Source organism: Pseudoalteromonas sp. P1-11 (assembly GCF_001399995.1).
Taxonomy (GTDB): domain Bacteria; phylum Pseudomonadota; class Gammaproteobacteria; order Enterobacterales; family Alteromonadaceae; genus Pseudoalteromonas; species Pseudoalteromonas atlantica.
This window is the reverse complement of sequence record NZ_LJSP01000008.1, coordinates 1-57671: the sequence shown is the minus strand read 5'-3', so window position 1 is coordinate 57671 and position 57671 is coordinate 1. Positions and strand designations below refer to the sequence as shown.

General features: G+C 41.9%; 55 protein-coding genes, 2 tRNA genes and 1 pseudogene (1 of these 58 running past the window's edge). 23 read left to right on the top strand and 35 right to left on the bottom strand.

Annotated elements, in window-relative coordinates:
• On the top strand, positions 1 to 444 hold the 3' portion of the coding sequence (locus tag AN390_RS14125) for a CBM9 family sugar-binding protein (protein WP_055255160.1). It extends 291 nt beyond the left edge of the window; the window shows 444 of its 735 coding nt (coding positions 292-735); its start codon lies off the left edge, out of view; its stop codon occupies positions 442 to 444.
• A gap of 539 nt (positions 445 to 983) precedes the next feature.
• On the opposite strand, the gene typA is transcribed toward AN390_RS14125, so the two are convergent.
• Positions 984 to 2807, bottom strand: a complete 1824-nt coding sequence (gene typA, locus AN390_RS14120; protein ID WP_004589455.1) for a translational GTPase TypA — start codon at positions 2805 to 2807, stop codon at positions 984 to 986.
• Positions 2808 to 3314: 507 nt separating this feature from the next.
• Here typA and glnA point away from each other — a divergent pair.
• The 5 genes from glnA (at position 3315) to AN390_RS14095 (ending at position 8414) form a co-directional block, all read left to right on the top strand.
• A complete protein-coding gene (glnA, locus tag AN390_RS14115; protein ID WP_024031998.1) occupies positions 3315 to 4721 on the top strand; it encodes a glutamate--ammonia ligase in 1407 nt (468 codons plus the stop codon).
• A gap of 132 nt (positions 4722 to 4853) precedes the next feature.
• Complete coding sequence (locus AN390_RS14110; protein ID WP_024031997.1) at positions 4854 to 5366, top strand: DUF4124 domain-containing protein; 513 nt, start codon at positions 4854 to 4856, stop codon at positions 5364 to 5366.
• An 89-nt stretch (positions 5367 to 5455) separates the two neighbouring features.
• Positions 5456 to 6526: a nitrogen regulation protein NR(II) gene (gene glnL, locus AN390_RS14105; RefSeq protein ID WP_004589452.1), complete on the top strand. Its 1071-nt coding sequence runs from the start codon at positions 5456 to 5458 to the stop codon at positions 6524 to 6526.
• A 15-nt stretch (positions 6527 to 6541) separates the two neighbouring features.
• Complete coding sequence (glnG, locus tag AN390_RS14100) at positions 6542 to 7927, top strand: nitrogen regulation protein NR(I) (RefSeq protein ID WP_004589451.1); 1386 nt, start codon at positions 6542 to 6544, stop codon at positions 7925 to 7927.
• A 28-nt stretch (positions 7928 to 7955) separates the two neighbouring features.
• Positions 7956 to 8414, top strand: coding sequence for a cyclic nucleotide-binding domain-containing protein (locus AN390_RS14095; RefSeq protein ID WP_004589450.1), 459 nt, complete (start codon positions 7956 to 7958; stop codon positions 8412 to 8414).
• 9 nt (positions 8415 to 8423) lie between these two features.
• Here AN390_RS14095 and AN390_RS14090 read toward each other — a convergent pair.
• Together AN390_RS14090 and AN390_RS14085 are read right to left on the bottom strand one after the other, a co-directional pair.
• A pseudogene (locus AN390_RS14090) lies at positions 8424 to 9090 on the bottom strand (hypothetical protein).
• A gap of 81 nt (positions 9091 to 9171) precedes the next feature.
• The gene (locus tag AN390_RS14085; protein ID WP_004589447.1) at positions 9172 to 9474 is read right to left on the bottom strand and encodes a hypothetical protein; all 303 of its coding nucleotides are present in this window, start codon (positions 9472 to 9474) and stop codon (positions 9172 to 9174) included.
• A gap of 269 nt (positions 9475 to 9743) precedes the next feature.
• On the opposite strand from AN390_RS14085, the gene AN390_RS14080 reads away from it, so the two are divergent.
• From AN390_RS14080 to acnA, 3 genes are all read left to right on the top strand, one after another.
• The gene (locus AN390_RS14080; protein WP_055255192.1) at positions 9744 to 10127 is read left to right on the top strand and encodes an RNA-binding S4 domain-containing protein; all 384 of its coding nucleotides are present in this window, start codon (positions 9744 to 9746) and stop codon (positions 10125 to 10127) included.
• Between the two features lie 107 nt (positions 10128 to 10234).
• Positions 10235 to 10663, top strand: coding sequence for a hypothetical protein (locus AN390_RS14075; protein WP_055255159.1), 429 nt, complete (start codon positions 10235 to 10237; stop codon positions 10661 to 10663).
• Positions 10664 to 10881: 218 nt separating this feature from the next.
• Entirely contained in the window at positions 10882 to 13623 is a 2742-nt protein-coding gene (acnA, locus tag AN390_RS14070; protein ID WP_055255158.1) for an aconitate hydratase AcnA, read from the top strand.
• A 209-nt stretch (positions 13624 to 13832) separates the two neighbouring features.
• On the opposite strand, the gene AN390_RS14065 is transcribed toward acnA, so the two are convergent.
• From AN390_RS14065 to AN390_RS14050, 4 genes are all read right to left on the bottom strand, one after another.
• Entirely contained in the window at positions 13833 to 14375 is a 543-nt protein-coding gene (locus tag AN390_RS14065) for a DUF4124 domain-containing protein (RefSeq protein ID WP_004589443.1), read from the bottom strand.
• A 127-nt stretch (positions 14376 to 14502) separates the two neighbouring features.
• A complete protein-coding gene (locus AN390_RS14060) occupies positions 14503 to 15243 on the bottom strand; it encodes a phosphoadenylyl-sulfate reductase (RefSeq protein WP_055255157.1) in 741 nt (246 codons plus the stop codon).
• A gap of 42 nt (positions 15244 to 15285) precedes the next feature.
• Complete coding sequence (gene cysI / locus AN390_RS14055; protein WP_024031990.1) at positions 15286 to 16983, bottom strand: assimilatory sulfite reductase (NADPH) hemoprotein subunit; 1698 nt, start codon at positions 16981 to 16983, stop codon at positions 15286 to 15288.
• A gap of 60 nt (positions 16984 to 17043) precedes the next feature.
• The gene (locus AN390_RS14050; protein ID WP_054983363.1) at positions 17044 to 18855 is read right to left on the bottom strand and encodes an assimilatory sulfite reductase (NADPH) flavoprotein subunit; all 1812 of its coding nucleotides are present in this window, start codon (positions 18853 to 18855) and stop codon (positions 17044 to 17046) included.
• A 306-nt stretch (positions 18856 to 19161) separates the two neighbouring features.
• Here AN390_RS14050 and AN390_RS14045 point away from each other — a divergent pair, with 306 nt between their 5' ends.
• Complete coding sequence (locus AN390_RS14045) at positions 19162 to 20793, top strand: endonuclease (protein WP_055255156.1); 1632 nt, start codon at positions 19162 to 19164, stop codon at positions 20791 to 20793.
• 30 nt (positions 20794 to 20823) lie between these two features.
• Here AN390_RS14045 and AN390_RS14040 read toward each other — a convergent pair whose 3' ends face one another.
• On the bottom strand, positions 20824 to 21420 hold the full coding sequence (locus AN390_RS14040; protein ID WP_055255155.1) for a hypothetical protein: 597 nt from the start codon (positions 21418 to 21420) through the stop codon (positions 20824 to 20826).
• 113 nt (positions 21421 to 21533) lie between these two features.
• On the bottom strand, positions 21534 to 22007 hold the full coding sequence (locus AN390_RS14035; protein ID WP_055255154.1) for a hypothetical protein: 474 nt from the start codon (positions 22005 to 22007) through the stop codon (positions 21534 to 21536).
• A gap of 181 nt (positions 22008 to 22188) precedes the next feature.
• Between AN390_RS14035 and AN390_RS14030 the strand changes: the two genes are divergently transcribed.
• The gene (locus AN390_RS14030) at positions 22189 to 22725 is read left to right on the top strand and encodes a helix-turn-helix domain-containing protein (protein WP_024031984.1); all 537 of its coding nucleotides are present in this window, start codon (positions 22189 to 22191) and stop codon (positions 22723 to 22725) included.
• Between the two features lie 327 nt (positions 22726 to 23052).
• Here AN390_RS14030 and rpsQ read toward each other — a convergent pair whose 3' ends face one another.
• The 11 genes from rpsQ to rpsJ are packed head-to-tail and all read right to left on the bottom strand — an operon-like array spanning position 23053 to position 28019.
• Positions 23053 to 23310 carry a 30S ribosomal protein S17 gene (gene rpsQ / locus AN390_RS14025; RefSeq protein WP_004588693.1) on the bottom strand — a complete coding sequence of 86 codons (258 nt, stop codon included), beginning with the start codon at positions 23308 to 23310 and terminating at the stop codon, positions 23053 to 23055.
• Complete coding sequence (rpmC, locus tag AN390_RS14020; RefSeq protein ID WP_004588692.1) at positions 23310 to 23501, bottom strand: 50S ribosomal protein L29; 192 nt, start codon at positions 23499 to 23501, stop codon at positions 23310 to 23312. The genes rpsQ and rpmC overlap by 1 nt, the downstream gene beginning before the upstream one ends.
• Complete coding sequence (gene rplP, locus AN390_RS14015; RefSeq protein WP_002957890.1) at positions 23501 to 23914, bottom strand: 50S ribosomal protein L16; 414 nt, start codon at positions 23912 to 23914, stop codon at positions 23501 to 23503. The genes rpmC and rplP overlap by 1 nt, the downstream gene beginning before the upstream one ends.
• A gap of 12 nt (positions 23915 to 23926) precedes the next feature.
• Positions 23927 to 24628 (bottom strand): 30S ribosomal protein S3, encoded by a 702-nt coding sequence (gene rpsC, locus AN390_RS14010; RefSeq protein WP_004588691.1) that lies wholly within the window; start codon positions 24626 to 24628, stop codon positions 23927 to 23929.
• 11 nt (positions 24629 to 24639) lie between these two features.
• Entirely contained in the window at positions 24640 to 24972 is a 333-nt protein-coding gene (gene rplV / locus AN390_RS14005; RefSeq protein ID WP_004588690.1) for a 50S ribosomal protein L22, read from the bottom strand.
• Positions 24973 to 24986: 14 nt separating this feature from the next.
• Positions 24987 to 25265, bottom strand: coding sequence for a 30S ribosomal protein S19 (rpsS, locus tag AN390_RS14000; RefSeq protein WP_004588689.1), 279 nt, complete (start codon positions 25263 to 25265; stop codon positions 24987 to 24989).
• A 15-nt stretch (positions 25266 to 25280) separates the two neighbouring features.
• Positions 25281 to 26105: a 50S ribosomal protein L2 gene (gene rplB / locus AN390_RS13995; protein ID WP_004588688.1), complete on the bottom strand. Its 825-nt coding sequence runs from the start codon at positions 26103 to 26105 to the stop codon at positions 25281 to 25283.
• A gap of 17 nt (positions 26106 to 26122) precedes the next feature.
• Positions 26123 to 26425, bottom strand: coding sequence for a 50S ribosomal protein L23 (gene rplW, locus AN390_RS13990; protein ID WP_004588687.1), 303 nt, complete (start codon positions 26423 to 26425; stop codon positions 26123 to 26125).
• The gene (rplD, locus tag AN390_RS13985) at positions 26422 to 27027 is read right to left on the bottom strand and encodes a 50S ribosomal protein L4 (protein WP_004588686.1); all 606 of its coding nucleotides are present in this window, start codon (positions 27025 to 27027) and stop codon (positions 26422 to 26424) included. Before rplD ends, rplW begins: the two co-directional genes overlap by 4 nt.
• A gap of 17 nt (positions 27028 to 27044) precedes the next feature.
• Complete coding sequence (gene rplC / locus AN390_RS13980; protein ID WP_004588685.1) at positions 27045 to 27680, bottom strand: 50S ribosomal protein L3; 636 nt, start codon at positions 27678 to 27680, stop codon at positions 27045 to 27047.
• Between the two features lie 27 nt (positions 27681 to 27707).
• The gene (gene rpsJ / locus AN390_RS13975; protein ID WP_002957900.1) at positions 27708 to 28019 is read right to left on the bottom strand and encodes a 30S ribosomal protein S10; all 312 of its coding nucleotides are present in this window, start codon (positions 28017 to 28019) and stop codon (positions 27708 to 27710) included.
• A gap of 413 nt (positions 28020 to 28432) precedes the next feature.
• Between rpsJ and plsB the strand changes: the two genes are divergently transcribed.
• Positions 28433 to 30871, top strand: a complete 2439-nt coding sequence (gene plsB, locus AN390_RS13970) for a glycerol-3-phosphate 1-O-acyltransferase PlsB (RefSeq protein ID WP_029773518.1) — start codon at positions 28433 to 28435, stop codon at positions 30869 to 30871.
• A gap of 195 nt (positions 30872 to 31066) precedes the next feature.
• Here the strand turns inward: plsB and tesB are convergent, their stop codons facing one another.
• Positions 31067 to 31924: an acyl-CoA thioesterase II gene (tesB, locus tag AN390_RS13965; protein WP_004588683.1), complete on the bottom strand. Its 858-nt coding sequence runs from the start codon at positions 31922 to 31924 to the stop codon at positions 31067 to 31069.
• A gap of 79 nt (positions 31925 to 32003) precedes the next feature.
• On the opposite strand from tesB, the gene AN390_RS13960 reads away from it, so the two are divergent.
• A complete protein-coding gene (locus tag AN390_RS13960) occupies positions 32004 to 32462 on the top strand; it encodes an EVE domain-containing protein (RefSeq protein ID WP_054983961.1) in 459 nt (152 codons plus the stop codon).
• A gap of 122 nt (positions 32463 to 32584) precedes the next feature.
• Positions 32585 to 33616 carry a hypothetical protein gene (locus AN390_RS13955; RefSeq protein WP_055255153.1) on the top strand — a complete coding sequence of 344 codons (1032 nt, stop codon included), beginning with the start codon at positions 32585 to 32587 and terminating at the stop codon, positions 33614 to 33616.
• Positions 33617 to 33618: 2 nt separating this feature from the next.
• On the opposite strand, the gene AN390_RS13950 is transcribed toward AN390_RS13955, so the two are convergent.
• The gene (locus tag AN390_RS13950; protein WP_004588680.1) at positions 33619 to 33825 is read right to left on the bottom strand and encodes a PLDc N-terminal domain-containing protein; all 207 of its coding nucleotides are present in this window, start codon (positions 33823 to 33825) and stop codon (positions 33619 to 33621) included.
• Positions 33826 to 33844: 19 nt separating this feature from the next.
• Positions 33845 to 34912, bottom strand: a complete 1068-nt coding sequence (locus tag AN390_RS13945; RefSeq protein WP_055255152.1) for a potassium channel family protein — start codon at positions 34910 to 34912, stop codon at positions 33845 to 33847.
• Between the two features lie 225 nt (positions 34913 to 35137).
• On the opposite strand from AN390_RS13945, the gene AN390_RS13940 reads away from it, so the two are divergent.
• Entirely contained in the window at positions 35138 to 36448 is a 1311-nt protein-coding gene (locus AN390_RS13940; protein WP_055255151.1) for a short-chain fatty acid transporter, read from the top strand.
• A 44-nt stretch (positions 36449 to 36492) separates the two neighbouring features.
• Here AN390_RS13940 and AN390_RS13935 read toward each other — a convergent pair whose 3' ends face one another.
• The gene (locus AN390_RS13935) at positions 36493 to 37509 is read right to left on the bottom strand and encodes a metalloprotease (RefSeq protein WP_055255150.1); all 1017 of its coding nucleotides are present in this window, start codon (positions 37507 to 37509) and stop codon (positions 36493 to 36495) included.
• A 183-nt stretch (positions 37510 to 37692) separates the two neighbouring features.
• Here AN390_RS13935 and AN390_RS13930 point away from each other — a divergent pair, with 183 nt between their 5' ends.
• Positions 37693 to 38910 carry an EAL domain-containing protein gene (locus AN390_RS13930; RefSeq protein ID WP_055255149.1) on the top strand — a complete coding sequence of 406 codons (1218 nt, stop codon included), beginning with the start codon at positions 37693 to 37695 and terminating at the stop codon, positions 38908 to 38910.
• 18 nt (positions 38911 to 38928) lie between these two features.
• On the opposite strand, the gene AN390_RS13925 is transcribed toward AN390_RS13930, so the two are convergent.
• Entirely contained in the window at positions 38929 to 40005 is a 1077-nt protein-coding gene (locus AN390_RS13925) for a CNNM domain-containing protein (protein ID WP_055255148.1), read from the bottom strand.
• 84 nt (positions 40006 to 40089) lie between these two features.
• Between AN390_RS13925 and AN390_RS13920 the strand changes: the two genes are divergently transcribed.
• Positions 40090 to 42585, top strand: coding sequence for a S9 family peptidase (locus AN390_RS13920; protein WP_055255147.1), 2496 nt, complete (start codon positions 40090 to 40092; stop codon positions 42583 to 42585).
• Positions 42586 to 42764: 179 nt separating this feature from the next.
• Entirely contained in the window at positions 42765 to 43469 is a 705-nt protein-coding gene (locus AN390_RS13915; protein ID WP_004588673.1) for a response regulator transcription factor, read from the top strand.
• Between the two features lie 105 nt (positions 43470 to 43574).
• Here AN390_RS13915 and AN390_RS13910 read toward each other — a convergent pair whose 3' ends face one another.
• The 6 genes from AN390_RS13910 to nudE form a co-directional block, all read right to left on the bottom strand.
• Positions 43575 to 45083 (bottom strand): YifB family Mg chelatase-like AAA ATPase, encoded by a 1509-nt coding sequence (locus AN390_RS13910; protein WP_055255145.1) that lies wholly within the window; start codon positions 45081 to 45083, stop codon positions 43575 to 43577.
• A 33-nt stretch (positions 45084 to 45116) separates the two neighbouring features.
• Positions 45117 to 45731, bottom strand: a complete 615-nt coding sequence (locus tag AN390_RS13905; RefSeq protein ID WP_055255143.1) for a trimeric intracellular cation channel family protein — start codon at positions 45729 to 45731, stop codon at positions 45117 to 45119.
• 350 nt (positions 45732 to 46081) lie between these two features.
• A tRNA-Met gene (locus AN390_RS13900) sits at positions 46082 to 46159 on the bottom strand.
• Between the two features lie 182 nt (positions 46160 to 46341).
• Positions 46342 to 46418 (bottom strand) — tRNA-Met (locus AN390_RS13895).
• 148 nt (positions 46419 to 46566) lie between these two features.
• On the bottom strand, positions 46567 to 47358 hold the full coding sequence (gene cysQ / locus AN390_RS13890) for a 3'(2'),5'-bisphosphate nucleotidase CysQ (protein WP_004588670.1): 792 nt from the start codon (positions 47356 to 47358) through the stop codon (positions 46567 to 46569).
• The gene (gene nudE / locus AN390_RS13885) at positions 47351 to 47923 is read right to left on the bottom strand and encodes an ADP compounds hydrolase NudE (RefSeq protein ID WP_055255191.1); all 573 of its coding nucleotides are present in this window, start codon (positions 47921 to 47923) and stop codon (positions 47351 to 47353) included. The genes cysQ and nudE overlap by 8 nt, the downstream gene beginning before the upstream one ends.
• A gap of 62 nt (positions 47924 to 47985) precedes the next feature.
• Here nudE and yrfG point away from each other — a divergent pair, with 62 nt between their 5' ends.
• Complete coding sequence (yrfG, locus tag AN390_RS13880) at positions 47986 to 48633, top strand: GMP/IMP nucleotidase (RefSeq protein ID WP_055255141.1); 648 nt, start codon at positions 47986 to 47988, stop codon at positions 48631 to 48633.
• Between the two features lie 8 nt (positions 48634 to 48641).
• Here yrfG and AN390_RS13875 read toward each other — a convergent pair whose 3' ends face one another.
• On the bottom strand, positions 48642 to 49265 hold the full coding sequence (locus AN390_RS13875; protein WP_004588667.1) for a dUTP diphosphatase: 624 nt from the start codon (positions 49263 to 49265) through the stop codon (positions 48642 to 48644).
• 105 nt (positions 49266 to 49370) lie between these two features.
• Here AN390_RS13875 and AN390_RS13870 point away from each other — a divergent pair, with 105 nt between their 5' ends.
• Positions 49371 to 50015, top strand: a complete 645-nt coding sequence (locus tag AN390_RS13870) for a peroxiredoxin-like family protein (RefSeq protein WP_232510946.1) — start codon at positions 49371 to 49373, stop codon at positions 50013 to 50015.
• Positions 50016 to 50143: 128 nt separating this feature from the next.
• Here AN390_RS13870 and AN390_RS13865 read toward each other — a convergent pair whose 3' ends face one another.
• Together AN390_RS13865 and AN390_RS13860 are read right to left on the bottom strand one after the other, a co-directional pair.
• On the bottom strand, positions 50144 to 50512 hold the full coding sequence (locus tag AN390_RS13865) for a YacL family protein (RefSeq protein ID WP_054983969.1): 369 nt from the start codon (positions 50510 to 50512) through the stop codon (positions 50144 to 50146).
• Positions 50513 to 50625: 113 nt separating this feature from the next.
• Positions 50626 to 50850, bottom strand: coding sequence for a hypothetical protein (locus AN390_RS13860; RefSeq protein ID WP_004588664.1), 225 nt, complete (start codon positions 50848 to 50850; stop codon positions 50626 to 50628).
• 311 nt (positions 50851 to 51161) lie between these two features.
• Between AN390_RS13860 and uvrD the strand changes: the two genes are divergently transcribed.
• From uvrD to AN390_RS13845, 3 genes are read left to right on the top strand one after another with little or no spacing between them, the layout of a single operon-like run.
• Positions 51162 to 53327, top strand: coding sequence for a DNA helicase II (uvrD, locus tag AN390_RS13855; RefSeq protein WP_024031969.1), 2166 nt, complete (start codon positions 51162 to 51164; stop codon positions 53325 to 53327).
• Positions 53305 to 55365: a GNAT family N-acetyltransferase gene (locus tag AN390_RS13850; RefSeq protein ID WP_055255140.1), complete on the top strand. Its 2061-nt coding sequence runs from the start codon at positions 53305 to 53307 to the stop codon at positions 55363 to 55365. The genes uvrD and AN390_RS13850 overlap by 23 nt, the downstream gene beginning before the upstream one ends.
• A gap of 58 nt (positions 55366 to 55423) precedes the next feature.
• Positions 55424 to 56272, top strand: a complete 849-nt coding sequence (locus tag AN390_RS13845; protein WP_055255138.1) for a hypothetical protein — start codon at positions 55424 to 55426, stop codon at positions 56270 to 56272.
• Positions 56273 to 56321: 49 nt separating this feature from the next.
• Here the strand turns inward: AN390_RS13845 and AN390_RS13840 are convergent, their stop codons facing one another.
• Entirely contained in the window at positions 56322 to 56978 is a 657-nt protein-coding gene (locus AN390_RS13840) for an NAD(P)H-dependent oxidoreductase (RefSeq protein WP_055255136.1), read from the bottom strand.
• Positions 56979 to 57671: the final 693 nt, after the last annotated feature.

Below are 57671 nucleotides of genomic sequence, written 5' to 3'. Positions count from 1 at the left end.
GATGACGATGCGCTAGAAATTTTTATCGATAGCGACGCCTCAGGTGGTATTCACCAGTTTAACCATACCGCGTTGGCATATCATATTGGCCTTGATAACCAAGCTGCCGATTACGGCCCCGATAAAAAAGCCCATTTATACACCGACCACTTAACAAGTAACTGGAAGCGTAATACCCAAGCCCCTTATAACATCACCTGGGAAGTTGCTATAAAGCTCTACCCTAACGATTACCAAGAAGGCGCTGTAAATACGCCCATTACGCTTAATGAAAAACAAGTCATTGGCTTTATGCTCGCGTATTGCGATAACGATGGCAGCAAAGTACGCGAACACTTTATGGGCTCTCACGAAGTACAACCAGTCAATGGCGACAGAAACCGTGGTTTTATAGACGCAGATGTGTTTGGCAAAATTACCCTGCTGCCAAAAAGTAACTACTAATAAATAGTTGAGACGTAGGTTGGGTTGAGCGCAGCGAAACCCAACGAAAAAACACCCTACCAACAATGACAGATGCTTTGCATTACCGATTTTTCAGCTCTGACTCTTTTACTTCTCACCTCCTTCTCTTTGTGCAAATATTTTTTAAGTGAATTATTCACAAAGAGAATAAGAGGCGCTGCGCTTTTAGAGATAAATACATTGTGGCAGTTTCACTATAGAACGAACTATAAACATTGACGTATTTGGAAAAAATCACGCTACCGCCAAAAAGTAACTACTAATAAATAGTTGAGAAGTAGGTTGGGTTGAGCGTAGCGAAACCCAACGAAAAAGCACCCTACCAACACGCACTACCACTATGCATTGTTGCAGATTTATATAGCCTACTGACTTTCAGCTTAAACCAGCCTATTTAGCTGCGCCGTTCTATATTGACCGCTGATAACTTATAGCTGACAACTCTTGTTTTAACCCACAAAAAAGCCGCTGTATTTTGCAATACAGCGGCTTTTAAACCATTACTCTAAATTAATAGATTATGATTTTGGAGCACGACCCGCACGCTTACGCTCACTTTCAGTTAAGTGACGTTTACGGATACGAATGTTCTCAGGTGTTACTTCTACTAACTCGTCATCATCGATGAACTCAAGCGCTTGCTCTAGTGTGTAGTTCAATGGTGGCGTCAATGTTTGTGCTTCATCTGTACCAGATGCACGAACGTTAGTAAGTTGCTTACCTTTAAGGGCGTTAACTGTAAGGTCGTTATCGCGGCTATGAATACCGATAACCATACCTTCGTAAACTTCAACACCGTGACCGATGAATAATTTACCACGCTCTTGTAAGTTAAATAATGCGTTAGTAAGTGCTTTACCTGTAGCATTTGCAATCATTACGCCGTTCTTACGAACACCTAGCTCGCCACCTTTGTGCGGACCGTAGTGATCGAATGTATGGTAAAGTAAACCAGAACCTGAAGTTAACGTCATGAACTCAGTTTGGAAACCGATTAAGCCACGGCTTGGGATCATAAAGTCTAAACGCATACGGCCCTTACCATCTGGTGCCATATCAGTAAGTTCACCTTTACGAAGACCAATTTGCTCCATGATAGAACCTTGATGCTCTTCTTCACAGTCAATTGTTAGTGTTTCATACGGTTCTTCTAATACGCCATCGACAGTGCGTAAGATTACTTCTGGACGAGATACAGCTAGCTCATAACCTTCACGACGCATGTTTTCGATTAAGATACCAAGGTGTAATTCACCACGGCCCGATACGCGGAAGCTATCTGGGTTGTCAGTATCAGCAACACGAAGTGCAACGTTATGTACTAATTCTTTGTCTAAACGCTCACGAATATTACGTGATGTTACAAACTTACCTTCTTTACCACAGAAAGGAGAGTTATTTACAGAGAACGTCATTGTTACTGTTGGCTCATCAACACTTAGTGGTGGTAATGCTTCAACGTTGTTAGGACAACAAACAGTATCTGAAATCTTAAGCTCGCCAAGACCTGTTACCGTTACAATGTTACCAGCGTAAGCTTTATCTGTTTCGATACGCTCAAGACCTAAGTAGCTTTGTACTGAACCAATTTTGCCGTTACGCGTAGAGCCATCAGCACTAACAATCGTTACTTGCTGGTTAGGCACAACAGAACCACGTTTGATACGGCCGATACCGATTACACCTTTATAAGAGTTGTAATCAAGCTGAGAAATCTGCATTTGGAAGTCACCTTCAGGATCTGCATCCGGTGGTGATACTTCGTCAACGATCATTTGGAACATAGGTTCCATGTTGTCAGACGGCTCGTCTAAATCTAGTGTAGCCCAACCGTTGATTGCTGAAGCGTAGATTACTTTAAAGTCTAGCTGTTCGTCAGTTGCACCTAGGTTGTCGAATAAATCAAAGATTTGATCCATAACCCAATCAGGACGTGCACCTGGCTTGTCGATTTTGTTGATAACAACAATTGGCTTTAAGCCTTGCGCGAATGCTTTTTGCGTTACGAAACGCGTTTGCGGCATTGGACCTTCTTGAGCATCAACAAGTAATAATACTGAGTCAGCCATCGAAAGTACGCGTTCAACTTCACCACCAAAATCGGCGTGTCCCGGGGTATCTACGATATTGATATGGTAGTCTTTCCAAGAAATGGCTGTGTTTTTAGCCAAAATGGTAATACCACGTTCTTTCTCAATGTCGTTTGAGTCCATCACACGCTCTTCGTTACCGCCGCGTGTTTCTAATGTACCTGATTGCTCAAGTAGTTTGTCAACCAATGTCGTTTTACCGTGGTCAACGTGCGCGATAATCGCTATATTTCTTAACTGTTCGATGCTCATATTTTTACTCAGAGAAGTTTATTCTCATTGATCCTGCAAGATCTACGCACTCATCTGCGTTTTCACCAGATGTCCCAGCATAGGATTTAAAAGGGCGCATATTATCCCTCATTAATGACATGGATGAAAGTTTATCCAATACAATTTTAAAAACTTTCTTAATACTTTTACTAAGTATCTGTTTTTTATATGACAATTATATGAAATAAATTTCGACAAATTACATAAATTGTCGTTTTTTAGCTAATTTGTTGATTGCTTTGGCACTATTTACTATTTAAGTTAAGCTGATTTAGGTGATTAAAATACGTGCAGAATCGAGCGTGAAATTTTTGCACCAATGTGGATATTTTACGCACCACAAAAGTGCAAAGCGCGTGGCCACTTTTGTGCAACCATAATTTTTAACTTAATAAACAGCAAGTTAAAATAATGGCATAAAATCGGCTTACTAAAAAACCAAAGCATTTAATGCAGCAATAATAAAACCCAACAGTTGGAGGACACATGTCACAATCGGTTTTAGATTTTATTAAAGAAAATGACGTTAAGTTCATTGATTTACGCTTTACTGATACTAGAGGTAAAGAACAACATGTTTCTATTCCTCATCACCAAGTAGATGAAGATTTTTTTGAAGACGGCAAAATGTTCGACGGCTCTTCAATTGCAGGTTGGAAAGGCATTAACGAATCAGACATGGTACTTATGCCAGTAGCTGATTCAGTAAAATTAGACCCATTCACAGAAGAAGCTACGCTAATCGTACGTTGTGATGTTGTAGAGCCATCTACACTACAAGGTTACGAGCGTGACCCTCGTTCAGTTGCTAAACGCGCTGAAGAGTACATGAAATCTACCGGTATCGCAGATACAGTTTTATTTGGCCCTGAGCCAGAATTCTTCCTATTTGATGATGTTAAATACAAGTCAGATATGTCAGGTTCTATGTACAAAATTGATGCTGTTGAAGCAGCATGGAACTCTGATAAAGACTACGAAGGTGGTAACACAGGTCATCGCCCAGGTGTTAAAGGTGGTTACTTCCCATGTTCACCAGTTGACTCTTCACAAGATTGGCGTTCAGCTACTTGTTTAGTACTTGAAGAACTAGGCCAAGTAGTAGAAGCACATCACCACGAAGTTGCAACAGCGGGTCAAAACGAAATCGCAACTCGCTTTAATACAATGGTATTAAAGGCGGATGAAATCCAAGAGATGAAATATGTTATTCATAACATGGCTCACCTTTACGGAAAAACGGCCACATTTATGCCTAAGCCTGTTGTAGGCGATAACGGCTCTGGTATGCACTGTCACCAATCTTTAGCAAAAGACGGTGTTAACCTTTTTGCTGGTGATAAGTACGGTGGTCTTTCTGAAGATGCACTTTACTACATTGGCGGTATTATTAAGCACGCTAAAGCAATCAATGCGTTTGCAAATGCCTCAACTAACTCGTACAAACGTTTAGTACCAGGTTTTGAAGCACCGGTAATGCTTGCATACTCTGCACGTAACCGTTCTGCATCAATCCGTATTCCAGTTGTACCATCTGAAAAAGGTCGTCGTATTGAAGTACGCTTCCCAGATCCAACTGCTAACCCATACCTTGCTTTCTCTGCAATGCTTATGGCTGGCCTTGACGGTATCAAAAACAAGATCCACCCTGGCGATGCTATGGACAAGGATTTATACGACCTACCAGCAGAAGAAGCAGCAGAAATTCCACAAGTTGCATCTTCACTAGATGAAGCGCTAGAAGCACTTAGTGCTGACCGTGAATTCTTAACGCAAGGTGGCGTATTTACTGATGATTTAATCGATGCTTACATTGCACTTAAATCTCAAGAAGTTGAAAAACTTAACATGACAACTCACCCAGTTGAGTTTGAAATGTACTACAGCGTTTAATACGCCGTAGACAAAATTATCGATAAGATAATAAATGTGTGTTCTCAAGCCCGCTTAGCGGGCTTTTTTTTATGGTAAATTAGGGTTATCTCCACTAAAGTTATGTAATTACAAAATATGCAGGGTAGCAATGTGAATTACAGGATATTATTACTATTTTTTGCTTTAGGATTAAGCATTTATAGTTATGCAGGCAATAAGAAAATTTATGCTTGGAAAGATAAAAATGGTGTTTTAGTGTTCTCAGATACACCACGTAGTGGCGCGCACGAAATAAAACTAAGCAGCCAAGATCTTACCCTGTCTGAGACCGATAAACACACCCCTGGTTCACCACAGCCAACACACCCTAACCGTTTTCAAATTATGATATCGTCACCTACACATAACCAAACCGTACGCGAAAACACCGGCTCGGTGTACGTAACAAGCCGCATAACACCGCGTTTTGAAGCTGGCTTTACCATACAGCTATTTTTAAACGGTAACGCTTATGGGCCCGCAAGCGATTTATCAACGTTTGCTATACGGGATGTAGAAAACGGAGCTCATACTTTGTATCTCAAACTTTATAATAAACAAAATCAAGCCATTGCTATCAGTCAGCCCAGTACCTTTGTGATGCAAAGAAAGGCTGTAAACTAAGTACAATGTCTCATGAAGCAAAATTAGCGCAGCAGTATTTACTGATTAAAACTTGCTTGCAAATATTAACGCACTAAAGTGGTGCAAAGATGTCAAACGAACAAAATTTTAGCCCTGAACTTCTCAATGCCATTTGGCAAAATCAAACTACATCGGTCATGTTACTTGATAAAAGTTTTACCCTTGTTTATGCCAACACCAGCACCAGCGAACTACTCGGCTTGGGTAAAAAGCGCATTATTGGGCAAACCTTTAACAGCTTATTTAATTACCATTCTGTGGATTTAGAGCGCATAGCCCAGTACTCACTTGTGGATGGTGTAGATTGCAGCCAGCACAGAGCTGACGTGGTCTTTATAGATTCTCGCCATGCAAAAATAGCCATTACATCGCGCCAAGTTAAGTTTAAAAACGAACGCTATATTTTACTTGAGTGTCGTAAAACCGATGAAGAAATAAAACACGACAAAGCCTCTAACCAAATGCATCAATATCAAGCGGCACGAAATTTAATTAGAGGGCTTGCTCACGAAATTAAAAATCCTTTAGGGGGAATACGCGGAGCGGCGCAGTTATTGCAGTATGAGGTAGATCAACAAGAAAGGGACGAATGCGCTGAGCTTATAATTGAGCAAGCCGACCGATTACGCGAATTAGTTGATAGGCTACTTGGGCCAAATCAGCTTCCGCAAAAGTCGTATGGCAATATTCATCAAACACTTGAGTCGGTTGTTAAATTAAGCACATTAGATAATTGTAAAAATATTAGTCTAGTTAAAGACTACGACCCAAGTATCCCTGATGTGTTTATTGACCAAGGCAAGGTTCAGCAAGTTGTACTTAATATTGTACGCAATGCTCAACAGGCGTTAGTTGATGGCGGTGAAATAAAAATAAAAACCCGCATTAATCATCAGTATCGCCGCCCCGGAAAAGCCCCTAAAAAAGCCTTGTTGATCCAGGTTTCTGATAATGGACCAGGCATAGACCCTAGCGTTCGCGAAACATTGTTTTACCCGATGATCACCAACAAAGAAGGTGGCTCAGGGCTAGGGCTTTCAATCGCACAAACGCTCATAGATCAGCACGACGGTTATATAGACTGCGATAGCTGGCCTGGCCATACTGAATTTAATATCTATCTGCCTTTTGCAGATTAATGTTTTGGAGTTGGCATGAAAACAGTTTGGCTTGTAGATGATGACGCATCAATTCGCTTTGTATTAGAAAAAGCGCTGACACGCGCAGGGTTTGAAGCAGAAAGCTTTGCAAATGCGCAAGACGTGTTAAGCGCGCTAAAATTTAGCCAACCAACCGTGTTGGTATCTGACGTACGGATGCCTGGCATGGACGGCATGGCATTGCTTGAACTCATAGCAGAGCAAAACCCTGGGCTGCCGGTTATTATAATGACCGCCCACTCAGATTTAGACTCAGCGGTTAACGCATTTCAAAAAGGCGCGTTTGAGTACTTAGCCAAGCCATTTGATTTAAACGAAGCCGTGGCATTAATCGAAAGTGCCTGTAGAGCAAACTCAACTAAAAAAACTAAGCGTAAACAAGTTCCACCTAAAAGCGCCCATATTATTGGCGAAGCCCCTGCGATGCAGGAAGTGTTTAGAGCGATAGGTAAACTGTCGGCTTCAAGTATGAGCGTACTAATTAATGGTGAGTCAGGCACAGGTAAAGAGCTTGTAGCCAGTGCCTTACATAACCACAGCCCACGTAAAGAAAACCAGTTTATTGCATTAAACATGGCCGCTATTCCAAAAGAGCTTGTGGAGTCTGAGCTATTTGGCCACGAAAAAGGCGCATTTACTGGTGCCGATAGCGTTCGTAAAGGCCGCTTTGAACAAGCCAATGGCGGCACACTGTTTTTAGATGAAATTGGCGATATGCCACTGGATGTGCAAACACGTTTATTACGTGTACTCGCCGATGGTGAATTTTACCGTGTGGGCGGGCACCAAAGTATTAAAGTTGATGTACGCATTATTGCTGCAACGCATCAAAATTTAGAAGATTTAGTAAAACAGGGTAAATTTAGGGACGATTTATTTCATCGTTTAAACGTTGTGCGCCTTCGTTTACCGGCTCTTAGAGAAAGAACTGAAGACATTGAGCGCCTAGCGCAGCACTTTTTACACAAAAGCGCAAAAGACCTGCAAGTAGAAAGTAAAGTGCTAAGCCCAAAAGCCACAGAGCAGCTTAGGCTATTTAGCTGGCCTGGTAATGTTCGCCAGCTTGAAAACACCTGTCGCTGGTTGACCGTTATGGCTCCTGGTGAATTAGTAAGTGAGCAAGACCTACCACCAGAGATCATTGATGCAGCGCCTGTTCAACAAGAAGGTGATTGGCTCGATGCGTTTCAGCAATGGCTCAATCAAGAGCTTAAGCAAGGTAAAGAAAACATTTGGCCCGATATTCAAGCTCAGCTTGAAACTCGCCTTATAAAAACAGCACTGGCTAATTGCTCTGGCCATAAACAAGATGCGGCCATAAAAATTGGCTGGGGGCGCAACACGTTGACCCGCAAATTAAAAGAGCGCAATATTAGCTAGTTTCTAACCGTTACTCGTTGGCCCTAGGATGAAATTAATAGAACACATTCCATTGTTTAAACAAATGGAAATAGTGAATAGATTGCACTTTTTTAAAGACTTCACCCTTGCTGAACGCCAAGTGCTACTAGAGTCGTTTGGGTTATTGTATTTAGTTAACCAGCATCAGTTTTTATTTAAACAATACGATAACGACAAACGCTTATACATTGTATTAAGTGGTGCGTTACTTGTTTTTAAACATAACCACTTGCTGGAGCTTGGCACTATAGAGCCCGGTGAGTTTATTGGTGAAGGCGCATTTATTAATAACCGCGAGCGCAGTACGAGCGCTCGCGCTAAAACCGACACCATAGTACTTGCCATTACCCCAGAGGCACTTACTCGCTTGCCTAATGTAATACGCGAAAAAATTAAAGATAGAATCATAGAAGGTATGAGCCTGCGTATTGCAAAGCTGAGTGAGCACATAGAAACCCACGGTTAGCTCTATCACTCAGTCCATATAAACAATTTGTAGTGAGCAATCAAGCCAGCTGGGGTGATTAACATGCGCCGTAAATGTATACGTATCGGATGGCTTTGCGCCAAAGGGCGTCGCTACAAGCGGCTGTGAGTGGCTATATGTTTGCGAGTAGGCTTTATAATAAATAACAACATAACCATATAAAAACTCCCAACCTAACCTTACAACAGCGCCACTGGGTAAGGTAAAGTCAGCGTGTTCATTTGAAAATCTAACCGCTAAATCATTGTATTTATCGTCGCTGCAATGAGTTGTTCTTAGCCGAGACGGCATAGTAAAAGCATCTTCTCCATCAGTACTCTTTAAATAAAAAACCAATATTGCCATCGCCATAAAAATGATTTGATCGTGTGGTGTAGTTAATTTCGGGCTGATAACCTAGCTCTTGCATAATAATAGCTAACTGCTCAGTTTCTTTTGGGTAAATTTTATCGCTTGATAAGAGTAACGTAGCCTCACCAAAGGTAGATGGGATTTCTAGCGCTACGTATTCATAAGGAAGATTTTGTGCTTTTAGCGCAGCATCGAGCTGCTTGCGCTGCTCATCTTGCAAGTTTTCACTAAAAACATAAACGGTAGGTTGTTGGCACGCAGTTAATAATAGTGCCCACATACAGATTAAAATGCCATTTTTCATAGTTACCCCCAATGATTACAATTGTAGTCTATTGGAGGAAACTATCTATAGCAACTTAATACTCATGTGCTTAATTAAGTATTATTGTACGTTGGTATAATTTGTTTGGCTGTCTAACCAGGCATCTACACTTTGGCGCGTATATAAAACTTCGTTAAATAAGCGATGACGTTCAAATTCCAGTTTTGATTTTTTAAGTGGATCGCCACTAATTAGCCGACTGTGCGTATCGTTAAACTTAGAAATAACCGAAAAGCCGCGTTCATCTTGCTCTTTTTGTGTTTTTACCGAGTTAGCTAAGTGAGCTCTTACATCATCTGCTGTCAGCATATCTGAATTATCTAAGCCCATTAGCTCTTTTTTCATTGCTAATCTTATGCCCATTTACTGCTCCAATTATATGCAGACCTAAACAATTAAAACGGTGAAATAATTACCATGTTTTAGGTACGATTTTTTATTTGCCAAAGCAATAGCAAATAGCACACCAAATTTTTGCTAGAGCATACGCATCAAATGCTGCAGTTTTTTTAAAGTTGAAAAAAGTTTTATATTTATCACTCTTTTTTATCCCACTCGGGCGAGCTTGCTAGGTGCAAAAAACAGTGCAAGCCTTTATACTTGCTGCTTATGCGCCACCAACAGAGATAACCATGTCAGAAGAATACATTGAAATTGAACTTGAAGAAGAACCTATAGAGCTTTGTAAATTACTAAAAGTACTCGATTTAGTAGAAGGTGGCGGCCAAGCTAAAAACCTAATAGCGCAAGGCTATGTTGGGGTTAACCATGAAATATGTACAATAAAACGGAAAAAATTATACAGTGGCGATGTACTTGAATTTGATGGCGAGCTTTTTCAACTCACTTTAAGTGAAGATGCGACTCCTGTAGAGCGCCCAGTGGTAACAACCCAGCCACAGCCAGAAAAAACACCTAATGAAACAGCTCAAAAGCCGGCAAAAAATAAAAGAAAGCGCACTAAAAAGCCAAAGGTTGATGAAAATACAGGGCGCCGCCCTATCTCATTTGGCTAGCCATTAGCGCTTTGTGCCATTTTTATTATATGTATAGGCTGGCTTGAACAGTTAGCCTTTTTGCTCTTTAATTACCTCGTAAAATACAATAAAAACAAGGTAATAATATGACAACCTCAGCTACACCCAATTGGTTTAAACCCGCCCTGTGGGCAGCACTTATCTGGAATTTATTAGGTGTGTTTGCATTTATAATGCACCTTATGATGACCCCCGAGATGATAAGTAAACTTCCGTTAGATCAACAAGCTGCATATTCAAACGTGCCTTTATGGTCTACCATTGCGTTTGCTGTAGCGGTATTTGGTGGCACCCTTGGCTGCATACTACTATTGGCCAAAAATGCACTTGCAACGCCTACCTTTGCGCTATCGTTGGTAGCGATATTTATTCAGCAATTTTATAATTTCATTGTGATAAATAGCATTAAAATGCTGGGGGTAAGCGCGGTGTTTATGCCTATTTTAGTGATTGTTATTGCGTTTTTGCTTTTATATTTAAGTATAAAAAGCAAACAACAAGGTTGGTTGAACTAACTTCCCCCCCTTTTGTAAACTCATTATTTTGCTACTTGAAAAAACAATTTTAGGTAGCACTTCTATACTTAGTACTGTCTAAAAAACATGCATTGCACTACCTGCTTTTTAGCCTGTTTTGTCATATTTATTATCTCTGGTATGCACTTTGCAAACTATTGGCAAATAAACACGTTATTTTATCAAGGACATAATCCTAACTATCAAAGGGGCAAAAAATGAATAGTTTCGACACCCAACAACAATTAACGATTAATGGCGAGCAATACCATATTCACTCACTTAAAGGATTAGGCGACAAAGCAAAGCGATTGCCCTTTTCTCTCAAAGTATTACTAGAAAACCTATTACGCAATGAAGATGGCGTAAACATCAAAGAACAAGACATTCAAGCCCTTCTTGACTGGGACCCTAAAGCAAAGCCCTCAGCTGAGGTGGCCTTTACGCCGGCACGTGTTGTAATGCAAGACTTTACAGGTGTTCCCGCCATTGTTGATTTAGCTGCCATGCGTGATGCAATGGAAAAGCTAGGTGGCGATCCTGCAAAAATAAACCCGCTTTCTCCTGCTGAACTTGTAATTGACCACTCAGTACAAGTAGATGGCTACGGTGATGGCGGTGCGTTTGATTTAAATGCCAAGCTAGAATACGAACGAAATAAAGAACGCTACGAATTTTTACGCTGGGGGCAAACTGCTTTTGATAATTTAAAAGTAGTGCCACCAGCTACAGGTATTGTGCACCAAGTAAACTTAGAGTTTTTAGCGCGTGTTGTTTTTAACGACAGTGAAAACGGAAAATCAATAGCCTACCCAGACACCCTTGTAGGGACTGATTCGCACACCACCATGATTAATGGTTTAGGTGTGCTAGGCTGGGGCGTAGGTGGTATTGAAGCCGAAGCAGCCATGCTTGGGCAGCCAATTAGCTTGCTTATTCCTCAGGTAGTGGGCTTTAAATTAAATGGCCGCCTACCCGAGGGCACCACAGCTACCGATTTAGTGCTCACCGTTACCGAAATGCTACGTAATCACGGCGTAGTGGGTAAATTTGTTGAGTTTTATGGTGACGGCCTAGCTGATTTACCGCTCGCCGATAGAGCAACCATTGCCAACATGGCACCAGAGTACGGTGCAACATGTGGTATTTTCCCCATTGATGATGAAACAATTAACTACCTGCGTTTAACGAACCGCGATGAAGATCACCTCAAACTGATTGAAGACTACGCTAAACACCAAGGCTTATGGCGCCATGAAGGCGACGAAGCGCATTACACAGACACCCTTGAGCTTAAATTAGACGATGTAGTACCTAGCCTTGCAGGCCCTAAACGCCCACAAGACAGAATTACACTTGATAAAGCCGGTGATGTGATAGGCCAGCACCTAAAAGGTTTCCAAGATGAGCGTATGGCTCGTCGTGATAAAAGCGATATTGAAGAAGCGCGCATTGAAAGTGAAGGTCCAACAACCAACCCGGATGAACCGGTAGACGAAGCGCAGTTTATGGGTGCAGCCAAAGTGAAGTTTAAAGGCCAAGAATTTGAACTAAACGATGGCGCCTGTGTTATTGCCGCTATTACAAGCTGTACAAATACCTCTAACCCCAGTGTTATTTTAGCCGCAGGCTTAGTGGCTCAAAAAGCTAAACAGCTGGGTATTAATGTAAAACCGTGGGTTAAAACATCGCTTGCACCCGGTTCGCAAGTGGTAACCGACTACCTTGAAAAAGCAGGTCTAATGGATGACCTAGAAAGCTTAGGCTTTAACTTGGTCGGTTATGGTTGTACCACGTGTATAGGTAACTCAGGCCCGCTTGCAGATGAAATTAGCGAAGCTATTCAAAAGCATAAGCTAGTTGTAAGCTCTATTTTATCGGGTAACCGTAATTTTGAAGGGCGTATACACCAAGACGTTAAAATGAACTTTTTAGCCTCGCCTCCACTTGTGGTAGCGTATGCCATTGCAGGGCGTACAGACATAGATGTATACAACGAACCTTTAGCGCAAGATGAAAACGGTAACGATATTTACCTAAAAAATATTTGGCCAAGCGTGAGCGAAGTCAGCGAACTAGTACAAAAAACGGTAACCAGAGAAATGTTCGAAAAAAGCTATGCCAACGTATACGAAGGCGACAGCCGTTGGCAAAAAATTCAAATTCCTGATGGTAAGCTCTACGATTGGGATGATGGCTCAACTTACATTAAAAAAGCACCATTCTTTGAGGGCATGAGCGTTGAACCACCAGGCGTGCCAACAATTGAAGGGGCGCGTTGTTTAGCTAAACTTGGCGACTCAGTAACCACTGACCATATTTCTCCTGCGGGAGCCATTAAAGCTGAAGCGCCAGCCGGTATTTACTTACAGGAAAAAGGCGTAGAAAAAGCGCAGTTTAACTCGTACGGTTCACGCCGTGGTAACCACGAAGTGATGATGCGAGGCACATTTGCGAACGTTAGGCTTAAAAACTTACTCGCACCAGGTACAGAAGGTGGCGTTACTCGCACCCAACCTGATGACAAGCTTGCCAGCATTTACGATGCCGCAATGGAATATGAAAAGAGTAACACACCATTAATTGTGTTAGCTGGTAAAGAATACGGTACCGGTTCATCACGCGACTGGGCAGCAAAAGGCTCGCTTTTATTGGGTGTAAAAGCGGTGGTTGCACAAAGTTATGAGCGTATTCACCGCTCTAACCTCATTGGTATGGGTGTACTGCCTTTACAATTTAAAGAGGGTGAGAGCCACGAATCATTAAATTTAACTGGCCAAGAGCAGTTTGATATTGAAGGTTTGTACGACAAAACGAATGAAGTGAGCATTATTGCCACGAATGCTGAGGGCAAAAAAGTCAGCTTTAGCGCCGATGTACGTATAGATACCCCTAAAGAGTGGGACTACTACAAGCACGGCGGTATTCTACAATACGTTTTACGTAACATGCTTGACTAATCATATATTTAAAATAAAAAAGCCTAGCAGTCGCTAGGCTTTTTTATGCGCTAAATAATTAACGAGTATTGCAACTTGGTATTGCTTTTAACTGGTTATAAGCCCTTAGCATAACGAAGGCGCAGTAACTCAGCTCACTAATTACAAACCCCGCACGATTAAAACCCCTCATATTGAGTAAGCTTTAATGCTAAGCGCACAATAAAAATTTAGTACCCACCTATACTTTGCATCTCTTTACTGCGCTGCTCTAATTTTTGCTTTGCCTTTTCAGCATCTTCAAACAGTTTTTGAATAGATTCAGCGTTGTAAACGGTAGGTGTAGGTGGTTGAATACTCTTTTTTGAGGTACTTGCACTGCTACTCAAAATTGAGGTGTCTTCTGCGGCTACAACAGTGACATCGCGGGCATCAAGTTTTACCTCAATACTTTTGCCATCTGCATTAGGCGTATCTGAAAAATGCCATTGGCCGTTTTTATCTTGCCACTTATAAATTTTGCTACCGGGTTTAATTGTCGCCGCATCATTGTTTACACTCTGCGCAATTTTATCGCCCGCTTGTTTTGCGCCTTGCACTGCCTGATTAAGCGTATTGGTAGATAACGCGACCATTTTTTCTTTAATTTTGTGAGATTCAGCACTAATAGATGAACTAGAAAGCCATGTTTGGCCATCTGGCTTTTTTAGGTAAAACAAAGAGATAACAGCAATGATCATGACTGATATTGCCAAGTAGGTGAAGTATTTCATAGCGTTCCTGCTTAAAAATGAATCCTTGAAAGGCAAGTCTAATAAAAAATACTTAATCAGGCAATTTTTTTGCAATAAAAAACGCAACCTAAGTTGCGTTTAAATAGTTGTTTAGCATTCGCTTTTTTTAAATACCATCGCCGTCAATATGCAGTCCGCATTCGCGGTTTAAACCAAAAAAGCGCGTTTCTTCTTCGCTCATACCTGGCTCAAGTTTACGCGTAGTATGCACATCACCCATCGACACATAACCTTGCTCCCATAATGGGTGGTAAGGTAAATCATGCTTGGTAAGGTATTGATATACATCGCGGTTTGACCATTCAATAATCGGGTACACTTTTACCGCACCTCGGCTTATCTCAACAAACTGTTTATCTGCACGGGTCGATGATTGGTCACGGCGCAGGCCACTAAACCAGGTACCGGCACCAATTTCTTTTAATGCGCGGGTCATGGGCTCTACTTTATTAAGCTGATTATATTGCTTAATACCGTCCTCGCCTTGTTCCCATAACTTACCGTATTTAGCTTCTTGCCATGCAGGGCTTAGCTCAGCTTTATACACCTGTAAATTAAGTGATAGGCGCGCTGTCATTTGCTCAATAAACTGATACGTTTCTGGGAATAAATAACCCGTATCGGTTAATACCACAGGAATATCAGGACGCTGAGATGTTACTAAATGCAGCATGACCGCCGCTTGAATACCAAAGCTTGATGATAAAAAGGCTGTATCGGGTAAGTTCTCTAGTGCCCATGCAACACGCTGCTCCGCACTCATAGGTGCAAGTATGCCGTTTGCATCTGCAAGCAATGCCGCTTGGCTTTGCTTATCAAGCTGTAATATGTTTTTAAATTCACTCATGGTCAATTTTAAACCTCACCCACGCTCCGCGTGGGTATTTAATTAAGCGTGAAAATCGGTTACTGATACTTTTACTTCAGCAACAATGCCTTTGCGAATTACAAAGTCACCAAAACATTCACCGTCGTTTCGCTCACTTGCCCACTGGCCAATCAGCTTATCAAACGCGTCTAGGTAAACATCTTCACCTACATTTTCTAGGTACAGTTTAGGAATGCGTGTACCTTCTAAATTACCGCCTAAGTAAACGTTGTATTTACCAGGGCCTTTACCTACTAAACCAGCTTCTGCAAGCATTGCGCGGCCACAACCGTTAGGACAACCTACAACACGCATAATAATGCTGTCATCAGGTATGCCATGCTTAGCAAGTAGTGCTTCGGTTTTTTCAATTAAGCTTGGTAAGTAACGCTCAGCTTCGGCCATAGCAAGCGGACACGTTGGCAATGCTACACACGCCATTGAGTTTTTACGTTGCTCAGTGTCTTTGTCATCAATTAGGCCGTGGTTACGGGCAATTTCTTCAATGACTGCTTTTTGATCGGCAGGCACACCGGCAATAATTAAGTTTTGGTTAGCCGTCATGCGCATATCACCTTGGTGCACTTCTGCAATTTTACGACAACCTGTTTTTAATGGCTTACCTGGGTAGTCTAAAATACGGCCGCTTTGTATAAATAGCGTAAGGTGGTGCTTGCCATCAATGCCTTCTACCCAACCGATACGATCGCCACGGTGAGTAAACTCATAAGGGCGGCTTGGTGCAAAGCTTACACCGGCACGTTTTTCTACTTCGGCTTTAAATACGTCAGACCCAACACGGTCTAGTGTGTATTTAGTTTTTGCATTTTTACGGTTAGAACGGTTACCCCAATCACGCTGCACTGATACAACATGCTCAGCAATTTTTAAGGTGTCTTCTAGGGCAATAAAACCAAAGTCGTCAGCTTTACGCGGATACGTAGCCGTATCACCGTGGGTCATAGCTAGGCCACCACCTACAAGTACGTTAAAGCCAACAAGCTTGCCATCTTCAGCAATAGCAACAAAGTTTAAGTCATTCGCATGCACATCAACTTCGTTGTTAGGCGGAATAGTAACCGTGGTTTTAAACTTACGCGGTAAGTAGTTAGAACCTAAAATTGGCTCTTCTGTGGTTTCTGCTTTTTCGCCATTTAACCAAATTTCAGCGTATGCTTTCGTTTTTGGAAGTAAATGCTCAGAAATTTTTGCAGCCCACTCATATGCTTCTTGATGTAACTCTGACTCAACAGGGTTAGTCGTACATAGTACGTTACGGTTTACATCGCCTGCGGTGGCAATAGAGTCAATGCCAACGCTATTAAGCATTTGGTGCATGCCTTTAATATTTGGCTTTAATACACCATGAAATTGAAACGTTTGACGTGTTGTTAAACGAATACTGCCGTAGCTTGTTTTTTCATCGGCAAATTTATCAATTGCTAGCCATTGCTCAGGCTTGATAATACCGCCAGGCATACGTGCACGTAGCATTACGTTGTGCAGCGGCTCTAGCTTTTGCTTTGCGCGCTCAGGGCGTATATCGCGGTCATCTTGCTGGTACATACCGTGAAAACGTATAAGTTGGAAGTTATCGGCTGTAAAACCACCGGTAATTTCATCTTTTAAGTCTTGCTCTATGGTGCCACGTAAAAAGTTACTTTCTCTTTTCAAACGTTCGTTATCAGAAAGTTTTACGTTTTTATCTTGTTCGCTCATTTTAAATCCTAAATTTGTTACAGTGACGGCTGCTAGCTGTTAATAAAATAAGAAACGTGATTAATACACGTCTTTCTGATAGCGGTTAGCGCTACGTAAGTCTTTTAAATATTGCTCTGCGTCTTCGTAGCTTTTACCGGTGTTTTCGCTGATGATATCAACTAAGGCGTTGTGTACATCTTTTGCCATGCGGTTTGCATCACCACACACATAAAAATGCGCACCTGCTTCTAGCCACTCAAAAATTTCTTTTGAGTTTTTGCGTAGCTTGTCTTGTACGTATACTTTTTCGGCTTGGTCACGGCTAAATGCAACGTCAACTTTGCTTAATAGGCCTGATTTTAAATAACCCTGAATTTCTACTTGATACAAGAAGTCTTGTGTAAAGTGTGGGTTACCGAAAAACAGCCAATTTTTGCCTTGTGCTTCTCGCGAGTCACGCTCTTGTAAAAATGCACGGAATGGCGCAATACCGGTACCTGGGCCAACCATAATAATGGGGGTATTATCATCGCTAGGTAAACGGAAGTTGTCGTTGTGCTCACTAAATACTTTAACTTTACACCCTTCTTCAGCACGGCGTGCTAAATAACCAGAGCAGCCACCTAAATGTTCGCTGCCAAAGGCGTCAAACTCAACTAAACCTACCGTTAAGTGCACTTCCTCTTCAACCTCGCTTTGGCTTGAAGCGATTGAGTATAAGCGCGCTTGTAGTTTACGTAGGCAATCAACTAAGGTTTGTGCGTCTATTTTTGCAGGATTTTGTGCCACTACATCAAAAATTTGACGAGGCTCAATGTACTCACGCATAGCGGCTTTATCTTCTACAAGCTTTAGTAGCTCTGGCGTGCCCGTTGCAACTGCGTATTTTTCTACAAAGCCTGGGTATGACTGAGTAAGCTCTAACTTTTCGATTAATGCATCGCGAATAGGCAATGACTCTTCGCCCACTTTTACAAGTGTGCCTGAATCGATTTGCGTGTGTGTTAGTAACTCATCTACGCGGGCTTCATCATTTAAAAAGTACACGCCTAATGAATCACCAGGTAAGTAGGTGATGTCTGAGCCTTCAAGCGAAATCTCAACATGGCGTACATCTTTAGTAGAATCGCGCCCTGTAATTTTTTGTACGGTAACAAGCTCTGCCGCAAATGGGTTTTGCTTAGTGTATTGGCTTGCTGCCGCTGTTGGCGCGCCAAATGGCATTGATACAACTTGGCCGCCAGCAGCATCTTGCTGCGCTTTTAAATCAGGTTCGAATGCATCAAGTGCACCGGTGATCCAAGTGGCTGCTTCATCATCGTAATCAACATCTAGGTCGGCACGTTGGAAAATAGTTTCTGCGCCAAGTTTGTTTAAACGCTCTTCAAAGTCTTTTGCTGTTTGGCAGAAAAACTCATAGCTAGAGTCGCCTAAACCCAGTACCGCCACTTTAACGCCATCTAACTTAGGTGCTTTTTTGGTAGTTAAAAATTCATACAGTGTTTCAGCATCTTCAGGTGGCTCACCTTCACCGTAGGTAGATACAACAACGGTTAAAAACTTTTCTTTTTTCAGGGCTGTAGGTTTGTAGTCAGACATGCTCACAAGTTTTACAGCTAGACCGCGCGACTCTGCTTGCTCTTTAAGCTTAGTCGCCACACCTTTTGCATTACCTGTTTGCGAACCATACAAAATAGTAAGTGGCGCAGCATCGCTTGCAGCCGCTGTAGGCGCTTGCCCACCAAGAGCCGCAGAATTAGCATTTGCAGCTAAGTAACCACTTACCCACGCTTGCTGAATCGGATTAAGTTCTGCTACTAAGCCTTGCAGCTTTTGTACTTGCTCTTGCGATAGCGGGCTTGCCGCTGCGTTAAGTTGACCTAACAACATGAATTTGTTCCCCATAACCCTGAAAATTACATACAGCCCACATGATGCGCTGTTCAAAATGAGTTTTACCTCACCCAGAGTAACTCTGCTGAGGTTTTATTAGTGTGCAGGATAGCGGGCTATGCGGTGAGAAAAAAAGAATAGAATCTGCTTTGTTATTCCATTTAGTTATTAATTTATATAAAGACCTTCAAAAACAGCTTAAAGGCTTATTATTGCCATTTTATTAATTTTGTATTTAACAAATTTGTAACCTTGTGCAGATAGTGTATGTTATTTACTCAACTATAAAAAATAGGAACAATCATGTCACACGGGACATACAAAAATAAGTTACTTAGCACGGCATTACTGATTGCCGCCACCCCAGCAATGGCCAATGTCGCTAATGGCGGCTTTGAGCAGTGGACAGGCAATACGCCTGACGCGTGGACCACAATTGATAGCGGTATTAATGTATCGCGCTCAACCAGTATCGTAAATAACGCAAGCAGCGCGGCGGCTATTAATGTGACCACCGGCTCGCAAAGCAATACCGACTTATTACAACAAGTCAGTGTGGAGGCTGGCAAAACATATGATTTCTCAGTGGATGTATATCACACTGAAGGAGGCATAAGGGCCCGCCTGTATGTAGATGGCTACCAAGGGTACTCTAACCAAGCGCAAACTAACCAGTGGCAAACAATTAGCCACAGTTATACGCCTAGCAGTAATAAAACCATTAATGTTGGTTTACGTTTTTACGATATGAGCGGCTTTGATGGCAATGAAACCGTTTATGTAGATAATTTTTTGCCTAATACAGACGGCGGCGCTTCAGGCAGCTGTAACGGCCATAGCCTTACTTTAACACTTAATACCGATAACTACGGCAGCGAAACCAGCTGGGTGGTTAACAACAGCCAAGGTAGCAGCGTAGCCAGTGGTAGTGGTTATGCCTCTAACACACAATATAATGAGCAACTCTGTTTAACTGATGGCGCATACACCCTAGTTATAAGTGACAGCTATGGCGACGGTATGTGCTGTAACGTAGGTAATGGTAATTATGCGCTCACTCAGGGCAGCACCACACTTGCCAGTGGCGCAAGTTTTAATAACACAGATAGTACAACTTTTGAATTAGGCGATAGCTCTGGTGGTGATACTGGCGGTGGCACTAACCCAACACCAACAGGTTATTACGTAACAACTCAGGGTTTATCTGGCTATGCATTAAAAACTGAGCTTTATAACATTATCAAAAATCACAGCTCGCAAGGTTACTCGGCTATTTGGAACTTTTACGATTCTTCAGCACGCGATAAATACTTTGAAAACGATAACAGTATTTTAGATATGTATAGCGAAAAGCCAAATGGTAGCGACAGTTATACTTACACCGCGGTGAGCGATCAGTGCGGTACTTATAACAGTGAAGCAGATTGCTATAACCGCGAGCATTCGTTCCCTAAAAGCTGGTTTGGCGGCACAAATGAGCCAATGAATTCAGACGTGCACCACATTTATGCAACCGACGGTTATGTAAACTCAAAACGTAGTAACTACCCATTTGGTGAAGTGGCTAGCGCATCATTTACATCAACAAACGGTAGTAAAGTCGGTTCAGCAGCAAGCTCTATTAATTACTCAGGTACGGTGTTTGAGCCAATTGATGAGTTTAAAGGTGACTTTGCTCGCGCTTATTTTTACATGGCAACCCGCTACGAGAATGTAATAGGCTCGTGGCAAAATAACACAACTGCCAGTAATGCAGTCCTTAATGGTACAAGCAATCAAGTATTCGAAAACTGGGTGGTAGCTATGCTACTTAACTGGCATAACGCCGACCCTGTTAGCCAAATGGAACTTGACCGTAACCAAGCAGCTTATGAGTTTCAAGGTAATCGTAACCCGTATATCGATCACCCTGAATTTGTTGAGATGATTTGGTAATAGCCTGCTTATAACTTTTTAGCCCCAGCATTAACTGGGGCTTTTTAATAACTGTACTTTTTGTTTGGCAATAAGTGACGCTACATACTGCTTTTCTAAATCCCACGGATGACGCTTCCAGCCCTTAAAACCAAAACCGATAATATACACCTGTGCTTGCTGCTTTAAAAAGTGCTCAATGGCTAACATTCCCGAACTGGGTGTTTTAGCTTTAAAAGCAGGTTTGCCAAACGTATTTAAGTGTTTTAATAGTGCTGTTTTATCGTGCTGGGCGATTCGACTCACGTTTGCATGCGGGCTATATTTACGTATTATTTCATCGCCATGGTCAATACAGCCCCTGCGGTTAATTAGCTTATAAAAAGGTTGAGTATATAAGTTAGGTTTTGGGTCAGTGATCATGACATTTTTCAGCTGCGTTATATCTATATCTGGAAACGCTACGCAGAGCATTGCGCCTTGCTTACCTCGCCCTACTAGCCATAAATCAGTACATTTACGGCCTAAGTATGCAGGCATGTTTGCACACATATTAAAGCGCACCACTCTATCAAAGCTGTTTAGGGCTTTACTTACATCCTTTTCGACGGGGCCATTACCTATAATTAACACTGTTTGCTTAGCCATACTACGCTCCTTGTACCTTTATTAGCGCATACTAACGTGCCCGCCACACTTTACCAGCAAACTTATATTAAACTTTTTTTGCAGCCACACACTGTACGGTAAATTAACAGGCGTTACTTTTGATTTAAGGCCTGCTCTGCACGTTCTATTGATTCGTAGCGTTTACCTGTAATTTTTATCAGCCATACTTTATCTGTAAAGGTGCGGCTTAAATACACTGTTTGCCCATTTGGGATTTGCGGCATAAAGGAAGAAATAGATTCCCACTTGCCATCAACCTGCTCTTTTAGCTTCAAGCTAGCGTTAAAGTGCGACCCCTCTGCGTTAGGCTTTACTTCAAGCGCCGTCATTTGCGTATCATCACCAATTTCTATCATTGCACTTTTATTTAATAGCGTGAGTAGCTGAGGTTGATGCGTAGGGCTTAGATTTTTTAAAGCCTGCTCTATTTTACTATCTACGGTAATCTCATTCTGTAATTTATAAATACTGGCCTTAATTGCAAAAACAGGCTCTGCGTAACTGGGGTTTATAAAAAACAGTGAACTGATAAGCACTAACATAGCGCTAGTAAATTTATTCGACATATTATATCTCCTTATTAAAATCGAATTGAGCATACCTTATATTTTGTTAAATTGAATATAAGCTATTAATATTCATAATATTCTTTATATTAATAAGCATGAATATACGCTTTTAGACTATTTATAAATACTAATTTTAGCGATAATAAAACGCTTAACTAATCAAGTAAGAGCAGAGGGTATGCAAGCGTTAGGAATGGAGTTAAAACGCCTTAGAGCAAATAAAAAGTGGACTCAGGCTTATGCAGCGCGTGAAATTGGAATTCAACAGTCGTACCTTTCAAAGCTTGAAAATGGACAGTTTATCCCCTCAACTGAGGTAATTGAAAAGCTTAAACTTTGCTATGGCGAAGGCTGTATTGATAAATGCCTACCTATAAGCTCAGCGATACATAAGCCCTCAAACATCACTTTAATTATGAGCTTGGCTTTATTTATATGTGGGCTGATAGCGTGGTTATGTGCAACATATGAAATTTTTTATCCACAAACCTACTTTACCTATCAAGCAAAGCTAGGTGACTTTTTAGCATTTAACGTCACTCAGCAATACCAAGGCGAACGCTTTATTGAGGGGGATGTGACCTATCAAATTGTAGGAGAAAGGCAAGTCAGTCGAATCGAGAACCGCTTCCTAGTGGTAGGCTCTGCCGTGTGCATATTAATATCTATTGTTGCAGCTTTACTCTCGCAAAGGCATAGGTTTGGTAAATTATAGGCTGTTATTTAGTTGTTCTTGGCAATTACTCCAGTATTACTCTACCTCAAACATCTATACAGTCGTACATCAGAAATTTTTATCTGTCGCTATAAATGCCTCATAACTTAACACGATTGGTATTATTTTCGATTAGTATTAGGACTATTACGTATTCGTGGCGTGCTTTTTTCTCAAGTGTTCTAGTCTCAACCCAAGCTACGGCGCTTCACACCACTGCGAGCAGCTGAGGACTGAAAGCTTCAAACTTACAGCTTTTTTTAAACGCAAACAAAAAGCCCCGGCTAATGCCAGGGCTTTTTTTACAAAACTTACTTAATTTAAAAATTAAGCTTGTTTTGGACTAGAAACAACGTCTACTAAAGTCCAAGATTTATTCTTAGAAATTGGTGCGCATTCACGGATAGTAACTACGTCACCCGCTTTTGCTGTGTTGTTTTCGTCATGTACGTGTAGCTTAGTAGTACGTTTGATGAATTTCCCATAGATTGGGTGCTTCACGTAACGTGCGATAGCAACAGTGAAAGATTTTTCCATCTTGTCGCTTACTACACGGCCTTGAAGAGTACGAATTTTATCGCTCATTATTGACCTGCCTTCTGGTTAATAATTGTTTTTACACGCGCGATATCGCGACGTACTGTTCTTAGCGTGTGTGTCTGAGCTAACTGACCAGTGCTTGCTTGCATGCGCAGGTTAAACTGCTCACGAAGAAGTCCTAGAAGTTCAGCATTTAGCTCTTCTACGCTTTTGTCTTTTAGTTCGCTTGCTTTCATCACATTACCGTCCGAGTTACGAAAGTTGTTTTGAATGGCAGTTTACGAGCTGCAAGGTCAAACGCTTCACGAGCAAGCTCTTCAGAAACACCTTCCATTTCGTAAAGTACTTTACCAGGCTGAATTTCAGCAACCCAATATTCAACAGAACCTTTACCTTTACCCATACGAACTTCAAGAGGCTTTTCTGTGATCGGCTTGTCAGGGAAGACACGGATCCAGATTTTACCTTGACGTTTCACGTGACGCGTCATAGCACGACGAGCTGCTTCGATTTGACGAGCAGTCATGCGGCCACGACCAGTAGCTTTCAAACCGAAAGTACCGAAGCTTACTTTGTTACCGTTTTGCGCTAAACCGCGGTTGCGGCCTTTGTGCATTTTACGGAATTTTGTACGTTTTGGCTGTAACATTACTCGCTACCTCTACTTAGCACTTTTCTTGGCTTTCTTTGGTGCGCGTTTAGCTGGCTTCTCTTGCTCTTGTACTAGTGGTAAACCACCAATAACTTCGCCTTTGAAAATCCAAACTTTAACACCAATGATACCATAAGTGGTTAAGGCTTCAGAAGTTGCGTAGTCGATATCAGCACGAAGAGTATGTAGAGGTACACGACCTTCACGATACCATTCTGAACGTGCGATTTCTGCGCCGCCAAGACGACCGCTAACTTCAACTTTGATCCCTTTAGAACCGATGCGCATTGCATTTTGTACCGAACGCTTCATAGCGCGACGGAACATAACACGACGCTCTAGCTGAGAGGCAATGCCGTCTGCTACTAGTTGTGCATCTAACTCTGGTTTACGTACTTCAGAAATATTAATCTGAGCAGGTACACCTGCGATCTTAGTTACCGCTTGACGTAGCTTTTCAACGTCTTCGCCTTTTTTACCGATAACAACACCCGGACGAGCCGTGTGAATTGTTACGCGGATCGATTTTGCTGGACGCTCAATAACGATTTTAGACACAGAAGCCGCTTTTAATTCCTTTGTAAGGAAAGTACGTACTTTGTGATCGCCAAAAAGCTGATCAGAGAAATCTTTAGAACTCGCGTACCAGGTAGAAACCCAAGGTTTAGATATACCTAGGCGAATACCAGTAGGATGAACTTTTTGTCCCATTACTTATACTCCTAGCTATCTGAAACCACAACAGTGATGTGGCTTGTACGCTTAAGGATGCGGTCTGCGCGTCCTTTAGCACGTGGCATAATACGTTTCATTGTAGGACCATCGTCCACAAAAATCGTAGTTACACGAAGCTCATCAATGTCAGCACCTTCGTTATGCTCTGCGTTAGCAATAGCAGACTCAAGTACTTTTTTAACTAATACAGCCGCTTTTTTCGGGCTGTACGCCAGGATTTCTAGAGCGCGATCGACAGGTAGTCCGCGGATCTGATCTGCAACTAGACGAGCTTTTTGCGCCGAACCAGAGGCGAATTTATGTTTAGCTAATGCTTGCATTTATCATTCCCCTCTTAGCGTTTCTTCGCTTTCTTATCCGCGGCATGGCCACGGTAAGTGCGAGTTGGTGCAAATTCACCTAGTTTGTGACCGATCATTTCGTCAGAAACGAAAACTGGTACATGCTGGCGACCATTATGGACAGCAATGGTCAATCCGATCATGTTAGGTATGATCATTGAACGACGGCTCCAAGTTTTAATTGGCTTCTTTTCACCGCTTTCCAAAGCTTTCTCTACCTTCTTCAGCAAGTGTAGGTCTATAAAAGGACCCTTCTTGAGAGAGCGTGGCATGGCTATTCCTCAATATTACTTAGTACGACGACGTACTATAAATTTATCCGTACGCTTGTTCTTACGCGTCTTAGCACCTTTAGTAGGCTTACCCCATGGAGACACAGGATGACGACCACCAGATGTACGACCTTCACCACCACCGTGTGGGTGATCAACCGGGTTCATGGCAACACCACGAACTGTCGGACGAATACCACGCCAGCGATTTGCACCTGCTTTACCAAGTGAACGAAGCATATGCTCAGCATTGCCTACTTCACCTAGCGTTGCACGACAATCAGATTGTACTTTACGTACTTCGCCAGAACGAAGACGTAATGTTACGTATTGACCATCACGCGCAAGGATTTGAACGTATGCACCAGCAGAACGTGCGATTTGAGCACCTTTACCTGGTTTTAATTCTACGTTGTGAACAGTCGAACCTACAGGCATGTTACGCATAGGTAATGCATTACCAGGCTTGATTGGTGCATCAACACCAGACTGGATTGCATCGCCAGCTTTTAAGCCTTTAGGTGCGATAATGTAACGACGCTCACCGTCTGCATATAATACAAGAGCGATGTTTGCGCTACGGTTTGGATCATATTCCAAACGCTCAACAGTGGCTGGAATGCCATCTTTAGTACGTTTAAAATCGATTAAACGGTAATGATGCTTATGACCACCACCGATATGACGAACCGTAATACGACCATTGTTATTACGACCACCTGATTTAGAGTTTTTCTCTAATAGTGGTGCGTAAGGTTTACCCTTATGTAAATCTGGGTTAACCACTTTAACTAGGTGACGACGACCCGCAGAAGTTGGTTTACACTTTTGAAGTGCCATAATTCTAACTCCCCTTATTACTCGGCGCCGCCGACAAAGTCTAGCTCGCTACCTTCTTTAAGAGTAACGTAAGCTTTCTTCCAGTCGCTACGACGACCGAAACGCATGCCAGTACGTTTTGTTTTACCCTTAACGTTAAGTGTGCGAACACCCGTTACTTCTACTTCAAAAAGCTTCTCAACTGCTGCTTTAATTTCAGCTTTAGTTGCGTCATTTGTTACTTTAAAAACAATAGTATTGTTTTCTTCAGCAGCAATTGTGCTTTTTTCAGAGATATGTGGAGCAAGGATCACTTTTAAAAGACGTTCTTCACGGATCATGCTAGCGCCTCCTCAAGTTGCTTAACAGCAGCAGCTGTAATAAGTACCTTGTCGAAAGCAATTAAGCTTACAGGATCGATACCAGCTACATCACGCGTGTCAACCTTGTACAGGTTACGTGCCGATAAGAAAAGATTTTCATCTACTTCTTCAGTCACGATAAGAACATCTTTAAGCTCAAGTTCTTTAAGCTTAGAAACTAGTTCTTTAGTCTTTGGTGCTTCAAGACCAAAGCTTTCAACAACGATTAAACGCTCTTGACGAACTAATTCAGATAAGATGCTTTTGATCGCACCGCGGTACATTTTACGGTTTACTTTTTGGCTGTGGTCTTGTGGTTTAGCTGCGAAGCTAACGCCACCTGAACGCCAAATTGGACTACGGATTGTACCAGCACGTGCACGGCCAGTACCTTTTTGAGCCCATGGTTTTTTACCACCACCGCTTACTTCAGAACGTGTCTTCTGAGCACGAGTACCTTGACGAGCACCTGCTGCGTATGCAACAACTACTTGGTGTACTAATGCTTCGTTAAACTCACGTCCAAAAGTAGCTTCAGAAACTTCAAGAGCGCCAGAAGCGTCTTTAATTGCTAATTCCATCACTAAATCTCCAGGACTTATGCTTTAACAGCTGGTTTAACGATAACGTCACCGCCGATAGCGCCAGGTACTGCACCTTTAACTAAAAGCAAGTTACGCTCAGCGTCAACGCGAACTAGTTCTAAGTTTTGAGTCGTTACACGCTCAGCACCCATATGACCGGCCATTTTCTTACCTTTAAACACCTTACCAGGTGATTGGTTTTGACCGATTGAACCAGGAGCACGGTGAGATAGAGAGTTACCGTGAGTAGCGTCTTGCATGCTGAAATTCCAGCGCTTAACACCACCTTGGAAACCTTTACCTTTAGAAGTACCGGTTACGTCAACTTTGTTGATTTCGTTGAATAATTCAACAGTAAGCTCAGCGCCTACTTCAAAATCGCCTTCACCACCATTTAGGCGGAATTCCCACAGACCGCGACCCGCTTCAACACCAGCTTTAGCGAAATGACCCGCTGCTGCTTTGTTTACACGGCTTGCTTTTTTAGTGCCTGCGGTTACTTGAAGCGCGTTATAACCGTCTGTTGCGTCAGATTTGATCTGAGCAATGCGGTTAGGAGTCGCTTCGATAACTGTCACAGGGATAGATACACCATCTTCAGTGAAGATACGTGTCATACCCACTTTACGACCGACTAGACCTAATGCCATTTTCCTATAACCTCTCTAATCTTTCGATTAACCCAGGCTGATTTGAACATCAACACCAGCAGCAAGATCTAAACGCATTAATGCGTCAACAGTCTTGTCAGTTGGTTCTACGATGTCGATCAGACGTTTATGGGTGCGGATCTCGTACTGATCACGCGCATCTTTGTTTACGTGCGGTGAAGTTAGTACAGTAAAACGTTCAAAGCGTGTAGGTAGTGGGATTGGACCACGTACTTGTGCGCCTGTGCGTTTCGCAGTTTCCACGATTTCCGCCGTTGATTGGTCAATCAAACGGTGGTCAAAAGCTTTTAGGCGAATACGAATGCGTTGATTTGACATTCTTAAACCTCAATATAAAGAGCATTTAAAGAGCATAAAAAAACGACCGAAACAATCTTAATAATTAAGATGCCGGTTGTTGATTTATATCTACGATGAGTTCCAAATCGGAACTCCTGTTTATTAGCTTGAAATCCAAGCTTAATTTATCCCTTCAAGTTCCAGAGGAATCTTGAAAGCCTGCGTATTATAGTGATATTGGTGATAAATGCAACAACTAATTGCAAATTAATTACGGGTGTAAGGCTGCCCAAATAACCGCCACAGGTTATTTATAGCTATAATTGAACTGCTCAGCGCCAAATTAGTCTTATGTTTATAATTTAACCGATTACGCAAATTACAGGATTTTATAGATATTATGGTATCCTATGCGCTAATTTTGCTTTTAATACTCTCAATATGGTGAGTCGATGCGTTTATTAAATTATTGTTTGAATTTTCTTACTAGCTGCGTAAGCCGTGTTTTGGTAAAAAGTAAGGTCCTTCCCCAAAGCCCAATAGAACAATATGACCTTAATCCTGAACACCCTACTTTTTATATAGTACGTTTAAATTCGCGTTTCGATTTAGCTGCGCTTACTAATGTATGTAAAAAGCATGGTTTGCCTAACCCATGCGAATATCAAACGTTAGGAAACCAAGAGCTGGCACGCTTTATTGGTATTAAAAATCCGCCACCTTTATTTGGCGATACCGCTAAACCGACCGCCGCTTTATCACAGGGTAAGCAAATAGTTGAGCATTTATTAAATAGCGGGCAAAAGAATGTACAAGTGGTGCCGGTAACTATTTTATGGGGGCGCGACCCAGGTAAAGAAAAGCCAGGTATTCGTACCTTAATTACCCACTCTCTTACGCCTAGTTGGTTTAGAAAATTTTTCGTTGTGCTTTTTTCTGGGCGCGATAACTTTATTCGCTTTAGCCAGCCACTCGATTTATCACTTATCGTGAACGAAAAAGCCGACGTAAATGAGCTACCACAAAAACTATTACGAGTTGCTCGGGTGCACTTTAAACGCCAAAAACTGGCCGCTACGGGCCCTAAAATGCCCTCGCGCGAGCAATTATTTAACTCACTTTTGGCTTCGCCGACAATAAAAAAAGCAATTCAAGATGAAGCAAAGTCAAAAGGAATAAGCCAAACAGAAGCCCGCCAAAACGCGTTAAAACTACTAGATGAAATTGCCGCTAATTACTCTGAGGCAATGATACGTGTAGGCGACAGAATTTTAACCTGGCTGTGGACTAAGCTTTATAACGGTATAGATATAAAATACACCGAGCAGATTCATGAGCTAACAAATAAAGGCCACGAGATAATCTATATGCCGTGTCATCGCAGCCACATGGATTACTTGTTACTTACCTATGCTATATACCATCAAGGTTTGGTGCCGCCGCATATTGCCGCGGGCATTAATCTTAACTTTTTCCCTGCCGGTGGTATTTTTCGCCGCTCAGGGGCGTTTTTTATCCGCCGCTCGTTTGCCGGTAATAAACTTTACTCAGCCGTATTTAAAGAGTATTTAAGCCAGCTATTTATTAAAGGTTACTCAGTTAAGTTTTACACTGAAGGCGGGCGCAGCCGTACAGGCCGATTACTACCGCCAAAAACCGGTATGCTCGCCATGACATTGCAAGCAATGCTACGCGGCATAGACCGCCCGGTTTCTATTGTGCCGGTATACATTGGCTATGAACATGTAATGGAAATCAATACCTACTTAAAAGAGCTTGCCGGTAAAGATAAAAAAGGCGAGTCCATTTTTGGTATTTTTAAAGCCATTAAAAACCTTAAAAATTACGGCCGTGGTTACTTAAATTTTGGCGACCCTATTTCTATAAACCAATACTTAAACGACAACCAACCTGATTGGCGCGATGCAATACACCCTACCGATGTGCAAAAGCCGCAATGGCTAGGCCCTCAAGTAGCCGCATTGGCCGACCAAGTAATGGTAAAAATTAATAATGCCGCAGCACTTAACGCTGTGAATTTACTGGCTATGATTTTGCTAGTTAACGACAAGCACGCGTTAAGTAAGCCTAAGCTATTAGCGCAACTAGATTTTTACTTACGCCTACAACGCGATGCAAGCTATAGCGATAAAGTCACGGCCCCCGATGAAACACCAGAGCAACTATTAACACACGCCATTAAGCTTAATAAGTTTGATGTTATTAGCGATGAATTTGGCGAAATTATTGCAATTAACGATAAAGAAAAAACCCTGTTTAACTATTATCGTAATAATATTTTGCACTTATTTGCTGTGCCAAGCCTTATTGCTTTGCACTTATTTAAGCAACACAGTAGTACAGTTGAGCAATGCCAAAAGCTTGTTTCGGCTTTTTACCCTCTGTTTGCAAAAGAATGGTATTTACAGCCGCTAGATGAAAACTACATAAGCCGTATTTTGGCTAACTTTAGCGATCAAAACTTAATTGAGCTTGATGGCGATACCATTCATGTTACTAACACGAATGATTCGTTAGCCAAGCTTGAAATGCTAGGAAGGTCGCTTAGCTTTACGTTACAACGTTATGCTATTGTTGTGGGCTTTATTCAAACCAGTAACGGAATTGAAAAAGCCGAACTAGAGCGTGAAAGCCAAGTACTGGCAAACCGTTTAGGCACCTTACATGGCATTAAAACCCCAGAGTTTTTTGATAAAAAAGTACTGGTAAGCTTTATTGATAATTTACGCGGTGAGCTGCTAATTACTGAAGGTGAAAATGGTATTCACGGTAGTACACAACTGTGTGAAATATACATGTACTTAAAAACCTTATTACCTGCGCGTATATGGCAATCGGTTAGCGACATAGTGCAAGATCAATGTAATTAGCGAGTTGCTGTAATTTAAGCTCTAATTAAACACCATTAAAAAAGCCCCAACATTTAACATGTTGAGGCTTTTTTGTACGTTTAGTTATTAAACAGCGACGCTACATAGAGGCGCTTATCTCTTGGCAAAACCTTTAGCGAAAGCACTGCTAATTTGCGCTTAACAGCCAGTCTATTGCTAGTAAACCTAATCAAATTAACGCTGGCGCATCACCCCTTCTTGAATCGTTGATGCGACTAAATTACCTTGGCGGTCAAAAAACTGGCCTCTTACCAAGCCTCGCCCAGAACTAGCACTTGGGCTGTCTATGGTATATAAAATCCAATCGTCCATTCTAAATGGGCGGTGGAACCACATAGCATGGTCAATCGTTGCCACTTGCATATTTGGCTGCATAAACGATACGCCATGAGGCTGTAATGCCGTAGGTAAAAACTCAAAGTCAGAGGCATACGCTAATAAGTAATTATGAATGCGTTGATCGTCGGGCATATCGCCATTGGCTTTAATCCAAATGTGCTTTACGGGCTCAATAACCTCTGGCTTAAATGGGTTATGAAAAGTAACCGGACGCATTTCAATGGGCATTTCGCGTATAAACTTATTACGGATCACCTCGGGTATGTGGTGGGCGTTTTCTTGATAAAACTCAAGCGACGAGCGAAGCTCCTCTGGTGGCGGTACATTAGGCATGGTTGCTTGATGCGATAAGCCTTCTTCTTCACCCTGAAACGACGCAGTCATATAAAAAATAGGTTTACCGTATTGAATAGCGCTTACTCGGCGGGTGCTAAAGCTTTTACCATCGCGGATGGTTTCTACGTCGTAAACAATCGGTTTTGCGGCGTCGCCGGGGCGTAAAAAGTAAGAGTGTAATGAATGAACAACACGTCCTTTTGGTAGCGTTTCTTTTGCAGCAGACAACGCCTGCCCCATTACTTGACCACCAAATACCGCTCTAAACCCTAAATCTTGGCTTTGCCCACGATATAAACCTTGTTCAATTTCTTCAAGTGACAATAACGATAATAAATCATCTAATACTTGGCTCATTTGCTGTTCTCTCAATCCCCAGATAAGCTAATGATACTATACAATGCAGCTATGTAAATCTAACTAAATGAGTAACGCTATGAATTATTGGCTATTTAAAACTGAGCCCGATGCTTTTTCGATTGATGATTTAAAAACAGCGCCGCAACAAACCACCCTATGGGAAGGCGTGCGTAATTATCAGGCACGTAACTTTATGCGTGACGATATAAAATTAGGTGACTTAGTATTTATTTACCACTCGAGCTGCAAACAAGTGGGCGTTGTGGGTATAGCCACTGTCACTAAAGAAGCCTACCCCGACCCAACCCAGTTTGATTTAAATAGTGACTATTACGATGCGAAAGCCACTAGTGATAAACCGCGCTGGTTTGTAGTTGAAGTAACCTATAAAAGCCATTTAAACAAACGCGTAAGCTTAAAAGACATTAAAGCAAACGAGGCTATTACCGAATTAGCCCTTAAAAAAGCAGGCCGCCTTTCGGTAATGCCAGTCACTCAAAACGACTGGGAGCAAATAATAGCCATGAGCAATTAAGCTCAGTAAGTAAATATCAAGCTGTATTAGTAGCTAACCATTAACGGGCTAAAGCTTGGCTATGTTTGACCTCATTTGGCCGTGTTTGATACGATCCCCCGCGAGTTATAATTGGGGGATTAATGAAACTACTGTATTGGTTAGATGAATGGTTAACGCTTTGCCGTGATGAACAACAAACTAAGCTGCCTATGTGTGGCGGCGACCTACTCGGCGATGTGTATGTAAAATACGAATTTGTTGATTTAAATAAGCCCCTGCTTTTTACTTTTTCCCCCGCGGGCACAAACGTCCAAGAACACGACCTAACCGATGACTTTGCCCCTTGGGGCTATCACTTAGCGCAAAAACAAAATGTTAATGTTATTTCGTTCCAACATTTAGGCAAAAGCAATTGGTTTAGAAGCCGTAATTTAATCTTCTTTTTGGAGCAGCTATCAAGCTTACTTACACCGTTTAAGTGCCGCTTAGGCTATGGCCTTAGTCGCGGTGGTTTTGCTGTTGGCGCGTTTGCAAAATTACTTAAATTAGATCAGGTTTTATTTTTTCATCCTGTTAGCACCAAAAACACCGAAACAGTTCCGTGGGATACCCGCTCCAGCACAGAGCTTGCGCAGCAATTTGATTGGCAAAGTGAGTATAACGACCTCGATTTAGGCCATGCTAAGGGGTATATAATTTATGACCCCACCAATAAAATAGACCGCCTACATGCTAAGCGGTACCCACAACTGACTCATTTAAGAGTGTTTGGCATGGGCCACGGTACCCACGCAAGCTACCTCACTAAGTTTGGCTTTTACAAACAGGTGGCTGTTGACTTTATACGCCACCAGCAGATTGATATAGCGCAGTTTCGTTTGCAAACCAAAACTTTGCGCTTAAAAGAAGAGTATTATCAAAGCCTAAATAAGGCAAATGCGAGTTCGCCTCATCGCTTGGCATTATTAAGTACAGCACATCAAATTTTAGCAGATGAAAAAGAAGTGCATGTGCAAGAACATCAGGCCAAAATAGATATTCAGCCGTTAATAGATGTCGCACTTAAACATCAAGATGAACACCCAAATGATGCTATTCAGTTATTAGAAGTTGCCCAACAAATAGTGCCAGATGATCCGCTGGTTGAGCACAAGCTCAAGCAGCTAGAATAGACCTATGACGGTTTATTCTTCTTTCTTTTTTTGTGACCATGCTTGGGCACAATCGTAAAATACATAAAAAGCCCCAACCACGAAAAAATAATTACGCCTAATAACCAGCCGTTTTTTTCGTGGCCTTGGGTGCGCTTACTATTAACCACTATCACCACGGGTAATATATAAGCGCTTAAAATAATTATTAAAAATACTACTTCATTCATTATTTAACCTAAGCCTTGGTTATTTGGCCAAGCTTTGCCAATCTACTTCATTTGTTAGCACACGTTCAAGGGCAATGTAGTGCAGGATATCGCCCGCATTTACCTTGTAATCAAGTGGCGGATTTAAATCCATATTTTGTGCACTTAAGTTATGCGCCACCCCTAACAAAATAGCATTATAGTCATGCTTAAAATGATGAAATAAAGTGCCAAACTCCATCTCTTCGCATTCACTTGGAATAGCTAGGCTAAACTGCGTGTCGCCGTGCAATGTAGATAATAGCTCTTCTTGTACTCGACTCGAGCCTGGGTCTTGCATTGAGCGTACTAAAATCTCAGCCGACTTAGCGCTACTACACTCTACATTTTGGCAATGCTCAAGCAACATATCGACCTTGGTTTCATCTAAAAAGTGCGCGCTAATATGGCACTCATCTTTAACTAAACGGCTAATACGCAGTGCCGTTGTAAATGTTTGGTCGTCATCTTGCCCATCAATAATAACTTTGTCGGCACGGTTAATAGCTACGCGCTCAAGCTCTTCTAAATCGGTAAAACTTGTTAGGCGGGCAAAGTCGACATTTTCGTTAGTTAAAAATGGGTGATCCATTTGCTCAGTCACCGCCAACAAAATACGGCGGTCGGTACGTTTGGTATCGGCAAGGATATAATCAATCATTTTTTTTGTTCGGGTATCGTGCCAACCAAAAATAATAATGTGGTTGTTACTGTGAGCAAAGTTTTTATCACCAGTCATAGCGCGCCTAATTAAGTAAGTCACTGTTTGCCCTGTTTTTCCTAACAGAACGCCAAATAAAGCTAATCCAAACGGAATTTGTATTAAAGCCACTACCCAACGCCCCAGCTCGCTGGTTGGGCTAAAATCGCCGTAACCCACTGTTGAGGTAGTTACTGTGTAATAGTAAAAAAAGGTCGTAAACGAGGTAAGCGCTTGCTCATTTGCAATAAATAGCAGCCCCCAAGTCACTAACATATGAGCAAGTATTGCAAGCACCACGGCTTGCCAGCTCAGCTGATCGATATGAGCACGAACAAGTAGCGCTAGCCTCTTAAATATTACCGGCATGATACAAAATCTTTGTTAGTAAATTATCTATAAACAGTACGTTACTGTAAGCCATGCTTTTAAGCAACGTTTAAGCCTTTAAGTAAGGCCTGTTACCCTTTTAGGATTAAATTTTGTTCAACCTATAAGATACTCAGGCCCTAAAATATAAGACTAAATGCGGGTTTGCTAATGTGCTAAGAGCATGATTAATTATAATAAGACTAAAAAACACACAGACACATTATGCTTAATAAAATTGCCATACCGTTTACCAAATTAGTAGAGCGCTACTTACCCGACCCTTTTATATTTGTCATATTGCTGAGCTTAATTACTTTACTCTCTGCCAGTATTTTTACCCCCGCAACACATATTGAAGTTATTAACGCATGGGGGAGTGGTTTTTGGAACCTGCTTAGCTTTGCCATGCAAATGCTGTTAGTGCTGATTACCGGCTATATGCTGGCTAGTACACCACCTATAAATAAACTACTAGAAAAATTAGCTAAACTTGCTAACACTGCGCCAAAAGCGATTTTTTTAGTCACGCTTATTTCGCTATTAGCCAGCTGGCTTAATTGGGGGTTTGGCTTAGTTATTGGGGCTTTATTTGCCAAAGCAATTGCAAGGCAAACACAGGTCGATTACCGCCTATTAGTTGCCAGTGCTTATTCTGGCTTTGTGGTGTGGCATGGCGGCTTAGCAGGCTCAATTCCGCTTACGATTGCTACCGAAGGGCACTTTTCACAAAATAGCATTGGCATAATTAGTACCGAGCAAACCCTGTTTGCTGGTTTTAACATAGCCATACTTATTGGCTTATTTATTATTATGCCGTTGGTTAACCGCTACATGCTACCCAGTGATAAAAACAGCGTATATGTAGACCCAGCACTTATTAAAGAGCCCCCGCCCGCACATGAAAAAATTACTCGCCCTGCTCAGCATTTAGAACACACAAAGCTGCTTGGCATTTCGATTGGTTTACTTGGCCTTTGCTATTTGGCGTATTACTTTATAGTTGCAGGCGGTAGCCTAAACCTAAACAGCATTATTGCTGTGTTTTTGTTTTTAGCCATTACCTTGCACCAAACACCCCATAACTTGCTTAATAGCTTGCAACAAGCAATTCCCAGCGGCGCAGGTATTGTCATTCAATTTCCGTTTTACGCAGGTATTATGGCTGTGATGGTCGACAGCGGTTTAGCGCAGCAAATATCGCGTGGTTTTATAGCTGTTGCTGATGCCGATAGCTTGCCATTTTTTAGCTTTATAAGTGCAGGGCTTGTTAATATGTTTGTACCTTCTGGTGGCGGCCAATGGGCAGTACAAGCACCTATTGTTATACCCGCAGCGCAAGAGCTGGGCGCCGATATATCACGTGTTGCTATGGCTGTTGCGTGGGGCGATGCGTGGACCAATTTAATTCAACCCTTTTGGGCTTTACCGGTATTAGCCATTGCAGGGTTAAAAGCAAAAGACATTATGGGGTTTTGTGTAGTGCAGTTATTTGTAACGGGGGTATTTATATCGCTAGTGCTGAGCTTTTACTAACCCTTAATAACGCGCAGTATTTAGGTATACTGCGCGTATAGCGATTAGCTTGATAAAATCGTCATCGGCAGGCTCAATATTGGGTTTTCTGAATCTGCAAAGTGCATCATCACTGCCACATGGCCTGCAACTACAATAGCGTACATAGCGGCTGAAAAACCTTGGCCGTATTTATCAAGCGGCAATAAATGCGAGTAATGTCGACCGCGCCATTCAAATACGATTTCCAGTGCGCCAACAAACAAAAAGAACACCAGCAACATTAAGCCAAATGTGTAGCTCAGCCATAAGCCAAATAACACACCGAGTAAACACACACTTAAACCGACCCAAGATCGCATTGAAAAACTGATACTTTTTAACACATGTCCGCCATCAAGCGGTAAAATAGGCAAAAGGTTAAACAAATTCAATAAGGCACTGAGTACTGCAACGCCGGCAAATATGTCCATTTCGGTGGCGTAATATAAAACCACACCCAGCACAGAGGTAAACAAACCAAACGCTGGCCCCATAAGGGATATAACTACATCTTGCCAGCGCGTTGTTATTTTATCGTCACTTACAGCCAATCCACCTACAAAGGGGATAAGGTAAATACCCTTGGTCTTTATGCCAAAGTATTTCATGGCTCTAACGTGTCCGTATTCATGTACCACTAAACAGGCAATTAGCATTAGTGCAAATTCAATACTAAATAACCAGGCATAGCCGGCAACCGATGCACCTGCCAGCGCCACCTTAATTACTTTTGCACTTTTAAATAATTTAAAGCCCAGTGCCGCTAGCCCTAAAAAGCCTTTTTTGGGCTGGCTATTTACCGGCGCAGGTAAAGCTAGTTCAGTAGCAAACACACCATCAACAAATAACGATAAAGACTGCTCATGAACATGTGAGCTATCAATCCCTATTTGCTTATTATCTAAAGTAAATTCGGCGTAATGCTCTTTGGGTGTTGCAAAGCTTATGGCCTGTTGATTATGAAATATTTGTACTATTTTATGCCCAGACACCATTAGCGTTAATGGTTGCTCTGCAAGCATGAGATCGATTTTTATCATGACTAAAACCAGTTAAAACAATGGCGCTAGTATACCGATGAATTTAAAAAACACGAATTGCCTTAAACCATAAGCGCAAAAGCACTTAGAAGATAAAAAAATAATATAAAACTAAGCTGACAAAAGGCTGATCAGGCGCTATTTTTACAGTACTAATATATTAAGCAGTTACAAGGATAGAGCATGTCGATTTCGGTACCCAATATTTTAGTTGTGGATGACTCAAAGGCGATTTTAATTGTTATGGAGGCCATTTTAAATGAGCTAGGAGTCTCGAATAAAGTTACAAAATGCCTGAGTGCTCAGCAAGCGCTAACTCACGTAACCGACGATATAAACTTTTACGATATTGTATTTACAGACTTAAACATGCCTGAAATGGATGGTATGGAGTTTATAAGAAAACTAGGCGAGCTTAATTTTACAGGCGCAGTAGTTATAATTTCGGAGATGGATCATAAGGTTATTAACCTAGCTGCCAATTTAGCGCGCCATAGCAATATTCATTTAGTCGCAAATTTAGCTAAACCCGTGCAACTTAGCCAAGTAAAAACCGTTTTACAAAAAGCAAAACACTTAGCAGTACATACCGACCTTTCTCATGCCTCTATTTCAGAAAAAGCATTGCATGAGGCAATCAATTTAAACGAGATAATCCCTTACTATCAGCCAAAAATAAATTCTCAAACCAGTGAAATAGAAAGTATTGAGGTGCTAGCGCGCATCGTTAAAACGCACACTGGCGAAATCATCTCGCCCAATCGGTTTATTTCGTTATCGGAGCAATCGGGGTTAATTAATCAAATTACCTTTAGCTTATTTGAGCAAGCCACCAGCGACTTAAAAGCTATACGTACAAACATTGCTGCGCATCTAAAACTGGCTTTTAACCTATCTCCCACGCAACTAGATGATTTAAGCTGCCCCAACAAGCTGATGCTTATACTGCAGCTCAATGAGCTATCACCTAGTGATATAATTTTAGAGATTACCGAGCAACATGCGCTGTCTAGCCTTTCTCAGCTAGAAACCTTAAACAGATTAAGAATGCATGGCTTTGGCATATCATTGGATGACTTTGGTGTAGGTTTTACCAACATGAATCAGATTAAGCGCCTGCCTTTTACTGAAATAAAAATTGACCGTACACTTATTAGTAATATTGAAACAGATCAGTTTTCGCAAGTGGTGGTCAGCTCACTGGTTGATATTGCCAGCCAAGAGCAACTAGCCCTTGTTGCCGAAGGCGTAGAGCGCGCCGAAGAATCACTCTACTTAAAAAACTACCGCACTAATTTAGCCATGCAAGGATTTTTGTTTACCTGCCCTAAAGCCAAAGACGATTTTATAGAGTGGGCACTAAACTGGGTAAATACGGCGGGGGGCACAATTAAACGCTAACCTTCAACCCCGTCGTAATTATTTATTATCTCGGGGCGTGTCGTCATCTTCACTAACTATGTGCTCGCTGCTTGCTAAACGCTGGCGCCAGCGCTGCTTGGCAACCATGCGCATATTGGTCGATTGGTCGCGCTCATCAACAATTTCAAGCCCCATAAGGGCTTCTATCATATCCTCTAGGGTTACAATGCCTTGAACATCACCGTATTCATCAACAATTAAACATATGTGAGTACGCTGTTTAAGCAAGGTTTGTAGTAGCGATGACACATTATGCCCTTCGGGTACCGTATGAATAGGCTTAACTAATTTGCTAATTTTATAATCGGTACCTAAGCGGTGATAAGCCAACATAATGTCGTTTTTATGCACAAAGCCAATTATGTCATCGGCGTCTTTATCAAATACTAACACGCGCGAAAATGAAGACGAGCCGTGCTCGCTCATGTACTGATCGACCGTTAACCCTTTATGCACTTTATACAGCACAGTACGCGGCGTCATTAAGTCGGTTAATTTAGCATGCCTAAAATGTAAAAGGTTGCGGATTATTTCTGACTCATCGGCATGGATTGCCCCTGTTTCGGTGCCTATATCTGCCATGGCTTCTATTTCTTGGCGAATATAAAAAGCCTCATCGTGCTTGGCCCCCATTAAATTAGTAAGCTTTTGAGCAAGCCACACAAATGGTTTTAGCGACATCACTAAAAAGCGTAAAGAATAGGTCACGCTAGGGGTTAAGGCACGCCAATAATTGGCCCCTAAGGTTTTTGGAATAATCTCTGAAAGTACCAATACTAAGAGTGTCATTATGGCAGAGGCAATTCCTACTGCCGCATCTGAAAAAACCACAGCGGCTTGCGCACCCACACCTGCAGCACCGGCGGTATGGGCCACTGTGTTAAGCGTTAGTATTGCAGCAAGCGGTTGATCTACATTATTTTTTAGTTTTTCGAGCTGCTTTGCAAGTTCAGGCTGTTTTTTGCGTAATAGCGCCACATAGCTGGGCGAAATACTTAACAGTACAGCTTCCATTACAGAGCATAAAAAAGAAATAACGATGGCAGCAACCATGTACACAATCAGTAAAGTCACTTTTTCTCCGATGAGTTGAACATATGGGCATGGTAACAATACATGCTATATTTGGCCAAATAACTATCAATAATAGGCACAAATATGAGAATTAGCTCACCTTGGACCACAAAAAATAAATTACTAAAACAAGCAGCTACCTTTTTTGCTCTTGGCAGCTTGAGTTTGACAGCAATAGCAGCCCCGCTTGATAAATCAAATATCGAGTTTATTGGCCCTTTAGGCGAAAACATGCAAGTTAAGCCATTTCAAACACCACACGGCCAAGTCATTATTAATAACTTATTAGAGCAGTTGCAACGTAATACGCAAAGTGTGTCTGTATTTGGTAAAAAGCATAGCTGGCAGCCGTTTAATAAAGTAAACGCACTTACTTTAGGTGGCCTACAAGCGCTTAAGTTCAATATTGAAACAACCCGCTATAGCCAAGGCACATTAACTATAAAAGGGATAGAGAACGCTCAGTTGTTTATTGATGCCAAGCTTCAAAAAGGCGATAACCACACATACTCTTTATCGTTAACTAATGGCTCTCATAGTGTGATTGTAGTGGCGCAACAAGTGGCTAACTGGAACAACGTTTCTCTCGATTTTGAACCCAAAGCCGACACTGACAACATTACAATTAACACCTCTACAACTAAGCGACTTTCGGCCGAGCAACTTTTTGATGCACCCACCATTAGTGGACTTTCTTTAGCGCCCGATGCTAAGCAATACGTTACCAGCACGCGCAGCTATTCAAATAAAACAGCTAACCAAGCAAACGTGGTAACTGAGCTTAAAAATAGCCAAAATCAAACCTTGTATCGTTTTGAAGGCCAGCAACCAAGCAATATGGTATGGAGCCCCAATAATCAATTTTTAGTTTATATGCTAGGGAGTGAGCTAAAACAGCTAAACCGTAAAAACCTCAGCATTAAAACATTGGCCAGAGAGCTTGAAGGCGCAAGTAACTTTAATTTTTATAATAATAACAGCCTTATTTTTAGCTGGTCTAAAACCCCCGAAGACAACAACAGCTTAACTAAGCACTACAAAGGTCTTCAAGATAGATGGTCATATGCACGCAACGTAAGTCAGCTCTATATGTTAGACACCCACAGCGGTTTAACCAAAGCGCTTAGCCAAGGCCCTATTTCGCATAGCTTTGAAGATGCAAACACTAATCGTGGCAAAGTATTAATGAGCCGCCAAGTTATGGTTATGCAAGCCACCACCCACCCAGAAACTGAACTGGTGGAACTTGACTTACAATCGAATAAAATAACGTCTTTTGGTAAATTTAAAACCTTTAACCATGCAAAGTACGCCAACAAAGATGTGTACGTTGTTGCTGGCCCAGATTTTAAAAATGGCGCAGGCCGTACCCTTCCAAAAGGGATGTTAGCTAATAATTACGACGGCCAATTGTACTTACTTAGCGATAACGGTAAGAATGTAAAAGCGCTTAGTAAGCAGTTTGACCCCGCTATAGGTGAATTACATGTGCTTGATAATGGCGATGCGCTTATAAAAGTAACAGAGCAAGATACCCAACCTTTGTATTTATATGACTTGAGCAAACAGCGCTTTAAAAAACTTAATACGGGTTTAGATATCGTTGAGCAATTTAGCTACTCGCACGAGAGAAACCCGCAAGTGCTACTAAGCGGTACCACAGCATCTACCCCTCAGCAGCTTAAACGCTTAAATATAAGTAAAAATAAAACAGACCTAATCTGGGACTCTAAGCCGCTTGCCTACGCTAATACACAAATACCGACTCTGGAAGAGTTTAACTTTACAAATAAAGACGGCGTAGAAATTACAGGGCGTGTGTACTTACCTACTAACCTAGATAAAACTAAAAAACACCCTGCACTTGTCTATTACTACGGTGGCACCTCACCGGTTACCCGTGGTTTTACAGGGCGCTACCCATTTAACTTGTGGGCAGCAAATGGCTATGTTGTTTATGTATTGCAGCCAACAGGGGCAACTGGCTTTGGGCAAACATTTTCTGCTCAGCACGTTAACGCCTGGGGCGATTATACCGCTAGCGATATAATGCAAGGTACGCAGGCCTTTTTAAAAAAATACGATTTTGTTGATAGCAAAAAAGTGGGTAATTTAGGCGCCTCATACGGAGGCTTCATGACCATGCTACTTGCCACCAAAACAGACATGTTTAGTGCATCTATTGCGCATGCGGGTATATCAAACTTAACCTCGTATTGGGGCGAAGGTTGGTGGGGGTATTTATACTCAGGCGAAGCATCAAAAAATAGCTTTCCGTGGAATAACGCTTCACTTTATAGCGATCACAGCCCTGTATTTCATGCCGATAAAGTAACGACCCCTTTACTACTGTTACACGGCGATAGCGATACCAATGTACCTGTTGGCGAAAGCTTAACCATGTATACCGCCTTAAAGCTTTTAAATAAAGACGTAGAACTTATTGAATATAAAGGCGCCGACCATCAAATTTTTGCTCGTGATAAACGCTTTGATTGGTGGAACACCATGCTTGCTTATTTTGATAAACAACTAAAAGGCGAACCACAGTGGTGGGACGCAATGTATTCAGATAAGTAACACAGCGCTCAGCACATTTTTAGCTAAATGTGCTGAGCTTACTCACATAAACAGCAACCTTAGGTAAGCCGCCTTTTATATCTGAAACATAAAGTTACCGAAAAGTTACACCGCCCTCTTCTCAGCATTTAACGATTGGTGCTACCATACAGAGCTATAAATATACAAAAATAAGTCCTATGGCAATTAACGTTTTATTGGTTGAAGACGACGAGCTACTCGTTAAGCGCATCCAAAATCACTTTACAGACACCGAATTTTCGATAGAAATAGACCCCACAGGTGCCGATGCCCTAAACATAGTTAGGCAACGCGTAAACCTGCGCAGCGCTATTTCTCTTGCCATTATTGATATTGTATTACCCAAGCGTGATGGGTTGCAGCTTGCCAAAGAGCTCAACACTTTGACCGATATTGGCGTGATTGTTTTATCTAGCCGCGATTCTCAAGCCGATCGTATTGCAGGGCTTGCACAAGGTGCTGATGACTATATTTGTAAGCCTGTTGATTTATTAGAACTGGAGCTGCGCATGCGCGCACTTTATAAACGTATTGCAATTAATCAAGACGATGATGAAAGCGAAGAGTTTATAGAATACGCCGACTTTAAGCTCCACCCCGATAACCGCACATTAATTACCTCATCAGGTATTGAATCGCGCTTAACCGAAGCCGAGCACAAAGTGCTAATTTGTTTAATTAGCAACGCAGGCAAAGCAACCTCACGAGAAAAAATATCAGAAGAAATAGGCCAACCAGATTGGAGCCCAAATGACCGTACTGTGGATGTTTTAATTGGCCGTTTGCGTAAAAAACTATACGATGAAAAAGACCAAAAACGCATTGTAACCGTGCGCGGCAAAGGTTACATGCTTTCAATTTAGCGCATTAAAATTTTAAACGCAGAAAAACGCAGCAAGCACCGAGCTTAGCACCTTAAAATAATTAAGCATTGTTGCGGTTCGGTATTATTTCCAGTAGCGTTTAGTTTATTTAGTTAACTGCGCTAGTAACCGCTCAAAAGCACGATAATTTAGCGCCTCTTTTAGCTCTTCTAAACTAATTTGCTCTGCACCTTTTAAATCACTAATAGTACGCGCCACTTTAATAACCCTATGGTAAGAGCGCGGCGATAACGACAGCTTTTCGCTAGCGCGCGCTAAAAACTGCAATTCAGCAGGGGCTAAAGTGCAATGTATATTCATTTCTTTATTATTTAATCGTGCATTAACCTTACCTTGTCGCTTTAGCTGTGCACTGTAGGCTGCCTCTACTCGGGCTCTTACTTGGGCGCTGGTTTCTTCAGGCTCGGTACTTTGTAGCTCAACACTTGTTAGTCGCGGCAGCTCTATTTGTAAATCGATACGGTCGATAAACGGGCCTGATACGCGCGATAAATAGCGCATCACTTGGTCAGGTGTTGCTCGCTTATCATTATGGCACCCGGTAGGGCTTGGGTTTAGTGCGGCTATAAGCTGAAACTGCGCCGGAAACTCCATTTGCCTTGCTGCCCGCGAAATAACCACCGAGCCGGTTTCCATGGGTTCACGCAGCGAATCAAGTACCTTACGTTCAAATTCCGGAAGCTCGTCCAAAAATAGCACCCCGTTATGCGCAAGTGAAATTTCACCCGGTTTAGGGTTTGAAGAGCCACCAACTAAAGCGACTGCCGAGCAAGTGTGGTGTGGGTTTCGAAAAGGCCGTTGGCGCCAATTATTTAAATCAATTGATTGGCCAATAATAGAATACAGTGCAGCCGTTGATATTGCCTCATCGTCTGACATGGTTGGCATTATCGTCGCCATACGCTGCGCTAGCATAGATTTACCCGTACCAGGTGGACCTAAAAAAAGTAGGTTATGGCCTCCAGCGGCGGCTATTTCTAGCACTCGCTTAGCACCGGGTTGGCCTTTAACATCACTTAAATCGAGTAAAAAGTCGGGAGACTGGGCGCAATCTGGGTATTCAATATTTAAAGGTAGTGGCTGCTGATTTAATAAATCCCCCCATACTTCTTGTAACGAGTTAACCGCTTTACGCTTAACGCCGTTCACCAAACTTGCGAGGCTATCGTTGGTAAAAGGTAAAAAGCAGCAACGGTTTTGCTCTTTTGCAGCAAGTACAGAAGGCAAAATGGCATTAACTCCCCGCACTTCACCATTAAGGGCAAGCTCACCGTAAAATTCATATTTATGTATATCTGGACACACTACCTGCCCCGAGGCCACTAAAATACCTACGGCAATGGCTAAGTCAAAACGCCCGCCATCTTTAGGTAAATCGGCAGGAGCTAAATTTACGGTAATACGTTGATCAGGGAAACCAAATTGAGAGTTTTCTAGGGCGCTACGCACCCTGTCTTTTGATTCTTTAACTGAGGCCTCTGGCAGCCCAACAATATTAAATGCCGGTAAACCATTACCTAGGTGTACTTCTACAATAACTTCGGGGGCGTTTATACCCACTTGGGCACGAGAATAGATGCGAGCTAGCGACATTCCTTATCCTAATTAATGGTTTAATTAATTAGTTTAGTCAGAATATTTAAAAACGTGTACTGTGATTTGCCATTTAATAGCCGCAATACGAAGCAATAAGGTGGTTAGCATTGCCATTACCATGGCAAGTTCGGTCGCGAACGCAAAGTGAATTCCCAGCGTGTAAACTACACCGCCAGCAATACAGGTAATAGCATATAACTCGCCTTTTAGCAGCATAGGAATTTCGCGAGCAAGCACATCACGGAGCATGCCCCCAAAGCAACCGGTAATTACACCCATAATAATCGCGGTCATATTTGGCATGCCGGCTAGTAAGGCTTTTTGGGTGCCCATTACCGCAAAAAATGCTAAACCAAATGCATCGGCAATTTGTAATGTGTAGTGCGGAATCGACTTTTGCTTGTTAATAAGCCGCGTGGTAATAAATACCGCGGCTAAAATAGCATAAAAAAAACTTTGATCGTGTAACCAAAATACCGGAACATCTAATATGAGATCGCGAACCGTACCGCCCCCAATCGCTGTTACCGCTGCTAATACTACAACCCCAAAACCATCCATTTTCTTTTCGTGTGCGACCAAAGTACCTGTAACAGCAAACACAGCAATACCGATTAAATCAAACCAGTGATAAAGTTCAGTCATGTGGAACAACCCAAAATTATTTGTGCCGTTTTAACACAAACTATACAAAGTTTTAAGTAATAACGTATTTTTAGAGAAGTTTATAATATTTATAGGTATTGCTTGGGGGTATAAATCTAAGAGTGCTTTATAGGGAAAGAAATATAAATTTTAGGCATAAAAAAACACGCCTTAAGCGTGTTGTTTCATTTTATGTATTTCAGTGGTTGCGGGAGCCAGAGCTTATGAAAGGTGAACCGACGACCTTTGCTGGCTTATACAGAGCTGAGACCGACGAGCTATCCGTTTCACTGAATTTCAGGCATAAAAAAACACGCTTTAAGCGTGTCGTTTCATTTTATGTATTTCAGTGGTTGCGGGAGCCGGATTTGAACCGACGACCCTTCGGGTTATGAGCCCGACGAGCTACCAGGCTGCTCCATCCCGCGCCTGAAATATGTATACTTATTTAGCGTTGCTTACATTACAACGTGGCTGCCAACTCCCTAAAGGAAATTGGTTGCGGGAGCCGAATTTAAAACGACTACCTTTGCTGGCTAATGAAGAGCTGAGACCGACAAGCTTTTCTTTAACTAACATTTTACAGTAACCTCAAACCCCTAAAGGAAATTGGTTGCGGGAGCCGGATTTGAACCGACGACCTTCGGGTTATGAGCCCGACGAGCTACCAGGCTGCTCCATCCCGCGCCTGTAATTTCTTTGAAATAGTTTCGTGTTAATAACGAGCCTGTTTCGAAGAGAGCGCTATAATATAGGAATAAACTTATATTGCAAGGCTTTAACTAGTTAATTGTGTTCAACCGAACAAAAAGCAATCAACAAGCACTATAAATAGCTATCTCTGATGTGGGCTTATCATTTTTTGAAACTCCCAATCTGGGTGTCCCATTACAATAAAGTCAGGATTTTCAGTGCTCTCACGCTGGTTATAAGTAAGCGGATTAAATTCTGCATCGGTTATACACCCGCCCGCTTCTTCTACAATAACTTGTGACGCGCCGGTATCCCACTCGCCTGTAGGGCCAATTCGTAAAAAGCAGTCGGCTTTACCCTCGGCAACTATACATGCTTTTAGCGAGCACGAGCCTACTGCAATAGTGGCAAACTGCGTATTTAAATACTGACTGACCGCTTCAATTTTTTGTCTACGGCTTACTGCCAACGTTAGGTTATCGGGTGTTGCTACCGACATTTTTGTGTCGCTACCATTTTCTCGTTTAAATGCCCCCTGATTAGCAGTAGCAAAGTAAGTGATCCCTTTTGCTGGCCAATGAATCACACCTAAAACGGGGTGATTATTTTCAATAAGTGCAATATTAACGGCAAAGTCACCACTTTCTAAAATAAACTCGCCAGTGCCATCCATCGGATCTAATAACCAATAGCGTTGCCAGTTCTTTCTTTGGGCAAGTGCCGGAATAGGCGTTTCTTCCGACATGATAGGGATGTCGGGCGCAAGCGCTTTTAAACCAGCAACAAGCACATCGTTAGACGCTAAGTCTGCTTTTGTAACAGGCGTAGAGTCTGATTTTTCTTGCTGGCCAATATCGTCTTTTTTATAAATAGCCATAATGGCATCGCCTGCACTTTGTGCAAGTTCAATACACGGCTCTAGTAATTTATTCATTTGCAGCTCCAGACGCTAAATACTTATTTAATAATAGCAAAGCGGCAACACTGCGAGCTTCGGTAAAATCGTCTTGCTCTAATAATGACTGCCAATCTGTTAATGGCCACTTAACAACCACTAAAGGTTCGGGCTCATCACCTTCTAATGCTTGCGGATATAGTTGCTTAGCAAATAAAATATGCATGGTCGCGTTAAAGTAACTTGGCGCCATTGATACTACTTTTAGCGGCTCAAAAAATTCAGCACCAAAACCCACTTCTTCTTTAAGCTCTCTGTTTGCAGCTTGCTGTGGTGTTTCGCCAGGGTCTATCAAGCCTTTAGGAAAGCCTAATTGGTAGTCGTTTGTGCCCGCGCAATATTCACGTACCAGTAGCATTTCGTTATCTGCAGTTATTGGTACAATCATTACAGCCCCGCGACCACCGCCACGTATGCGCTCATACTGGCGCTCTTCGTCATTAGAAAACTTAAGCTCTAACGATTCAACAGTAAATAAACGGCTTTTAGCAACTACATTGTTACTAATAATTTGAGGCGGAGTTGGGTGCTTTTTCTGTGTCATTGGCGTTATTTTGCTATCATGGCAGTTGTGCTTAATCATAAACTTTTCACAAGGAAAAGCCCATGCTAAATTGGTCAAAAATCGATACCGTTTTACTCGATATGGACGGAACATTACTCGATTTACATTTCGATAGTCACTTTTGGCTTAACGTTGTACCAGAGCAACTTGCGCTCATTCGCAATATTACCCTTGATGAAGCAAAAGCCGATATGCACAAACGCTATCAAGCGGTAAGTGGTCAAATACAGTGGTATTGCTTAGATTATTGGCAAGAGCAACTCAATTTACCAATAATTGAATTAAAACGCCAAACCCAGCACTTAATAAAAGTACGCGAAGATGTGCCCCACTTTTTAACAGAGTTAAAAAAAGCAGGTAAAGAGCTAATTCTTTTAACTAACGCCCACCCAGAAAACGTCATGCTTAAATTTGAACATACCGCGATAGATAATTATTTAGATGGCGTGGTGTCTACTCATCAATACGGAGTGAGTAAAGAGCAGCAAAGTTTATGGCATCAAGTACAAAAAGACTTAGGGTTTAATAAGCAGCGCACTTTGTTTGTTGATGATAGTGTGCCAGTTTTAAATGCTGCCCGAGAATACGGCATTGAACATTTACTTGCGGTGGCCAACCCAGATAGCCAGCAACCACATAATGTAATAGCCGATTACTTAAACGTAACCGACTACAGAAACATAATCTAGCAGCTAGATTATTGTTGCGGGTAACGCGCCACTAGGCCTTGATATACTAACTTTGCAAAGTCGGCATGTTCGGTATCAAGGCTTTTAACGACTTCGACTAAATGCTCGTTATCTTCTTGGCCATTCCATACTTTGATGTAGCTGCCATCTTTGTAGCCATGATCTTGGCGGAAAAAGTTTAACGTGTTTTTACCTACGTAACCGCGGTATAAATCGTCAATATCCATCCCTATTTGCGCCATACACCCTGCAAACGCGGCCGCGTTAAAGGTTTTATTTGCAACTGCTGAAGCTGCTAATATTTCAAGAGTTTGTTTAAAGTCATCTGCGGCCTGTGGTGCGCTAAGTTCTTGTTCTAGCTGCTTAGCTAACTCTTCGTAAGAGGTTGTTCCGTCAATTCTTAACGACAAACCAAAATGAAATATATCAACCAATTCTAGAATGACTTGCTCGGTGTCTGGGGTTTGTTTTTTCCACCACTTCCAACCGTAATGATCTAGCATTTCTGCACACTCTACCCAAATGGCTCTGTACCACTCAAAGCCTTGGCTAAACCATTGATCATGAACTTTAGTGTTCATGGCATTTTGCATTTCTAGCATTACTACTAGCTTATTTAAGTTGGCTGACATATCGTTTCCACTTGAGCTTTTAAATTACGCTTATGATACAGGCAAATAATAAAAAGTGCATTTTTGATCTATTATAAACAGCACATAAAAACAGGGCAGGAAATAATGATGAGTAAAGTGTTACTGCACACCTTGGCGACTATTGTAATGGCTGCTTTTTTAGTAACGAATGCGCAAGCAAGTACAGAAGGAATTGCTGCAGCCCCCGAGCAAGTATCACCATTATTACCGGGCTTAAGCGTGCCTAATATAACGCTCAAAGATCAACATGGTAATAATGTAGAGTTACAAAAGCGCTTTGCTGAAAAAACAACGGTGCTTATTATTTACCGCGGTGGTTGGTGTCCTTACTGCTCAAAGCAACTGGCTAATATACAAAAAATTGAGCAGCAACTCGCTAATTTAAACGCGCAAATTATTGCAGTATCGCCAGATAGCCCAGAAAAACTAGCCCAAAGTAAAATAAGCTCGCCAAATTATTTACTGCTTTCAGATGATAGCCTAACCCTAGCAAAAGCCTTAGGTTTAGCTTATTTTTTAGATGATAAAACAGCCGCTATCTATCGCAATAAGCGCGGTGTTAACTTTGTTGATGCCCAAGGCAAGGTAAACGTTGCCTTACCCGTACCGGCTGTATTTGTAATTGATAAAAACGGCGTTGTGTATTTTCAATACGCAAACCCTAATTACAAAGTACGTTTAACAGAGGAGCTATTATTAGCTGGCGTTAAATCAATAGAAAATCAATAATCTGTAGTTATACCAATCGACTTAAATATTTAACCATTCTAGGGTGCTAAATAGAGCGCTATAAATGCCTAATAACTTAACACAATTGATATTACAAAAAAGGCCAACTAGATTGGCCTTTTAAACATTTAACGCGAGCCACTAAACTCAGCCCACGACTCTATTAAATCTATAAAATCTTCAAAGCCACAACCACTCACTAGGCCATTTTCTTCAAGCATTAAGTCATCATCTTGATAGGCGACTAAATCTTCGCTGTCTTGGTGTAGAGCATGGGCTTCAAATAAGGCTTCGTCTTTAGAGAGTATTAAGTCTATCTCTTGGCCTTTTAACGTTATTGGCTCGTAACTTGTTTTTACCGAGCTAATAAGTGCTTGTACCATCGCGACTTTTTCTTTGCCAATTTCTTCGTTTAACCAGCGGCCAATTAGGGCATGCTCGCTGCTTATTTTAATGCGCAGCCCACTAATAGGGTCACGTATAAATTGATATTCCATAATTTTTACTTTTAAAACGCTAATGCACTAATTATACCCATAAATAGCCTTAAACACCGACCCTAAAACGCAAAATAGCGCCAATGGGCGCTATTAAATAGGTGACATAAAAGCTAACTTCGCGATCTAAAACGTGCAGCATCTATAATCGACCATAAATAAATAATAGGCACGAGTACGAAGCCTACTAATACATAAATAAGTGCGTAACTAATTATAATAGCTAGCGCAAAAAAGATAGCGGCTAAAATTCGCCCTTGTACCAATTGCCCTAAACCAGGAAAAAATATATTACACAACGCTGCAATAACATTACCGCCAGAACCTTGATCAGCCATACTCACCTCTGTAGTTAATTAATTTTAAGTTTTAGTTATTTACTTACTATCACACTTTATGCCAATTTATTAAAGCTTAAAAATCAAATAGTTAAATTACTACTAAATAACTGCTTTAGTATTTTTTACTAAATATAGGTCAATTTGATTATTTTTATTATTAATTATCGTTACTTAAGAGTACAAAAAAGCGACTAAGCGATTAGTTTTACAAGTATTTTTAGAATAGCTGTTCATAAAAACAGTATTTTATTTAGCCTAACAAAAACACCTGTTATACTGCCCTCATTATTGACTGAAAAGGCGTAACGATGGACGTTTCTGAATTACTCGATGGCTTAAATGACAAACAACGCGATGCCGTTGCAGCCCCACTACAAAACATGCTGGTATTAGCAGGTGCTGGTTCGGGTAAAACACGTGTTTTAGTTCATCGTATCGCGTGGTTAATGCAGGTTGAGCAAGCCTCTGCTTATAGTATTTTTGCGGTTACCTTTACTAATAAAGCCGCTAAAGAAATGCGCACCCGTGTTGAAGAAACCCTAAAAGCCCCTGTCGGTGGCATGTGGATTGGTACATTCCATGGTTTATCACACCGTATTTTGCGCGCTCATCACCGTGAAGCAAACCTGCCAGAAGCCTTTCAAATTTTAGACTCTGACGATCAACTTAGAATGATCAAGCGCTTATTAAAATCAATGAATATTGATGACAAAAAATGGCCCGCCAAACAATTTGGCTGGTACATCAGCGCTAAAAAAGATGAAGCCCTGCGCCCTAAAGATATTCAAGCCTACGATATAAACGAGCAAATGATGCTACGTGTATATGCCGCCTATCAAGAGGCGTGTGACCGTGCAGGTTTAGTCGATTTTGCAGAAATACTGCTACGTAGCTACGAAGTACTTAAAAATAACCCTACGCTACTTCGCCATTACCAGCAGCGCTTTGCCCACATGCTGGTAGACGAGTTCCAAGATACCAATACCATTCAATACGCATGGTTAAAGCTACTTGCTGGTGATACACAAAGCATTATGATTGTAGGCGACGATGACCAGAGTATTTACGGTTGGCGTGGCGCTAAAATAGAAAACATTAAACGCTTTTTAACTGATTTTGACGCCGAAACTATTCGTCTTGAGCAAAACTACCGCTCAACCGCGACCATTCTAAAAGCATCTAATGCGCTAATTAAAAATAATTCCGAGCGCATGGGTAAAAGCCTTTGGACCGATGGTAACGAAGGCGAGCCTATATCAATTTATGCCGCCTTTAACGAGCTAGACGAAGCCCGTTTTGTAAGCAGCAAGCTACGCAGCTGGTTAAATGCTGGTAATGCGTTGCAAGACGCCGCTATTTTATACCGTAGTAACGCGCAATCTCGTGTACTCGAGGAAGCCATGCTGCAAGAAGGCTTAAAATACCGTATTTACGGTGGTATGCGATTCTTCGAACGTCAAGAAATTAAAGATGCGCTATCGTACTTACGATTGGTAGGAAACCGCCAAGACGATGCCGCATTTGAGCGTGTAATTAACACCCCTGCGCGCGGTATTGGCGATAAAACACTTAGCCATATACGCGACTGTGCGCGTGCTGAGTCGCTGCCTCTTTGGTACGCAGCTAAAGCAATTGTTGAACAACAACATTTATCGGGTCGTGCGGCAAGCGCTGTTACAAAATTTGTAGAGTTGGTAGAGCACATAGAAGATAAAATTAGCGACCTTACACTGCAAGAGCAAGCCAAATACGCTATTCAAACGTCTGGTTTAATGGCCATGTATCAAGCTGAAAAAGGCGAAAAAGGCCGAGCTCGCGTAGAAAACTTAGAAGAGCTTATTAGTGCCTGCGATCAGTATGAACTCCCCGAAGAAGAAGAGTTTAGCTCACCACTACAAGGCTTTTTAGCCTACACCTCACTTGAATCTGGTGAAGGCCAAGCCGATGAACACGAAGACGCTGTGCAAATGATGACTCTTCACTCTGCTAAGGGCTTAGAGTTTCCACTTGTGTTTATGGTGGGCGTTGAAGAAGGCATGTTCCCATCGCAGCAAAGTAATGAAGAGTCAGGGCGCTTAGAAGAAGAACGCCGCCTTTGTTACGTGGGTATGACCCGTGCCATGGACAAACTTTACATAAGCCATGCCGAAAGCCGTCGTTTATACGGCCAAGAAAAGTACCATAGCCCGTCGCGGTTTTTACGCGAAATACCCGAAGATTGCGTAGAAGAAATTCGTATTAAAACACAGGTATCACGACCGCCTGCTGCAGGACGTTTTAGCGCATCAGTAAGCCATGCTGTATTTGAAGAAAGTGGTTTTAACTTAGGCCAACGTGTACTGCACGCTAAATTTGGTATTGGCACTGTGCTTAATTACGAAGGCAGCGGCGCGCAATCGCGTGTACAGGTTAACTTTGACGACCTTGGCAGCAAATGGCTAGTAACCGCATATGCACGACTTCAAGCTGTATAAGCACTGTGTTGAGCAATTAACGCAGCAACTAACTGGCGCAAAGCATCGCCAGTTAGTGCTAATTACAGGCCAGCCTACGTGGTGCTATGAGCTATTAAGCGCGTTAACCCGTTCGGATGATGTAAAGCTACTTTCAAGCAGCCTTGCCAATGCAAGTTGGCCTGAGCATACTCATCAACTACTTGGGCAAGAGTTTCCTCACGCCGTTTATGATGGCTTTAGTGGCATTTACCCCGATAAACTCGCTGCATTAGCCGGCACCGTGAAAGCCGGCGGGCTTTTATTTTTATTACTGCCTGATTTACAACGTTTAGCCTCATGGCAAGACCCTGCGCTGCAAAGCGTGCAGTCTTATGGGTGTAGTAATCAGCAAAGCTATTTTAATTTACGTTTTTCTCGCCTTTTACAAACCCTACCTGCCATACACTTTGATGAACACACTGTCTTTAAACAGCCGCCGCTCAAAAGCAATGTAACAAATAAAATTGAGTATCAGGCGCAGCAACAGTGCGTTGAGCAAATAATTAAGGTGGCCACAGGGCGTGCGAACAGACCTTTAATTATTAATGCCGACAGAGGGCGAGGAAAATCAGCCGCGCTAGGTCTTGCAGCCGCAGCATTACATGATAAAAAAATCATTGTATGCGCAACACAATTTAGAGCCACCCATAGCTGTTTTAAGCATTTAGCTAAAACCTTACAGGTGGAATACAAGGCTCAGCAAAAACATTTAGCTAATTTACAATACATGGCGCCCGATGCACTGCTTAATCAGTTGCCGCAATGTGATTTATTACTGGTCGATGAAGCCGCAGCAATCCCTGTACCCCTACTATTAGCCATGTTAAAGCACTACCCGCGTATAGTATTTGCAAGCACCTTGGTAGGTTACGAGGGTAATGGCCGAGGCTATACCATTCGCTTTACGCAACATATTAAAGCTAATTACAAAGCGGCAAAAATTGTAAACTTAGAAGAGCCTTTACGTTTTGCCAAGGGCGACCCTCTTGAGCAACATGTACGCACACTCTTTGCTTTAGATGCACAATATAACGAATACCCACCCGCTTTAAATAACATTGAGCATATTGAGGTCACTCAACAGCAACTCGTTGACAATGAGCCTTTACTGCAGCAAATAGTTGCGTTGCTAGCACTTGCCCATTACCAGAGCAGTGTTAACGATTTACGCCAATTACTTGATGCCCCAGCACAAAGGCTGTTTATTAGTAGATGCGACATGCATGTTGTGGGTGTGTGTTTAATAGCAGTTGAAGGCGGTATGGATGCAGAGCTAGCTAAGCAAGTAATCAGTGGTGAGCGCCGCCCACAAGGGCATTTAATGGCACAATCGCTCGCGCAATTAAGCGCACAGCCAAGCGATTTAACAAAACAAAGCGCACGCGTTATTCGTATAGCTGTTGCACCTAACCTGCACCAACAAGGCGTAGGTAAAGCATTGCTAGCGCATTGCCAGCATCAGCTAACACCCACCTGTAGTTATATAGGTGCAAGTTTTGGGGCTACAGCAGGGCTTTTACGTTTTTGGCAATCTCAGGGCTTTAGTGCTGTAAAGCTAGGTTATCAGCGAGATAAAAGCACGGGTGAGCACTCAGCCCTCGTTATTAAAGCATTAAACACATCCACGCAGGGCTTATATACCTTAGCTCAGCAATTTAAAAGTGATTTATTTTATGGTTTATTAACGCACTTTAGCCAACTCGACAGTGAGTTAGTCAGTGAGCTAATAAGTAAATTTATCGATGAATCTAGCGTGCCCAGCCCACCTATAAACACTGCAATTAGTACAATAAATCGCTTTAATACCGCGCCAAAACTATGGTATTTATTTAACCACTCCCCATCCAGCCTAATGGCAACTAAAAGTGAAGATCGCCACTTGCTGATACAAATGGTATTACAAAACCACAGTAATGAGCAGCTAATCAAGCAACATTGCTTAAGTGGAAAAAAAGCCTTAGAGCAACAATTTAAACTCGCAGTTAAGTCACTAATTAAAAAACCACACAACCTTTAAGCTATTTATCTATTTTGTTCTATCCTTAAAGCATTACAAGGCAATTAAAGATAAAGGTATGGAATTCATAAACTTTCAAGTGGGCTGTAAAACCATTTCACTTAAAATTCTCGATATTTTACTCACCGAGCGGTTTGATAATAACCTCACTACATTGCCAAATAACAATAAGAGCTTTATTGGTGTAAAAGACTACATGGAAACCCCCACGCCGGTGTTCGACCTAGGTGTTATTTTAAATGGCAGCTCTACAGAGCAAAGTAATAAAAAAGCACTTAATGAGCTAAGAACCTGGCAAGCCTCGCTTAATGATTGGTTTAGCCAATTTGAAAAAAGCATCGCGCAACAGAGCCACGTAATAACAAACGATAAAACTCAGCTGCACAACATCGCCGTATTTTATAAAGAGTTTAAAACTGACAACAGTGACCTAAAATCTATCATAGAAAAACTTGATGAGCCTTTTCAAGCGCTAGTAACAGCTACAGATCGTGCAGTTAGTACTCATAACGAGCAAGACTATAAACAAGCCAGTAAATATTTAGCGAGTATAAAGCGCAACAGCTTTATGCAATTACAACGACTGTTTGATGCGGCAAAAGAGCAAATAACACTCGATTATAAACCTATTATTGTTTTTACTACTAAAGATGGGCTCAACCCGCATATCGGATTACTAGTAGATAAAGTAGAGGACAATATAGATTATAAAAAAGAAGACATTAAGCCACTCGATAAATTAACCGAAGTAGGCTTTGATATAGACCCGCAAACCAGAGGCATGATGCGAGGGCTAATAAAGTTAGCCGAAAAACACAGTGTTTTAATAGACCCTAGCGCAATATTTAGACCTGATCATTTAGCACAACAGGAAGACGAAGAAACACAAGCGTATGGTTTATTCTAAAAATAAAAAAGCCGAGAAGGCTCTCGGCTAATTAGCTTATAGCAACACGTTATACAGTAGCTATAATATCTTCAACAGGTAAACGCGCTTTAGGTTTGCCAAAGTTCCAATCTTCTTCTTCAACTGGGTAACCCATTGCAAGTGCCACTTCACAAATATGACCATCAAGCTCTTCGCTAAACTTCTCACCGATTAACTCTGGATCAACACCTTCCATAGGCGTAGATGCAATATTTAAACGCGCCAGTGTATGCATAATGTTACCCAGCGCTAGGTAAACTTGTGCTTTAGTCCAGCTGCCATTGTAGCCATTTTCATCCGTATTCATTTCAGCAAAAGCGTAGGCACCCATAAAGCTTTCACGCATTTGCGCTGGTAAGTGACCAGAGCTCACTTCAACATCCACGCGTTTAACAAACTTCTCTTTAGTAAACTTAGGATCGTAAGCTAATAAAAGAGTATGCGATGCTTCTTTAGCGTGTAATTGATTAAACTGGTGCTTGTTAGCAAATGTATCGTGCAAACGCTGCTTAGCTTCATCACTTTCTACCAATACAAACTTCCAAGGTTGAGAGTTGATTGAAGAAGCAGACAAGCGAATAGCTTCTTTAATTACGTCAAGATCCGCCGATGAAATACGTTTGCTCGTATCGTATTTTTTAGCCGTGTAACGGTTATGTAAGTCTTTAATAATTTGATGAGACATGCTCTTCTCCCCCTTTGGTAAGGTATGTAAATACAAGATGGGGCAAGTTTATAGGGTTTGCTATCAATTGATAATTAGCAAAATACTTAAAAGACTTTCTAAAAAAATTTGATAATAGTTCAAGCCCATACCCTTTGGGATAACAGTGTTATTGGTGCGGGATCTGTCGTTACGAAACATATAGAGGTGGATACTGTTGTTGCTGGTAATCCAACTTGTGAGATAAGAACACTATATTTACCATACAAAGATGTGCGGCGAGCCTTATCCGCGGGTTTCGTGATACTCAACCCACGCTACGGAAGTGGTGCTATTACGTAAAGACATGTATTTCACTTTTCAACGGACGTAAAAAAGCCCGGCTCTTTCGAGTCGGGCTTTCTTGTATTTGAAGCCTGGCAATGTCGTAGTGCCCACAGCGGTAGAGAGTCACATAGCAAATGCNTCTGCAATCTCTTCTTTAGAGCCTGGCAATGTCGTAGTGCCCACAGCGGTAGAGAGTCACATAGCAAATGCTACATTATCATTGCGTCGGGGCGGCCTTATGCGGTGCACGCTTTCGAGCTGTTTCGTTTAACTCAGGGTTCGGCATGAGTCTGGCTATTTATTAAATCCCAGACAGCAAAAAACCCGTCACATCGCTGTAACGGGTTTCTCTTATTTGGAGCCTGGCAATGTCCTACTTTCACATAG

Coding starts and splice junctions, on each gene's coding strand:
- AN390_RS13915 (WP_004588673.1), top strand. CDS start 42,765: ATGGCAATTAACGTTTTATTGGTTGAAGACGACGAGCTACTCGTTAAG.
- glnL (WP_004589452.1), top strand. CDS start 5,456: ATGTCAAACGAACAAAATTTTAGCCCTGAACTTCTCAATGCCATTTGG.
- AN390_RS14050 (WP_054983363.1), bottom strand. CDS start 18,855: ATGTTGTTAGGTCAACTTAACGCAGCGGCAAGCCCGCTATCGCAAGAG.
- rpsJ (WP_002957900.1), bottom strand. CDS start 28,019: ATGTCAAATCAACGCATTCGTATTCGCCTAAAAGCTTTTGACCACCGT.
- AN390_RS13860 (WP_004588664.1), bottom strand. CDS start 50,850: ATGGCTGATCAAGGTTCTGGCGGTAATGTTATTGCAGCGTTGTGTAAT.
- rplC (WP_004588685.1), bottom strand. CDS start 27,680: ATGGCATTAGGTCTAGTCGGTCGTAAAGTGGGTATGACACGTATCTTC.
- acnA (WP_055255158.1), top strand. CDS start 10,882: ATGAATAGTTTCGACACCCAACAACAATTAACGATTAATGGCGAGCAA.
- typA (WP_004589455.1), bottom strand. CDS start 2,807: ATGAGCATCGAACAGTTAAGAAATATAGCGATTATCGCGCACGTTGAC.
- AN390_RS14085 (WP_004589447.1), bottom strand. CDS start 9,474: ATGGGCATAAGATTAGCAATGAAAAAAGAGCTAATGGGCTTAGATAAT.
- AN390_RS13910 (WP_055255145.1), bottom strand. CDS start 45,083: ATGTCGCTAGCTCGCATCTATTCTCGTGCCCAAGTGGGTATAAACGCC.
- AN390_RS13920 (WP_055255147.1), top strand. CDS start 40,090: ATGAGAATTAGCTCACCTTGGACCACAAAAAATAAATTACTAAAACAA.
- AN390_RS13945 (WP_055255152.1), bottom strand. CDS start 34,912: ATGCCGGTAATATTTAAGAGGCTAGCGCTACTTGTTCGTGCTCATATC.
- rplV (WP_004588690.1), bottom strand. CDS start 24,972: ATGCAAGCATTAGCTAAACATAAATTCGCCTCTGGTTCGGCGCAAAAA.
- nudE (WP_055255191.1), bottom strand. CDS start 47,923: ATGACACAGAAAAAGCACCCAACTCCGCCTCAAATTATTAGTAACAAT.
- AN390_RS14095 (WP_004589450.1), top strand. CDS start 7,956: ATGAAATTAATAGAACACATTCCATTGTTTAAACAAATGGAAATAGTG.
- AN390_RS13875 (WP_004588667.1), bottom strand. CDS start 49,265: ATGTCAGCCAACTTAAATAAGCTAGTAGTAATGCTAGAAATGCAAAAT.
- AN390_RS14080 (WP_055255192.1), top strand. CDS start 9,744: ATGTCAGAAGAATACATTGAAATTGAACTTGAAGAAGAACCTATAGAG.
- uvrD (WP_024031969.1), top strand. CDS start 51,162: ATGGACGTTTCTGAATTACTCGATGGCTTAAATGACAAACAACGCGAT.
- rplP (WP_002957890.1), bottom strand. CDS start 23,914: ATGTTACAGCCAAAACGTACAAAATTCCGTAAAATGCACAAAGGCCGC.
- tesB (WP_004588683.1), bottom strand. CDS start 31,924: ATGAGCCAAGTATTAGATGATTTATTATCGTTATTGTCACTTGAAGAA.
- AN390_RS14035 (WP_055255154.1), bottom strand. CDS start 22,007: ATGTCGAATAAATTTACTAGCGCTATGTTAGTGCTTATCAGTTCACTG.
- AN390_RS13865 (WP_054983969.1), bottom strand. CDS start 50,512: ATGGAATATCAATTTATACGTGACCCTATTAGTGGGCTGCGCATTAAA.
- AN390_RS14045 (WP_055255156.1), top strand. CDS start 19,162: ATGTCACACGGGACATACAAAAATAAGTTACTTAGCACGGCATTACTG.
- AN390_RS13950 (WP_004588680.1), bottom strand. CDS start 33,825: ATGAATGAAGTAGTATTTTTAATAATTATTTTAAGCGCTTATATATTA.
- rplW (WP_004588687.1), bottom strand. CDS start 26,425: ATGATCCGTGAAGAACGTCTTTTAAAAGTGATCCTTGCTCCACATATC.
- glnG (WP_004589451.1), top strand. CDS start 6,542: ATGAAAACAGTTTGGCTTGTAGATGATGACGCATCAATTCGCTTTGTA.
- AN390_RS13905 (WP_055255143.1), bottom strand. CDS start 45,731: ATGACTGAACTTTATCACTGGTTTGATTTAATCGGTATTGCTGTGTTT.
- rpsQ (WP_004588693.1), bottom strand. CDS start 23,310: ATGAGCGATAAAATTCGTACTCTTCAAGGCCGTGTAGTAAGCGACAAG.
- rpsS (WP_004588689.1), bottom strand. CDS start 25,265: ATGCCACGCTCTCTCAAGAAGGGTCCTTTTATAGACCTACACTTGCTG.
- AN390_RS14030 (WP_024031984.1), top strand. CDS start 22,189: ATGCAAGCGTTAGGAATGGAGTTAAAACGCCTTAGAGCAAATAAAAAG.
- AN390_RS13935 (WP_055255150.1), bottom strand. CDS start 37,509: ATGATAAAAATCGATCTCATGCTTGCAGAGCAACCATTAACGCTAATG.
- AN390_RS13840 (WP_055255136.1), bottom strand. CDS start 56,978: ATGTCTCATCAAATTATTAAAGACTTACATAACCGTTACACGGCTAAA.
- AN390_RS13870 (WP_232510946.1), top strand. CDS start 49,371: ATGATGAGTAAAGTGTTACTGCACACCTTGGCGACTATTGTAATGGCT.
- AN390_RS14060 (WP_055255157.1), bottom strand. CDS start 15,243: ATGAGTGAATTTAAAAACATATTACAGCTTGATAAGCAAAGCCAAGCG.
- AN390_RS14075 (WP_055255159.1), top strand. CDS start 10,235: ATGACAACCTCAGCTACACCCAATTGGTTTAAACCCGCCCTGTGGGCA.
- rpmC (WP_004588692.1), bottom strand. CDS start 23,501: ATGAAAGCAAGCGAACTAAAAGACAAAAGCGTAGAAGAGCTAAATGCT.
- AN390_RS13930 (WP_055255149.1), top strand. CDS start 37,693: ATGTCGATTTCGGTACCCAATATTTTAGTTGTGGATGACTCAAAGGCG.
- rpsC (WP_004588691.1), bottom strand. CDS start 24,628: ATGGGACAAAAAGTTCATCCTACTGGTATTCGCCTAGGTATATCTAAA.
- AN390_RS13960 (WP_054983961.1), top strand. CDS start 32,004: ATGAATTATTGGCTATTTAAAACTGAGCCCGATGCTTTTTCGATTGAT.
- plsB (WP_029773518.1), top strand. CDS start 28,433: ATGCGTTTATTAAATTATTGTTTGAATTTTCTTACTAGCTGCGTAAGC.
- rplD (WP_004588686.1), bottom strand. CDS start 27,027: ATGGAATTAGCAATTAAAGACGCTTCTGGCGCTCTTGAAGTTTCTGAA.
- AN390_RS14065 (WP_004589443.1), bottom strand. CDS start 14,375: ATGAAATACTTCACCTACTTGGCAATATCAGTCATGATCATTGCTGTT.
- cysQ (WP_004588670.1), bottom strand. CDS start 47,358: ATGAATAAATTACTAGAGCCGTGTATTGAACTTGCACAAAGTGCAGGC.
- AN390_RS13955 (WP_055255153.1), top strand. CDS start 32,585: ATGAAACTACTGTATTGGTTAGATGAATGGTTAACGCTTTGCCGTGAT.
- AN390_RS13845 (WP_055255138.1), top strand. CDS start 55,424: ATGGAATTCATAAACTTTCAAGTGGGCTGTAAAACCATTTCACTTAAA.
- AN390_RS14040 (WP_055255155.1), bottom strand. CDS start 21,420: ATGGCTAAGCAAACAGTGTTAATTATAGGTAATGGCCCCGTCGAAAAG.
- yrfG (WP_055255141.1), top strand. CDS start 47,986: ATGCTAAATTGGTCAAAAATCGATACCGTTTTACTCGATATGGACGGA.
- AN390_RS13850 (WP_055255140.1), top strand. CDS start 53,305: ATGCACGACTTCAAGCTGTATAAGCACTGTGTTGAGCAATTAACGCAG.
- cysI (WP_024031990.1), bottom strand. CDS start 16,983: ATGAGCGAACAAGATAAAAACGTAAAACTTTCTGATAACGAACGTTTG.
- glnA (WP_024031998.1), top strand. CDS start 3,315: ATGTCACAATCGGTTTTAGATTTTATTAAAGAAAATGACGTTAAGTTC.
- rplB (WP_004588688.1), bottom strand. CDS start 26,105: ATGGCACTTCAAAAGTGTAAACCAACTTCTGCGGGTCGTCGTCACCTA.
- AN390_RS13940 (WP_055255151.1), top strand. CDS start 35,138: ATGCTTAATAAAATTGCCATACCGTTTACCAAATTAGTAGAGCGCTAC.